The organism is Pseudomonas sp. NFX98 (genome assembly GCF_047784845.1).
Taxonomy (GTDB): Bacteria; Pseudomonadota; Gammaproteobacteria; order Pseudomonadales; family Pseudomonadaceae; genus Aquipseudomonas.
This window is the reverse complement of record NZ_JBLNNF010000008.1, coordinates 224,385-280,856: the sequence shown is the minus strand read 5'-3', so window position 1 is coordinate 280,856 and position 56,472 is coordinate 224,385. Positions and strand designations below refer to the sequence as shown.

General features: G+C 59.7%; 51 protein-coding genes (2 of these 51 running past the window's edge). 30 read left to right on the top strand and 21 right to left on the bottom strand.

From position 1 onward, the window contains the following. The 12 genes from ACM110_RS13405 to ACM110_RS13350 all read left to right on the top strand — a co-directional run. Positions 1 to 951, top strand: partial view of a CheR family methyltransferase gene (locus ACM110_RS13405; RefSeq protein WP_416128126.1) — the 3' portion only. It extends 321 nt beyond the left edge of the window; the window shows 951 of its 1,272 coding nt (coding positions 322-1,272); its start codon lies off the left edge, out of view; the stop codon is at positions 949 to 951. Beyond that, the gene (locus ACM110_RS13400; RefSeq protein ID WP_338584990.1) at positions 948 to 1,631 is read left to right on the top strand and encodes a chemotaxis protein CheW; all 684 of its coding nucleotides are present in this window, start codon (positions 948 to 950) and stop codon (positions 1,629 to 1,631) included. Before ACM110_RS13405 ends, ACM110_RS13400 begins: the two co-directional genes overlap by 4 nt. After that, positions 1,628 to 3,913, top strand: a complete 2,286-nt coding sequence (locus tag ACM110_RS13395; protein ID WP_416128125.1) for a hybrid sensor histidine kinase/response regulator — start codon at positions 1,628 to 1,630, stop codon at positions 3,911 to 3,913. Before ACM110_RS13400 ends, ACM110_RS13395 begins: the two co-directional genes overlap by 4 nt. After that, positions 3,910 to 4,920 (top strand): chemotaxis response regulator protein-glutamate methylesterase, encoded by a 1,011-nt coding sequence (locus ACM110_RS13390; protein ID WP_416128124.1) that lies wholly within the window; start codon positions 3,910 to 3,912, stop codon positions 4,918 to 4,920. The genes ACM110_RS13395 and ACM110_RS13390 overlap by 4 nt, the downstream gene beginning before the upstream one ends. A 48-nt stretch (positions 4,921 to 4,968) precedes the next feature. After that, positions 4,969 to 5,970: a diguanylate cyclase domain-containing protein gene (locus ACM110_RS13385; RefSeq protein ID WP_416128123.1), complete on the top strand. Its 1,002-nt coding sequence runs from the start codon at positions 4,969 to 4,971 to the stop codon at positions 5,968 to 5,970. A gap of 245 nt (positions 5,971 to 6,215) precedes the next feature. Beyond that, a protein-coding gene (gene prfB, locus ACM110_RS13380) for a peptide chain release factor 2 (RefSeq protein ID WP_338584994.1) occupies positions 6,216 to 7,311 on the top strand; the annotation gives its coding sequence in 2 pieces (ribosomal slippage) (positions 6,216 to 6,287 and positions 6,289 to 7,311; 1,095 coding nt in all). A gap of 114 nt (positions 7,312 to 7,425) precedes the next feature. Then, complete coding sequence (gene lysS / locus ACM110_RS13375; protein ID WP_416128122.1) at positions 7,426 to 8,928, top strand: lysine--tRNA ligase; 1,503 nt, start codon at positions 7,426 to 7,428, stop codon at positions 8,926 to 8,928. A gap of 110 nt (positions 8,929 to 9,038) precedes the next feature. After that, positions 9,039 to 9,743: a TetR/AcrR family transcriptional regulator gene (locus tag ACM110_RS13370; protein ID WP_416128143.1), complete on the top strand. Its 705-nt coding sequence runs from the start codon at positions 9,039 to 9,041 to the stop codon at positions 9,741 to 9,743. Positions 9,744 to 9,879: 136 nt separating this feature from the next. Beyond that, a complete protein-coding gene (locus ACM110_RS13365) occupies positions 9,880 to 10,434 on the top strand; it encodes a hypothetical protein (protein WP_416128121.1) in 555 nt (184 codons plus the stop codon). A 34-nt stretch (positions 10,435 to 10,468) separates the two neighbouring features. Further along, positions 10,469 to 11,746, top strand: coding sequence for a flavohemoglobin expression-modulating QEGLA motif protein (locus ACM110_RS13360; protein ID WP_338584997.1), 1,278 nt, complete (start codon positions 10,469 to 10,471; stop codon positions 11,744 to 11,746). A gap of 148 nt (positions 11,747 to 11,894) precedes the next feature. Continuing rightward, complete coding sequence (locus ACM110_RS13355) at positions 11,895 to 12,806, top strand: alpha/beta hydrolase (RefSeq protein ID WP_416128120.1); 912 nt, start codon at positions 11,895 to 11,897, stop codon at positions 12,804 to 12,806. Next, positions 12,803 to 13,132: a hypothetical protein gene (locus ACM110_RS13350; protein ID WP_338584999.1), complete on the top strand. Its 330-nt coding sequence runs from the start codon at positions 12,803 to 12,805 to the stop codon at positions 13,130 to 13,132. Before ACM110_RS13355 ends, ACM110_RS13350 begins: the two co-directional genes overlap by 4 nt. Positions 13,133 to 13,209: 77 nt before the next feature. Here the strand turns inward: ACM110_RS13350 and ACM110_RS13345 are convergent, their stop codons facing one another. The 3 genes from ACM110_RS13345 to ACM110_RS13335 all read right to left on the bottom strand — a co-directional run bounded on the left by ACM110_RS13345 (position 13,210) and on the right by ACM110_RS13335 (position 15,107). Then, positions 13,210 to 14,007: an OmpA family protein gene (locus ACM110_RS13345; protein ID WP_338585000.1), complete on the bottom strand. Its 798-nt coding sequence runs from the start codon at positions 14,005 to 14,007 to the stop codon at positions 13,210 to 13,212. A 46-nt stretch (positions 14,008 to 14,053) separates the two neighbouring features. Next, positions 14,054 to 14,467 (bottom strand): DUF4398 domain-containing protein, encoded by a 414-nt coding sequence (locus tag ACM110_RS13340; RefSeq protein WP_338585001.1) that lies wholly within the window; start codon positions 14,465 to 14,467, stop codon positions 14,054 to 14,056. 295 nt (positions 14,468 to 14,762) lie between these two features. Then, positions 14,763 to 15,107: a hypothetical protein gene (locus ACM110_RS13335; RefSeq protein ID WP_056856277.1), complete on the bottom strand. Its 345-nt coding sequence runs from the start codon at positions 15,105 to 15,107 to the stop codon at positions 14,763 to 14,765. A 202-nt stretch (positions 15,108 to 15,309) separates the two neighbouring features. On the opposite strand from ACM110_RS13335, the gene ppc reads away from it, so the two are divergent. From ppc to ACM110_RS13300, 7 genes are all read left to right on the top strand, one after another. Then, positions 15,310 to 17,940: a phosphoenolpyruvate carboxylase gene (gene ppc / locus ACM110_RS13330; RefSeq protein ID WP_416128119.1), complete on the top strand. Its 2,631-nt coding sequence runs from the start codon at positions 15,310 to 15,312 to the stop codon at positions 17,938 to 17,940. A 288-nt stretch (positions 17,941 to 18,228) separates the two neighbouring features. Then, positions 18,229 to 18,876, top strand: a complete 648-nt coding sequence (gene adk, locus ACM110_RS13325; RefSeq protein ID WP_338585003.1) for an adenylate kinase — start codon at positions 18,229 to 18,231, stop codon at positions 18,874 to 18,876. Positions 18,877 to 18,964: 88 nt separating this feature from the next. Next, positions 18,965 to 19,639 (top strand): tRNA (adenosine(37)-N6)-threonylcarbamoyltransferase complex dimerization subunit type 1 TsaB, encoded by a 675-nt coding sequence (tsaB, locus tag ACM110_RS13320; protein ID WP_416128118.1) that lies wholly within the window; start codon positions 18,965 to 18,967, stop codon positions 19,637 to 19,639. A gap of 217 nt (positions 19,640 to 19,856) precedes the next feature. Continuing rightward, the gene (locus tag ACM110_RS13315) at positions 19,857 to 20,162 is read left to right on the top strand and encodes a hypothetical protein (protein WP_416128117.1); all 306 of its coding nucleotides are present in this window, start codon (positions 19,857 to 19,859) and stop codon (positions 20,160 to 20,162) included. Continuing rightward, on the top strand, positions 20,162 to 21,022 hold the full coding sequence (locus ACM110_RS13310; RefSeq protein ID WP_416128116.1) for a DUF72 domain-containing protein: 861 nt from the start codon (positions 20,162 to 20,164) through the stop codon (positions 21,020 to 21,022). Before ACM110_RS13315 ends, ACM110_RS13310 begins: the two co-directional genes overlap by 1 nt. 34 nt (positions 21,023 to 21,056) lie before the next feature. Beyond that, positions 21,057 to 21,878, top strand: coding sequence for an isocitrate lyase/PEP mutase family protein (locus tag ACM110_RS13305; protein WP_416128115.1), 822 nt, complete (start codon positions 21,057 to 21,059; stop codon positions 21,876 to 21,878). Between the two features lie 2 nt (positions 21,879 to 21,880). After that, positions 21,881 to 22,576 carry an extensin family protein gene (locus tag ACM110_RS13300; RefSeq protein ID WP_416128114.1) on the top strand — a complete coding sequence of 232 codons (696 nt, stop codon included), beginning with the start codon at positions 21,881 to 21,883 and terminating at the stop codon, positions 22,574 to 22,576. Positions 22,577 to 22,591: 15 nt separating this feature from the next. On the opposite strand, the gene ACM110_RS13295 is transcribed toward ACM110_RS13300, so the two are convergent. Beyond that, on the bottom strand, positions 22,592 to 23,212 hold the full coding sequence (locus ACM110_RS13295; protein ID WP_416128113.1) for an energy transducer TonB: 621 nt from the start codon (positions 23,210 to 23,212) through the stop codon (positions 22,592 to 22,594). A 93-nt stretch (positions 23,213 to 23,305) separates the two neighbouring features. Between ACM110_RS13295 and ACM110_RS13290 the strand changes: the two genes are divergently transcribed. Beyond that, the gene (locus ACM110_RS13290) at positions 23,306 to 24,088 is read left to right on the top strand and encodes a class I SAM-dependent methyltransferase (protein ID WP_416128112.1); all 783 of its coding nucleotides are present in this window, start codon (positions 23,306 to 23,308) and stop codon (positions 24,086 to 24,088) included. Positions 24,089 to 24,227: 139 nt separating this feature from the next. Here the strand turns inward: ACM110_RS13290 and ACM110_RS13285 are convergent, their stop codons facing one another. Beyond that, entirely contained in the window at positions 24,228 to 24,863 is a 636-nt protein-coding gene (locus ACM110_RS13285; RefSeq protein WP_416128111.1) for a TetR/AcrR family transcriptional regulator, read from the bottom strand. 93 nt (positions 24,864 to 24,956) lie between these two features. Between ACM110_RS13285 and ACM110_RS13280 the strand changes: the two genes are divergently transcribed. The 4 genes from ACM110_RS13280 to ACM110_RS13265 all read left to right on the top strand — a co-directional run bounded on the left by ACM110_RS13280 (position 24,957) and on the right by ACM110_RS13265 (position 31,144). Then, positions 24,957 to 26,057, top strand: coding sequence for an efflux RND transporter periplasmic adaptor subunit (locus tag ACM110_RS13280; RefSeq protein ID WP_416128110.1), 1,101 nt, complete (start codon positions 24,957 to 24,959; stop codon positions 26,055 to 26,057). Between the two features lie 6 nt (positions 26,058 to 26,063). Beyond that, on the top strand, positions 26,064 to 29,129 hold the full coding sequence (locus tag ACM110_RS13275) for an efflux RND transporter permease subunit (protein ID WP_416128109.1): 3,066 nt from the start codon (positions 26,064 to 26,066) through the stop codon (positions 29,127 to 29,129). Positions 29,130 to 29,768: 639 nt separating this feature from the next. Beyond that, positions 29,769 to 30,050 (top strand): DUF6124 family protein, encoded by a 282-nt coding sequence (locus ACM110_RS13270; RefSeq protein ID WP_416128108.1) that lies wholly within the window; start codon positions 29,769 to 29,771, stop codon positions 30,048 to 30,050. Positions 30,051 to 30,193: 143 nt separating this feature from the next. After that, entirely contained in the window at positions 30,194 to 31,144 is a 951-nt protein-coding gene (locus tag ACM110_RS13265) for a Fic family protein (RefSeq protein ID WP_416128107.1), read from the top strand. 98 nt (positions 31,145 to 31,242) lie between these two features. Here ACM110_RS13265 and ACM110_RS13260 read toward each other — a convergent pair whose 3' ends face one another. The 4 genes from ACM110_RS13260 to plsB form a co-directional block, all read right to left on the bottom strand. Then, positions 31,243 to 31,932 carry a DUF4197 domain-containing protein gene (locus tag ACM110_RS13260; RefSeq protein WP_416128106.1) on the bottom strand — a complete coding sequence of 230 codons (690 nt, stop codon included), beginning with the start codon at positions 31,930 to 31,932 and terminating at the stop codon, positions 31,243 to 31,245. 27 nt (positions 31,933 to 31,959) lie between these two features. Next, positions 31,960 to 32,358 carry a YbaY family lipoprotein gene (locus tag ACM110_RS13255; RefSeq protein WP_416128105.1) on the bottom strand — a complete coding sequence of 133 codons (399 nt, stop codon included), beginning with the start codon at positions 32,356 to 32,358 and terminating at the stop codon, positions 31,960 to 31,962. 136 nt (positions 32,359 to 32,494) lie between these two features. Beyond that, positions 32,495 to 32,836, bottom strand: coding sequence for a YbaY family lipoprotein (locus ACM110_RS13250; protein ID WP_416128104.1), 342 nt, complete (start codon positions 32,834 to 32,836; stop codon positions 32,495 to 32,497). Between the two features lie 169 nt (positions 32,837 to 33,005). Continuing rightward, positions 33,006 to 35,498, bottom strand: coding sequence for a glycerol-3-phosphate 1-O-acyltransferase PlsB (gene plsB / locus ACM110_RS13245; RefSeq protein WP_416128103.1), 2,493 nt, complete (start codon positions 35,496 to 35,498; stop codon positions 33,006 to 33,008). Positions 35,499 to 35,733: 235 nt separating this feature from the next. Between plsB and ACM110_RS13240 the strand changes: the two genes are divergently transcribed. After that, on the top strand, positions 35,734 to 35,943 hold the full coding sequence (locus ACM110_RS13240; protein WP_007964248.1) for a cold-shock protein: 210 nt from the start codon (positions 35,734 to 35,736) through the stop codon (positions 35,941 to 35,943). Between the two features lie 92 nt (positions 35,944 to 36,035). Here ACM110_RS13240 and ACM110_RS13235 read toward each other — a convergent pair whose 3' ends face one another. The 4 genes from ACM110_RS13235 to ACM110_RS13220 form a co-directional block, all read right to left on the bottom strand. Then, positions 36,036 to 36,413, bottom strand: coding sequence for a hypothetical protein (locus tag ACM110_RS13235; RefSeq protein WP_046041100.1), 378 nt, complete (start codon positions 36,411 to 36,413; stop codon positions 36,036 to 36,038). A 76-nt stretch (positions 36,414 to 36,489) separates the two neighbouring features. After that, positions 36,490 to 37,299, bottom strand: coding sequence for a putative RNA methyltransferase (locus ACM110_RS13230; protein WP_416128102.1), 810 nt, complete (start codon positions 37,297 to 37,299; stop codon positions 36,490 to 36,492). Next, positions 37,299 to 38,450 (bottom strand): succinyl-diaminopimelate desuccinylase, encoded by a 1,152-nt coding sequence (gene dapE / locus ACM110_RS13225; RefSeq protein ID WP_416128101.1) that lies wholly within the window; start codon positions 38,448 to 38,450, stop codon positions 37,299 to 37,301. The genes ACM110_RS13230 and dapE overlap by 1 nt, the downstream gene beginning before the upstream one ends. Before the next feature lie 196 nt (positions 38,451 to 38,646). Next, a complete protein-coding gene (locus tag ACM110_RS13220; protein WP_416128100.1) occupies positions 38,647 to 41,238 on the bottom strand; it encodes a glycosyltransferase in 2,592 nt (863 codons plus the stop codon). Positions 41,239 to 41,502: 264 nt separating this feature from the next. Between ACM110_RS13220 and tcdA the strand changes: the two genes are divergently transcribed. Continuing rightward, positions 41,503 to 42,321, top strand: a complete 819-nt coding sequence (tcdA, locus tag ACM110_RS13215) for a tRNA cyclic N6-threonylcarbamoyladenosine(37) synthase TcdA (protein WP_416128099.1) — start codon at positions 41,503 to 41,505, stop codon at positions 42,319 to 42,321. Positions 42,322 to 42,418: 97 nt separating this feature from the next. Here the strand turns inward: tcdA and ACM110_RS13210 are convergent, their stop codons facing one another. The 4 genes from ACM110_RS13210 to ACM110_RS13195 all read right to left on the bottom strand — a co-directional run bounded on the left by ACM110_RS13210 (position 42,419) and on the right by ACM110_RS13195 (position 45,605). Beyond that, on the bottom strand, positions 42,419 to 42,826 hold the full coding sequence (locus ACM110_RS13210) for a SufE family protein (protein WP_416128098.1): 408 nt from the start codon (positions 42,824 to 42,826) through the stop codon (positions 42,419 to 42,421). Next, a complete protein-coding gene (locus ACM110_RS13205; protein ID WP_416128097.1) occupies positions 42,823 to 44,028 on the bottom strand; it encodes an aminotransferase class V-fold PLP-dependent enzyme in 1,206 nt (401 codons plus the stop codon). Before ACM110_RS13205 ends, ACM110_RS13210 begins: the two co-directional genes overlap by 4 nt. Positions 44,029 to 44,175: 147 nt before the next feature. Then, complete coding sequence (gene dapD, locus ACM110_RS13200) at positions 44,176 to 45,210, bottom strand: 2,3,4,5-tetrahydropyridine-2,6-dicarboxylate N-succinyltransferase (RefSeq protein ID WP_416128096.1); 1,035 nt, start codon at positions 45,208 to 45,210, stop codon at positions 44,176 to 44,178. A 32-nt stretch (positions 45,211 to 45,242) separates the two neighbouring features. Further along, positions 45,243 to 45,605 carry an ArsC family reductase gene (locus ACM110_RS13195; RefSeq protein ID WP_008057297.1) on the bottom strand — a complete coding sequence of 121 codons (363 nt, stop codon included), beginning with the start codon at positions 45,603 to 45,605 and terminating at the stop codon, positions 45,243 to 45,245. A gap of 277 nt (positions 45,606 to 45,882) precedes the next feature. On the opposite strand from ACM110_RS13195, the gene ACM110_RS13190 reads away from it, so the two are divergent. Further along, positions 45,883 to 47,514: a Na+/H+ antiporter gene (locus ACM110_RS13190; RefSeq protein WP_416128095.1), complete on the top strand. Its 1,632-nt coding sequence runs from the start codon at positions 45,883 to 45,885 to the stop codon at positions 47,512 to 47,514. A 173-nt stretch (positions 47,515 to 47,687) separates the two neighbouring features. Here the strand turns inward: ACM110_RS13190 and ACM110_RS13185 are convergent, their stop codons facing one another. From ACM110_RS13185 to map, 4 genes are all read right to left on the bottom strand, one after another. Then, on the bottom strand, positions 47,688 to 48,413 hold the full coding sequence (locus ACM110_RS13185; RefSeq protein ID WP_416128094.1) for a M12 family metallopeptidase: 726 nt from the start codon (positions 48,411 to 48,413) through the stop codon (positions 47,688 to 47,690). A gap of 156 nt (positions 48,414 to 48,569) precedes the next feature. After that, the gene (gene dapC / locus ACM110_RS13180) at positions 48,570 to 49,769 is read right to left on the bottom strand and encodes a succinyldiaminopimelate transaminase (RefSeq protein ID WP_416128093.1); all 1,200 of its coding nucleotides are present in this window, start codon (positions 49,767 to 49,769) and stop codon (positions 48,570 to 48,572) included. Between the two features lie 150 nt (positions 49,770 to 49,919). Next, positions 49,920 to 52,622, bottom strand: a complete 2,703-nt coding sequence (locus ACM110_RS13175) for a [protein-PII] uridylyltransferase (RefSeq protein ID WP_416128092.1) — start codon at positions 52,620 to 52,622, stop codon at positions 49,920 to 49,922. 44 nt (positions 52,623 to 52,666) lie between these two features. After that, entirely contained in the window at positions 52,667 to 53,449 is a 783-nt protein-coding gene (gene map, locus ACM110_RS13170; RefSeq protein ID WP_338585031.1) for a type I methionyl aminopeptidase, read from the bottom strand. 373 nt (positions 53,450 to 53,822) lie between these two features. Here map and rpsB point away from each other — a divergent pair, with 373 nt between their 5' ends. From rpsB to pyrH, 3 genes are all read left to right on the top strand, one after another. Further along, the gene (rpsB, locus tag ACM110_RS13165; RefSeq protein WP_150704235.1) at positions 53,823 to 54,560 is read left to right on the top strand and encodes a 30S ribosomal protein S2; all 738 of its coding nucleotides are present in this window, start codon (positions 53,823 to 53,825) and stop codon (positions 54,558 to 54,560) included. A gap of 205 nt (positions 54,561 to 54,765) precedes the next feature. Then, on the top strand, positions 54,766 to 55,629 hold the full coding sequence (gene tsf / locus ACM110_RS13160; RefSeq protein ID WP_338585032.1) for a translation elongation factor Ts: 864 nt from the start codon (positions 54,766 to 54,768) through the stop codon (positions 55,627 to 55,629). Positions 55,630 to 55,839: 210 nt separating this feature from the next. Beyond that, positions 55,840 to 56,472, top strand: the 5' portion of a protein-coding gene (gene pyrH / locus ACM110_RS13155) for a UMP kinase (RefSeq protein WP_003172271.1). The gene runs 111 nt beyond the window's last position; only the first 633 of its 744 coding nucleotides appear in the window; the start codon lies at positions 55,840 to 55,842; the stop codon falls past the right edge of the window.

Here is a 56,472-nt window from a genome sequence, read left to right as displayed (position 1 = left end):
GGCGAAGAGCCGTACTCGATCGCCATGGCGCTGCTCGATGCCGGGTTCAAACCGCATCAGTTCAAGGTCGAAGGCATGGACGTCAGCCCGTTGTCGGTGGACAAAGCCCGACGCGCGTTGTACGGCAAGAACTCTTTTCGCGGGCAGGACATCGCGTATCGCGACCGTTATTTCACGCCTGAGCATGATGGTTACCACCTCAGTGCACGGGTGCTGGATCAAGTGCGTCTGCAAGTCGGCAATCTGCTCGATCCGGCCTTGCTCGCCAACGAACCACCCTATGATTTCGTGTTCTGCCGCAATCTGTTGATCTACTTCGACCTGCCGACGCAAAAACAGGTGTTCGAAGTGCTCAAGCGCCTGACCCATGTCGATGGCGTGCTGTTTATCGGTCCGGCCGAGGGCAGCTTGCTGGGGCGATTGGGCATGCGCTCGATCGGCATCCCGCAGTCCTTTGCCTTCAGCCGCCAGAGCGCTGCGGAACCGGAGCCGTTGCCGATATTCGTTCCTGCACCCTTGCCGGTGCCGCAACCGGTGCGCAACGTCGCGCCGACGCCGGCCTTCAGGCGCCCGTTCGCCAGCGTTGCCCGGTCCCCGCAACCTGCGAAACCGGGCAACGCCGATGCCGCCACGCTGCTGGCGAACATCGCCGCGCTGGCCAATGAAGGCAAAAGTGCCGAGGCTCGCGCTGCGTGCGACAGTTACCTGCGCAGCCACGAACCGGTGGCCCAAGTGTTTTACTGGCTCGGGTTGCTCAGCGATGTCGCCGGCAGTGTGCTGGAGGCCCAAGGGTTTTACCGCAAGGCGTTGTACCTCGAACCGCAACATCCCGATGCGTTGATGCACCTGGCCGCCTTGCTGCAATCCCAGGGCGATACGGCGGGAGCCAGACGATTGCAGGACCGCGCCGCCCGCAGTGAGCGCGCCGCTGACAGTGAGCGTAAACGATGATCGCCTCCGACACCTTTAGCGTCACCCGTGAAGATGCCCAGGCCATCGACGATTGCTGGAACCGTATCGGTATCCATGGCGACAAGTCCTGCCCGCTGCTGATCGAACACATTCATTGCCGCAATTGCGCGGTGTATTCGGCTGCCGCGACGCGCCTGCTGGACCGTTATGCATTGCAAACGGAAGATCGCGAACAAGTCTCCGGCACGCTGCAAAGCGAAGTGAAAACCCGCTCGCTGCTGATGTTTCGCCTGGGCGAAGAATGGCTCGGCCTGGCCACCCGCAGTCTGGTGGAAGTGGCGCCGCTGCAAGCCATTCATTCGCTGCCGCACCAGCGTTCCCGTGCCTTGCTCGGCGTAGCGAATGTGCGCGGAGCTTTGGTGGCGTGTCTGTCGCTGGTGGAATTGCTCGGGCTTGATGCCGCTGGCAACGTGGTGTCGGGCGCGCGTGTCATGCCGCGCATGTTGATCATCGCCGCCCACGGTGGGCCGGTAGTGGTGCCGGTGGACGAAGTGGACGGCATCCATGCCATCGACGAACGCATCCTCGATGCCGCGTCGCAATCGGGCACTCAGGCCAGTGCCAAGTACACCCGTGGCGTGTTGCAATTCAAGGGTCGCAGCCTGCGTTGGCTGGATGAAGAACAGCTGTTGTCCGCCGTGACCCGGAGCCTCACATGACCCCCGAGCAAATGCGCGACGCCTCTTTGCTGGAACTGTTCAGCCTGGAAGCCGAAGCCCAGACCCAGGTGCTGAGCGCAGGTCTGCTGGCGCTGGAGCGCGACCCGACCCAGGCCGATCAACTCGAATCGTGCATGCGCGCGGCGCACTCGCTCAAGGGTGCGGCGCGGATAGTCGGTGTCGATGCCGGAGTCAGCGTTGCGCATGTCATGGAGGATTGCCTGGTCAGCGCTCAGGAAGGGCGGCTGTATCTGCGTGCCGAGCACATCGACGCGTTGCTGCAAGGCACCGATTTGCTGATGCGCATTGCGACTCCCGGCAACGCGCCGGGGTCTGCGGATATCGAAGCTTATGTCGGGTTGATGGGGCGTTTGCTCGACCCGGCGGCCGCTCCGATTCCCGTCATGGCTTCTGCCGCGCCCGTGATGGCCGAGCTGCAACTCGAAGCACCGGCGGCGAAGGTTGAAGCCCCCCAACTGATCATCGAAGCCGCGCCTGCCGCACCGCAAAAAACCAAGCGCACCACCGAAAACGGCGAGCGCGTGCTGCGAGTCACCGCCGAGCGCCTGAACAGCCTGCTCGACCTGTCGAGCAAATCCCTGGTGGAAACCCTGCGGCTCAAACCGCACCTGGCCACGATGCAGCGCCTCAAGCGCATGCAGAACAACGGGCTGCGGGCCCTGGAAAACCTCAACGTCCACCTCAAGGACCATGCCCTGAGCCTTGAAGCCCAGGAAGCCCTGGAAGATGCCCGTCGACTCCTGGCGGAATCCCAGCAGTTGCTGGTCGAAAAAAACGCTGAACTGGATGAGTTCGCCTGGCAGGCCAGCCAGCGTGCACAGGTGTTGTACGACACGGCACTGGCCTGTCGCATGCGCCCATTCGCCGATGTGTTGACCGGCCAGGTACGCATGGTTCGCGACTTGGGTCGAAGCCTCGGCAAGCAGGTGCGGCTCGAGATAGAAGGCGAGAAAACCCAGGTCGATCGCGATGTGCTGGAGAAGCTCGAAGCGCCCCTGACGCACCTGCTGCGCAATGCCGTGGATCACGGCATCGAAACCCCGGAGCAACGGTTGTTGGCCGGCAAACCGGAGGAAGGCCTGATCCGCCTGCGTGCCTCCCATCAGGCCGGGTTGCTGGTTCTGGAGCTCAGTGATGACGGCAATGGCGTGGATCTGGAGAAGGTCCGCCGCAGCATCATCGAACGCCAGTTATCCCCGCCCGAAACCGCCGCGCAGTTGAGTGAAGAAGAGCTGCTGACATTCCTGTTCCTGCCGGGTTTCAGCTTGCGCGACACTGTCACCGAAGTGTCCGGGCGCGGCGTCGGTCTGGATGCGGTGCAGCACATGGTCCGCCAGTTGCGCGGTGCGGTGGTGCTGGAGCAGACGGCGGGCGAGGGCAGCCGCTTCCATCTTGAAGTGCCGTTGACCCTGTCGGTGGTACGCAGTCTGGTGGTGGAAGTCGGCGAGGAAGCCTATGCCTTCCCGCTGGCGCACATCGAACGCATGTGCGATCTGGAACCGGCGGACATCGTGCAGGTCGAGGGCCGGCAGCATTTCTGGCATGAAGGCCGGCACGTTGGGCTGGTGGCCGCCAGCCAGTTGCTGCAGCGCCCGGCGAGCCAGGGCAGTCAGCAGACCCTGAAAGTCGTGGTGATTCGCGAGCGCGATACGATTTATGGCGTGGCGGTCGAGCGCTTCATCGGCGAGCGCACGCTGGTCGTGTTGCCGCTGGATGAGCGTCTGGGCAAGGTCCAGGACATTTCCGCCGGGGCCTTGCTCGACGACGGCTCGGTGGTGTTGATCGTCGACGTCGAAGACATGCTGCGCTCGGTGGACAAACTGCTCAACACCGGGCGTCTGGAACGTATCGCACGTCACAGCAACCAGGCGGTTGAAGCGGCCCGCAAGCGGATTCTGGTGGTCGACGATTCCCTGACCGTGCGCGAACTGCAACGCAAGCTGCTGCTCAATCGTGGCTATGACGTGGCCGTCGCGGTCGACGGCATGGACGGCTGGAACGCCCTGCGTTCGGAGGACTTCGATCTGCTGATTACCGACATTGATATGCCGCGTATGGACGGCATCGAGCTGGTGTCTTTGTTGCGCCGGGATAACCGTCTGCAATCGCTGCCGGTGATGGTGGTGTCTTACAAGGATCGTGAAGAGGACCGTCGTCGTGGACTGGACGCCGGAGCCGACTATTATCTAGCCAAAGCCAGTTTTCATGACGATGCCCTGCTCGATGCAGTGGTTGAGCTCATAGGAGGAGCGCGGGCATGAAAATCGCCATCGTCAACGACATGCCCATGGCCGTGGAAGCCTTGCGTCGGGCCTTGGCTTTCGAGCCGGCGCACCAGGTGATCTGGGTCGCGGGCAATGGCAAGGAAGCGGTGCAAAAGTGTGCCGAACAGACGCCCGACCTGATCCTCATGGACCTGATCATGCCGGTCATGGACGGTGTGGAAGCCACTCGACGGATCATGGCCGAAACGCCGTGCGCCATCGTCATCGTCACGGTCGATCGCCAGCAGAACGTGCACCGGGTGTTCGAAGCCATGGGCCACGGCGCGTTGGACGTGGTCGACACCCCGGCTCTCGGCGCCGGCAACGCTCAGGAAGCAGCGGCGCCGTTGTTGCGCAAAATCATGAATATCGGCTGGCTGATCGGCGACAAGGGCAACCGCGAGCGATTGGCTCCGAGTCCGGCACGCAGTTCCGGTTCACGCCAGAGCCTGATCGCCATTGGTTCGTCCGCAGGCGGGCCGGCGGCGCTGGAAGTCCTGCTCAAAGGGCTGCCTCGCAACTTTTCGCCGGCCATCGTGCTGGTCCAGCACGTTGACCAGGTGTTTGCCGCCGGCATGGCCGAATGGCTCGGCAGCGCCAGCGGGCTCAACGTACGCCTTGCGCAAGAAGGCGAGCCGCCGCAAAGCGGCACCGTCCTGCTGGCCGGCACCAATCACCATATTCGTTTGTTGAAAAACGGCACGCTGGCTTACACCGCCGAACCGGTCAACGAAATCTATCGGCCCTCGATCGATGTTTTTTTCGAAAGCGTGGCCAATTACTGGAATGGCGATGCGGTCGGTGTATTGCTCACCGGCATGGGGCGTGATGGTGCGCAGGGACTTAAACTCATGCGTCGGCAGGGCTACCTGACCATCGCACAAGACCAAAACAGCAGTGCGGTGTATGGCATGCCGAAGGCGGCCGCGGCCATCGATGCCGCCATGGAAATACGCCCGCTGGACAAGATAGCGCCACGATTGCTGGAGATTTTTCCAAAATGACTACTTTTAGCAGCAATCCTGGCCCAGGCAGTATTCAGGTGAAAGCACATGAATGAATTACAGCTCGACGACTTCAAGACTGACGAAAATGCCGCCATGGTGTTGTTGGTCGACGATCAGGCGATGATCGGCGAGGCGGTGCGGCGCGGGTTGTCGAACGAAGAAAACATCGACTTCCATTTCTGCGCCGACCCGCACCAGGCCATTGCCCATGCGGTGCGCATCAAGCCGACGGTGATCCTGCAGGATCTGGTCATGCCCGGCCTTGACGGCCTGAGTCTGGTGCGCGAATACCGCAATCATCCGGCGACCAAGGACATTCCGATCATCGTCCTGTCGACCAAGGAAGACCCGCTGATCAAGAGCGCAGCGTTCGCGGCCGGGGCCAACGATTATCTGGTCAAACTGCCGGACAACATCGAGCTGGTCGCGCGTATCCGCTATCACTCGCGCTCCTACATGACGTTGTTGCAGCGTGATGCGGCTTACCGCGCACTGCGTGTCAGCCAGCAACAGTTGCTCGACACCAACCTGGTGCTGCAACGGCTGATGAACTCCGACGGCCTGACCGGGCTGTCGAACCGTCGGCATTTCGACGAATACATGGAGCTGGAATGGCGCCGCGCACTGCGTGAACAGAGCCAATTGTCGTTGCTGATGATCGACGTGGACTACTTCAAGACCTACAACGACTCCTTCGGCCACCTCGAAGGCGACGAAGCCCTGCGCAAGGTCGCAGCGGCAATCCGTGACGCCAGTGCCCGGCCTTCCGACCTGCCGGCCCGTTACGGCGGCGAAGAATTCGCCCTGGTCCTGCCCAACACCTCCCAGGGCGGTGCGCGATTGATGGCGGAAAAACTGCGCATGACCGTGGAAGCCTTGAAGATCCCGCACATTTCCCCGGCCGAGGGCGCGAGCCTGACCATCAGCATCGGCCTGTCGACCATCACCCCGCAAACGGGCAGCAATTGCCGCGAACTGATCTCGGCGGCGGACAAGGGGCTGTATCTGGCGAAGAACAATGGGCGTAATCAAGTGGGGATTGGGTGATTTGCAATTTCTACCAGGCGACGCAGAACCTGTGGGAGCCGAGCTTGCTCGCGATGAGTGCCTGACAAGCGATACTTTCATCGACTGACACACCGTCATCGCGGGCAAGCCCGGCTCCCACAGGTTCTGCATCGTTGCAAAGATCGCCGGCAAACCCGCCTTTTCAGCCAAGCGGACTGCCGTTTCAAGCTGTTTGCCGTTATACTCGCCGGCTTTCAAAAGTTCGCCAACGAGTGCTGCCCGCCATGGAAATCAACCCGATCCTTAACACCATCAAGGACCTGTCCGAGCGCTCCGAAACTATTCGGGGGTATCTTTGACTACGATCAAAAGCATGAGCGTCTGACTGAAGTCAATCGCGAGCTTGAAGATCCGAGTGTCTGGAACAAACCTGAATACGCCCAGGAGCTGGGCCGCGAGCGCTCTGCGCTGGCGCAGATCGTCGATACCCTCGACGAGCTGAACACCGGTCTGGCCGATTGCCGCGACCTGCTGGACATGGCTGTTGAAGAGAACGACGAAGGCGCAGTGAGCGATGTCGTCGCTGAACTGGCCCGTCTCGAGGAAAATCTGGCCAAGCTGGAATTCCGTCGCATGTTCAGCCATGAAATGGACCCGAACAACGCGTACCTGGACATCCAGGCCGGTTCCGGCGGCACCGAAGCCCAGGACTGGGCCAACATCCTGTTGCGCATGTACCTGCGCTGGGCCGACAAACGCGGTTTCGACGCGACCATCATGGAACTGTCGGCCGGTGAAGTCGCCGGGATCAAGGGCGCCACAGTGCACATCAAGGGCGAATACGCCTTTGGCTGGCTGCGTACCGAGATCGGCGTGCACCGTCTGGTGCGCAAGAGCCCGTTCGACTCCGGCAACCGTCGCCACACCTCTTTCTCGGCGGTGTTCGTTTCCCCCGAGATCGATGACAAGGTAGAGATCGAGATCAACCCGGCAGACCTGCGGATCGACACCTATCGTTCCTCCGGTGCCGGTGGTCAGCACGTAAACACCACCGACTCGGCCGTACGTATCACCCACGTACCGACCAACACCGTGGTCAGCTGCCAGAACGAACGTTCCCAGCACGCCAACAAGGACACCGCCATGAAAATGCTGCGGGCCAAGTTGTACGAGCAGGAAATGCAGAAACGCAACGCCGCGTCCCAGGCGCTGGAAGACACCAAGTCCGATATCGGCTGGGGTCACCAGATCCGTTCCTACGTACTCGATGCCTCGCGCATCAAGGACCTGCGGACCAACATCGAACGCAGCGACTGCGACAAGGTACTCGACGGCGATATCGACGAGTACCTGGAAGCCAGCCTGAAGTCCGGGCTGTAAAAGACGCAATACAGGATCGGTTGATTCAACTCGATCCCTGTAGGAGCCAGCCATGCTGGCGATCCCCGGGCCGCAGGGCTCGGGGGCAACGAACCTGATGGAATATTTAAAGACATGAGCGACCTAGAACTCGACCCGCAAGCCCTGCAACAGGAAGAAAACTCCCTGATCGCCCTGCGCAAGGAAAAGCTTGCTGCCGAGCGCGCCAAGGGCAATGCCTTCCCGAACGACTTCCGCCGCGAAAACTACTGCGATGCGTTGCAGAAGCAGTACGCGGACAAGACCAAGGAAGAGCTGGCAGAGGCTGCGATCCCGGTCAAGGTTGCCGGTCGCATCATGCTCAACCGTGGCTCGTTCATGGTGATCCAGGACATGACCGGTCGCATCCAGGTCTACGTCAATCGCAAGACCCTGTCCGAAGAAACCCTGGCCGCGGTGAAAACCTGGGACATGGGCGACATCATTGCCGCCGAAGGCACCCTGGCCCGTTCCGGCAAGGGCGACCTGTACGTCGAAATGACCAACGTGCGCCTGCTGACCAAATCCCTGCGCCCGCTGCCGGACAAGCACCACGGCCTGACCGACACCGAACAGCGCTATCGCCAGCGTTACGTTGACCTGATCGTCAACGAAGACGTGCGCCAGACCTTCCGCGTCCGTTCGCAAGTCATCGCCCACATCCGCAGCTTCCTGATGCAGCGTGACTTCCTGGAAGTGGAAACGCCGATGCTGCAAACCATCCCGGGCGGCGCGGCAGCCAAGCCGTTCGAAACCCACCACAACGCGTTGGACTTGGGCATGTTCCTGCGTATCGCGCCGGAGCTGTACCTCAAGCGCCTTGTTGTTGGCGGGTTTGAAAAAGTATTCGAGATCAACCGCAACTTCCGTAACGAAGGCGTTTCGACTCGTCACAACCCTGAATTCACCATGTTGGAGTTCTACCAGGCTTACGCCGACTACGAAGACAACATGGACCTGACCGAAGAACTGTTCCGCGAACTGGCTCAGCTGGTTCTGGGCAGCACCGACGTGCCGTACGGCGACAAGGTGTTCCACTTCGGCGAGCCGTTCGTGCGTCTGTCGGTGTTCGACTCGATCCTCAAGTACAACCCTGAGTTGACCGCTGACGACCTGAACGATATCGACAAGGCTCGCGCCATCGCCAAGAAGGCCGGTGCCAAAGTGCTGGGCTTCGAAGGCCTGGGCAAGCTGCAAGTGATGATTTTCGAAGAGCTGGTCGAGCACAAGCTTGAGCAGCCGCACTTCATCACCCAGTACCCGTTCGAAGTGTCGCCGCTGGCCCGTCGCAACGACGACAACCCGAACGTCACCGACCGCTTCGAGCTGTTCATCGGTGGTCGTGAAATCGCCAACGCCTACTCCGAGTTGAACGACGCGGAAGACCAGGCCGAGCGTTTCATGGCGCAGGTGGCCGACAAGGACGCCGGCGACGACGAAGCCATGCACTACGACGCCGATTTCGTTCGCGCGCTGGAGTACGGCATGCCGCCAACGGCGGGTGAAGGCATCGGCATCGACCGTCTGGTGATGTTGCTGACCAACTCACCGTCGATCCGCGACGTGATCCTGTTCCCGCACATGCGGCCGCAAGCGTAAGTGTTTTTATTAAAAAGCCGCCTTTTCAGGCGGCTTTTTATTGCCTGTCTGGTACAAACGTATCAAATAGTTACTTTTGAAGTGAGAGGATTCCTGTCGTGAAGGGTGCAATGGCGCAAGAAGGTGCAGCGGGTATCGCCACTGCGGTCGCTGAAAGTGTTCAGTACCAGGGCCGCAAGGCCAGCCGACAGGGCAGCGAGCAGCGCCGACAGGACATTCTCGATGCCGCCATGCGCATTGTCGTGCGTGATGGCGTGCGGGCCGTCAGGCACCGCGCGGTGGCTGCCGAGGCGCAAGTGCCGTTGTCGGCGACCACTTACTATTTCAAGGATATCGATGACCTGCTCACCGATACCTTCGCCCAATACGTCGAACGCAGCGCGGCCTACATGGCCAAGTTGTGGGTGAACAATGAAGGTTTGCTGCGCGACATGATCGCCAGTGGCGACGGCAGTCCGCAGGCGCGTTCGAAACTGGCGGACGACATTGCGCGGCTGATGACGGACTATGTTCACCGGCAGCTGATCACCCGCCGTGAGCATTTGATGGCCGAACAGGCGTTCCGTCAGGAAGCGCTGCTCAACCCGCGTCTGGCCGGGTTGGTGCGCTCGCATCAGCAAATTCTGTTGCAGGGCTCCTGCCAGCTTTTCCAGGTATTGGGTTCCCGCGAGCCGCAACAGGATGCCAAAGTGTTGACGGCTATAATCGGACGGATGGAATATCAGGGCCTGCTCAACGACGCCGAGCCGGTCGCCGAAGAGGAAATGCTCGGCATACTTACGCGTTATATGCATTTGGTGCTGGCGTCGGTATAACGCGATCCCTGTAGGCGCTGCCGAAGGCTGCGATCTTTTGATCTTGATCTTCTTGATACCGCTGCAATGCAAGATCAAAAGATCGCAGCCTGCGGCAGCTCCTACAAAAGCCGTGTGTGTTCAAAGGGAGTATTGAATGAAAGCCTGGCGTGTCGTCGTGATCGCCTTGTCGTTCCTGCTGCTCAGTGGCTGCCTGGTGACCTTCAAGGAGCCGCTGCCCACGAGCGAGCCCGCGCCTAAAGGGTTGATCGGCAAATGGACCAGTACCAACGCCTGGGGTGAGCCGGTCAACCTGGAACTGACCCGCGTCGGCGACAATCGCTATCAGGCAGTCAGCTACTTCCGCGCCAAACCCAAGGAGCGTGAAGCCTATCCTTTTACCGTGGCGCGTCATGGCAGTCGCTGGTATTTCTCGGCGAAGGTGCCGGCGCAGTTCGGTGGAAACTTCACCATCGGCGGGTTTGAACTCACCGACAAGCATGAGCTGGTGGTGTACAACCTCGACCTTGAACAAATCAAACAGGCGCTGGGACAAAAAATCCTCGGCGGCCAAAACTTTCAAACCGACGACGGCGATGGCGTGTTGATCGAGAGCAGCATGGACCAGGTGTCCGCGTACCTCGACGACCCGGCCAATTCCGACGTGTTCGTCGAAGTGGTGCGTTACCAGCGCCAGGCCAAAGCCAAATAAATCCAGCGCATAACGGTTTCTACAGGAGTTTCGGGTGGACGATTACCAGCAGTCGATACGCATTTTGTCCGATCGCATTGTGCTGGCGCAGACGCCGATCCGCGTGCTCGATGCGGTCAAGTGGGACGACAACATTCGCAAGGGTTTCCTCAAGGCCAAAGGCAAGGAAATGCCGGCGGTGGACCGCGACTATTACCTCAATCGGCCACTGGCCTTCGACTCCAGCAAGGTGAAGCTGGAGTTCCAGAACATCGAGCGCGACATCACCCGCCAGCTCGGCCAGTTCAACCCGGTTGGCCAGATCATGCGCCGCATGTGCAAGGAGTACCGCATGGTGGTGCGCATGCTCGAAGCGCGCGGCACCGAAGATTTCGGCCTGATTTCCCAGGAGTTGTATGGCGCTGCGTCCGATGCGTTCCACGCCGGTGACCCGACCTTGTCCGACCTGGGCTTGATGCTCTCCGACTACCTGAACAACATCGACGGCCGTGGCGATCTCAAGGACGAACCGAAAACCCTGACCGCCAAGGACGCGGTCCACTTGCTGCAAACCCGTTTGAACAAGGTGTTCGGCGAAGCCGAGGAAACCATTCGGGTGTTCGAGTCCGACGGAATTGTGGCCGACGCGGCGGCGGGTGCTGACTACATCAAGATCCGCGCCGACGCGATGTTCAACGACCGTGATGTGCGGGCCCTGGAAGTTCATGAGGGATTGGTGCATGTCGGCACCACGCTCAATGGTTTGAACCAGCCGATCTGCACCTTCCTCGCCAAAGGTCCGCCCTCGTCGACAGTGACCCAGGAAGGCCTGGCGATCCTGATGGAAATCATCACCTTCGCCTCCTACCCGAGTCGCCTGCGCAAACTGACCAACCGAACCCGTGCCATTCACATGGTGGAGGAGGGCGCCGATTTCCTGCAGGTGTTCGAGTTCTTCCGCGAGCAAGGCTTCGAGATGCCCGAGAGCTACAGCAACACCAGTCGCGTTTTCCGCGGCTCGGTGCCGACAGGTCTGCCATTTACCAAAGACTTGTCCTACCTCAAGGGCTTCATCATGATTTACAACTACATTCAACTGGCCGTGCGCAAAGGCAAGCTGGAGCAGATCCCGCTACTGTTCTGCGGCAAGACCACGCTGGAAGACATGCGCACGTTGCGTCAGTTGGTGGATGAAGGCTTGGTGGTGCCGCCCAAGTACCTGCCGGAACAGTTCCGCGACTTGAACGCGCTGTCGGCGTGGATGTGCTTCTCGAACTTCCTCAACCATTTGAGCCTGGACCGGATTGAGGCGGATTATTCCAACATTTTGTAAGACCAGTGATGTCCCCTGTGGGAGCGAGCTTGCTCGCGATGGCGTCATGACATTCAACATGGATGTTGGCTGAACCACCGCTATCGCGAGCAAGCTCGCTCCCACAGGGTTATGTGTTCACCCCTCATTTCTTGCGAGGTTTCACCGGATGAGAATCCTCGGCACCCTCTGCCTTTTGCTGGCCCTGAGCGGTTGCAGCTCACTGCTGTTCTACCCCGAACCCGGCCAGTTGTTCACCCCGGAAAAAGCCAAGCTCGAATACCGCGACGTGACCCTGACCACGGCCGATGGTGTCCGGCTGCACGGCTGGTGGCTGCCGGCGAAGAAAGGCGTCGAGGTCAAAGGCACGGTGCTGCACCTGCACGGCAACGGCGGCAATTTGCCGATGCATCTGGGCGGAAGTTGGTGGTTGCCGAAAGAAGGTTATCAAGTGTTGCTGGTGGACTATCGCGGCTACGGTTTGTCCGAAGGCGAACCGAGTTTGCCGGCGATTTACCAGGACATCGACGCTGCATTCAAATGGCTCGACCAGGCGCCCGAGGTCAAGGGCGAGCCGCTGATCCTGCTCGGGCAGAGCCTTGGCGGATCGATGGCGGTTCACTACCTCGTGCAACATCCCGAGCGACAAAAGCAGCTCAAGGCATTTGTCATGGATGGCGTGCCCGCCAGCTACCGCAGCGTCGGTCAGTATGCGTTGAGTAATTCATGGGTGTTCTGGACGTTCCAGGTGCCGTTGTCCTGGCTGGTGCCGGACGGCGACAGCGCCATCAACTCCATGGCGCAGCTCAACGGCGTGCCGAAACTGATCTACCACAGTATCGACGATCCGATCGTGCCTCTTTCCAACGGCATCCGTCTGTATCAAGCTGCGCCGCCGCCGCGAGTCCTGCAACTGACCCGGGGCGGGCATGTGCAGACATTCGCCGACCCGGTCTGGCGCAAAGTCATGCTGCGCTATCTCGAAGACCCGCAGCATTTCGATGGTCTGCGCCGCCTGGGCGAAATTCCAAATTACCCGGCACCCCAGAATTCAGAAAATGAACCAGAGAGTCCGCAATGAGTGAAGAACGTAACGCCATCCCGCTGATCATCACCGGTATCTGCAGCATCCTCGGCACGGTCGCTGCCCTGTGGTGGTACGGCTACCTGCACTTCGCCAAGCCTGAGGATGCGTTGCGGCTCAACGAGTTCACCATGCTCAAGACCGTGCCGGGCGAAGACTACAAAGTCTCCCTGGAACCGGCCGCGCAAGTGGCGCAGTGCATCGATGGCGTGCTGGTGTTGTTCGACACCGAACAGAAAGGCCTGACCGGCGTGTTGATCAACGACCGGAAAAAAGCCGTGCGTTGCATGGGCCAGGAAACGCCGCAGAAGCTGGAGCAATAAACCCATTTTCACAGGCAACACAAAACCAATGTGGGAGCCAGCAGGCTGGCTCCCACAGGTTTTTGTGTTGTAGCTGATTACTGGGTGTAAGAACTCACCGCCGAACGCGGAATCACTGGCTGGTTGTCATTGGAAATCGTCACTTCAACCCGACGATTCTGTGCCCGGCCCGACGTGCTGGTGTTATCCGCCACCGGGTATTCCTTGCCGTAACCCTGAGCGACGATGCGGGTCGGATCGACGCCCATCTTCACCAGCGCCATGCGCACGGAGCTGGCGCGGCGTTCCGACAACGACTGATTGTGCGACGCTGTACCGGTGCTGTCGGTGTAGCCTTCGACGATTACTTTGCGATCAGGGTTCTCCTGAAGGTACTGCGCCAGTTTGTTGATGTTCATCAGACCGTTGGATTTCAGCTCGGCCTTGTCGGTGGCAAACAACACGTCACCGAACGTCACCAGCGTACCGCGATCGGTCTGCTTGGCGTTGAGGCTGTCCTGCAATTGTTTGATCTGCTGGTCGCGAGCATCAAGACGCGCCTGGGCTCGTTGCGCGGAAGCGTTTTTCAGATTGGCTTCGGCAGTGCGCAGCGCGATGGTTTGCTTCGCCACTTCAACACGCTGGTTGGTCAGATAGGCCAATTGATCCACTTTGGCCTGATCCTCCTTGTCCAGATAAGCCTTGTCGGCCTTGTCCAGATAATCACTGGCTTCCTTGGTTTCCAGCGCCGCGACTTTGCTCGCCTGCGGGTTGGCTTGCAGGCCGGAATAGTTGGTGCGGGCCTGTTCAAGGTTGGCATTGGGTGGTGTCGAGCACGCCGCCAGGGCAACGCTTGCGGCCAGCAGGGCAGGGATCATCAATTGTTTGGAATTCATGGTTTCGTCCTTTTAGTCGATTAAGAAAAACGTCAGGCCGCGCCCGTTACTGAACGGTGCGCTGGCTTTCCTGACGCAGTTCCTGAACGCCTTTCTGAGAGTCCTTCACAGACTGTTCTGCCTTCATTGCCTGGGCCTTGCGCTCTGCCACGCGAGCGTCCCACTCGGCCTGTTCGGCGAGCATGCGGGCCTGGTCGTATTTTTTGTCGTGCATGGCGATTTCGGCTTGTTTGAGCTTGTCCTGCGCCGCCTTCATTTCCACAGCGGAGAACTCGGTGCCGCCAGCGCTGACGGCGTCGTTGACCGCAGACTCGGTGACGGCGAATTGTTCGGTTGGCGGGTTGCCGGCGCAACCGGCCAGCACGAGGCTGCCACCAATGGCCAGGGCCGCCATTTTCAGGCCATGCAGCGGGGTGAACGAGGATTTGCCAGTTCGGGTTTTCATGGTCTTCAACTCCATTGGACTAACTCCTGAACAACGTGAACATCCATCCTGGGCAAGGAGCCGCAACCGTCATTTTCGGGTCGTTTTGAAACGGCCGTCCCAGGCGTGGTTACTTGGGTTGACCCGAGGCGTTTTTTGAAAGTTCAGAGAAATTAGCCGGCTATCGAAAAAACCGTGATCGAATCGACAGGGCTCTAAAAGCGAAATTGTGGGAGCGAGCTTGCTCGCGATAGCGGTGTATCAGTCGACATAAATGTTGAATGTCAGACAGCTATCGCGAGCAAGCTCGCTCCCACAGGGGGGAATGAAATCAGTGTTTCTGCTTGTCGTTGCCCGCGGACAAATCGTGCAGATGACGCCGCGACAATGCGAGAAAACGCGGGGTCGGGCCGATGTCTTCGTACAGCGGATCGCCTTCTTCGTCGGTGGCGACCACCGTCGAGCCTTTCACATACGGGAAGCTCTTTTCGAGTTCTTCCAGGGCGGCGCCGATCAGCTCGCCGAGCAGCTCTTCGGGATGCCGTTTGGGGTACATCTCGGTAATCGCCGCCAAACGTGCGGCGGCTTCGACGTCCAGGTGAATCGTGTAGCCAGTCTTGGTCAGGCGACCCTTGGCGTTTTCTTCCCAATGTTGGGCAAGTTCACGGATTTTCATAATGACCTCATGACGCGCCTGCTCGTGGCAGGTCGGGAGAGTGTCCGGCGTTGGCCGGCGACAGCCGTGGTACGGCTTACTCTTCAGACTAGCTTCAACGCACAAGGTTTACAGGCACTTCGTCGACTGGCTTGTAAGTAGCCGTCTGGAGCGGCACTCTTGAGGTTCTAGGCCGCCCGGATTCTTTGCTGGAGAACTGCTGATGACCGATATTGATGCACGCTTGCGCGAAGACGTTCACCTGTTGGGTGAACTGCTGGGCAACACCATTCGTGAACAGTACGGGGACGACTTCCTCGACAAGATCGAGCAGATCCGCAAGGGTGCGAAGGCAGACCGTCGCGGTTCCATGGATGCCGAGCTGAGCGCCAGCCTCAACCAGTTGACCGAAGACGAATTGCTGCCGGTGGCGCGGGCGTTCAACCAGTTTCTCAACCTGGCCAACATCGCCGAGCAATACCAGCTGATTCATCGTCGCGAAGAGTCCCAACAGGCACCGTTCGAGTCTCGGGTGCTGCCGGAACTGCTCGCGCGCCTGCGCGCCGAAGGACATGGCGCCGAAGCCCTGGCCCGGCAACTCGGGCGACTGGAAATCGAACTGGTGCTGACCGCGCACCCGACCGAAGTCGCGCGTCGCACGCTGATCCAGAAATACGACGCCATCGCCGCACAACTGGCGGCCCAGGATCACCGCGACCTGACCAGCGCCGAGCGCGAAAAGATCAAATCAACGTTGCAGCGCCTGATCGCCGAAGCCTGGCACACCGAAGAAATCCGCCGCACGCGTCCGACCCCGGTCGATGAAGCCAAATGGGGTTTCGCAGTGATCGAGCATTCGTTGTGGCAGGCGATTCCCAATTATCTGCGCAAGGCTGATCAGGCCCTGCACGCCGCCACCGGCCTGCGTTTGCCGCTGGAGGCCGCACCGATTCGCTTTGCTTCGTGGATGGGCGGCGACCGCGATGGCAATCCCAACGTGACGGCATCTGTAACCCGTGAAGTGCTGCTGTTGGCGCGCTGGATGGCCGCCGATTTGTACCTGCGCGATGTCGATCACCTCGCCGCCGAACTGTCGATGCAGCAGGCCAGCGACGAACTGAAAGCCAAGGCCGGCGACAGCGCCGAACCCTATCGGGCCGTGCTCAAACAACTGCGTGAACGTCTGCGTGCCACGCGCAACTGGGCGCACGCCGCGCTGTCGGCGCCGACGCCTGCATCTTCCGACGTACTGCAAAACAACCGCGAGCTGCTTGATCCGCTGGAACTGTGCTACCACTCGCTGCATGAGTGCGGCATGGGCGTGATCGCCGATGGCCCACTGCTCGACTGCCTGCGCCGGGCGGTCACTTTTGGCCTGTTCCTGGTGCGACTCGATGTGCGTCAGGACTCGTCGCGACACAGCGCGGCCATGACTGAAATCACCGATTATCTCGGCTTGGGCCGTTACGAGGATTGGAGCGAAGAAGAACGCATCACTTTCCTGACGCGCGAACTGAATAACCGTCGGCCATTGCTGCCGGCCCATTACAAACCGTCCGCCGACACCGCTGAAGTGCTGGCAACTTGCCGGGAAGTCGCCGCTGCGCCGGGGGCATCCCTCGGTTCGTACGTGATCTCCATGGCCGGTGCCGCTTCCGATGTGCTGGCGGTGCAACTGTTGCTCAAGGAATCCGGCGTGTTGCGGCCGATGCGCGTGGTCCCGCTGTTCGAAACCCTGGCCGACCTCGACAACGCCGGCCCGGTGATCGAAAAACTGTTGTTGCTGCCGGGCTATCGCTCGCGCCTGCAAGGGCCGCAGGAAGTGATGATCGGTTATTCCGACTCGGCCAAGGACGCCGGCACCACCGCAGCGGCGTGGGCGCAGTACCGGGCGCAGGAGCGTCTTGTGGACATTTGCCGTGAGCAACAAGTTGAACTGCTGTTGTTCCACGGTCGCGGCGGCACCGTGGGCCGTGGCGGCGGTCCGGCGCATGCGGCGATTCTGTCGCAGCCACCGGGTTCGGTGGCGGGGCGTTTCCGCACCACCGAGCAGGGGGAAATGATTCGTTTCAAATTCGGCCTGCCGGACATCGCCGAGCAAAACCTCAATCTGTACTTGGCCGCTGTACTCGAAGCGACCTTGTTGCCACCACCACCGCCGACACCTGAATGGCGCCACTTGATGGACGAATTGGCCGCCGACGGTGTCAGCGCCTACCGCGCCGTGGTGCGGGAGAATCCGCAGTTCGTCGAGTACTTCCGCCAGTCGACCCCGGAACAGGAGTTGGGCCGCTTGCCATTGGGCAGTCGTCCGGCCAAACGCCGCGCCGGCGGAATCGAGAGCCTGCGGGCGATCCCGTGGATCTTCGGTTGGACCCAGACGCGCCTGATGCTGCCGGCCTGGCTGGGCTGGGAAGCGGCGCTGAGCAAGGCGCTGGAACGCGGCGAGGGCGAGTTGTTGGGGCAGATGCGCGAGCAGTGGCCGTTCTTCCGCACCCGCATCGATATGCTGGAAATGGTCCTGGCCAAGGCTGACGCGGACATCGCGCGATCCTACGATGAGCGTCTGGTCGAGCCGGATCTGTTGCCATTGGGCGCGCACTTACGCGACCTATTGTCGCAGGCGTGCTCCATCGTCCTGGGGATGACCGGTCAGTCGCAGCTACTGGCACATAGCCCAGCGACCCTGGAATTCATCCGTTTGCGCAACACCTACCTTGACCCGCTTCATCTATTGCAGGCCGAGTTGCTGGCGCGTTCGCGGCAGCAGGAAGTGGCGCAGGGCAGCCCGGTGGAACAGGCGTTGCTGGTGTCTGTGGCGGGGATTGCCGCCGGTTTGCGGAATACCGGCTAAGGTTTTTGCCGTGGGGTCAGGCATCCGGCGCAGGCGTCGGATGCCGTTAGGCGGCGAGTGCAAAAGTGCTGCCAGGCGACAGTTAATGATGGGGTTGCGACTTGGGTCACTCCGTCGCGGGGTCACGTGAGGCGCAGGTTTCTCCGACTTTTGGCGGCTTGTGTGGTCCGGGCCCGCTGTGTATCTTGATCAGCCTTTGGCCGTTTGGGCGGCCACGACCCTATTTTTGAGATTGGCCCCACGAGGCGAATCTGACGTTATCTATATAAAAAATTGAGGAGCACATCGATGCGCGTCATTCTGCTGGGAGCTCCCGGGGCCGGTAAAGGTACTCAGGCTAAGTTCATCACCGAGAAATTCGGCATTCCGCAAATCTCCACCGGCGACATGCTGCGTGCCGCGGTCAAGGCCGGCACCGAGCTGGGCATCAAGGCCAAGGGCATCATGGATGCCGGCGGTCTGGTCTCCGACGACCTGATCATTGCACTGGTCAAGGACCGTATCGCTCAGGCCGACTGCGCCAACGGTTTCCTGTTCGACGGTTTCCCGCGCACCATTCCTCAGGCTGAAGCCCTGGTGACTGCCGGCGTCGAGCTGGACCACGTGGTCGAAATCGCCGTCGATGACGAAGAAATCGTTCAGCGTATCGCCGGTCGCCGTGTTCACGAGGCCAGCGGCCGCGTGTACCACACCGTCTATAATCCGCCGAAAATCGCCGGTAAAGACGACATCACCGGCGAAGAGCTGGTACAGCGCAAGGACGACACTGAAGAAACCGTGCGTCATCGCCTGTCCGTCTACCATTCGCAGACCAAGCCGCTGGTGGATTTCTACCAGAAGCTGTCCGCTGCCCAGGGCAAGCCGAAGTACAGCCACATTGCTGGCGTCGGCTCCGTTGAAGCGATCACTGGCAAGGTGCTTGAAGCGCTGAGCTGAAAACCGCTTCATCTTCTACGGCCCGCTTGCGGGCCGTAGTTGTTTATACTGACGCACTTTTTTCTGACCTCTTGTTACGGAAACATCGATGAGCACCTTGCTGGCCCTGGACACCGCGACCGAAGCTTGCTCCGTTGCCTTGCTGCATGACGGCAAAGTCACGAGCCATTACGAGGTGATCCCGCGCCTGCATGCGCAGAAGCTGCTGCCGATGATCCAGCAATTGCTCGCCGATGCCGGAACGACGCTGCAAGCGGTCGACGCCATCGCGTTCGGTCGCGGGCCAGGCGCGTTCACTGGTGTGCGGATTGCCATCGGCGTCGTTCAGGGCTTGGCGTTCGCCTTGGATCGCCCGGTGTTGCCGGTGTCGAACCTGGCCGTATTGGCCCAGCGCGCGTACCGCGAACATGGCGCGAGCCAGGTCGCAGCGGCCATCGATGCACGCATGGACGAGGTGTATTGGGGCTGCTACCGCGAGACGGCGGGGGAGATGCGACTGGTCGGCGCTGAAGCAGTGTTGCCGCCCGAGTCGGCCGCATTGCCGGCTGATGCCAGTGGCGAATGGTTCGGTGCCGGCACCGGTTGGGGTTATGCCGAGCGCATCGCCGTTAGCCTGAGCGGTCAGGATGCGGGCATGTTGCCGCATGCTGAAGACTTGCTGACTCTGGCGCGGTTTGCCTGGGCGCGTGGCGAGGCGATCGTGGCGGATGAAGCGCAGCCGGTTTATCTGCGGGATAAAGTGGCGACGCCTAAAGCGCGTTAAACCTTGAAAGATCGCAGCCTTCGGCAGCTCCTACAGAGATCGCATTCCTTTGTAGGAGCTGCCGAAGGCTGCGATCTTTTACACGCACCACCAATCGTCGATTTCTAACCCCAGCTTTTAAACCTTTTGTCTTTTATGTGTTCTAGTTATCACTCGGCGGTTTGCGAAGTGGGTTATGCGCCACTAAACTGCCATCACTGATACCGAGCATGCACTTATGCGTATAGACGGCATTTCCTCTCAGTCCTACCCCATCAAGCGCAAGCCTCGTAAAGGCCATGTGGTGGAAGACGAGTCCGTCGATATTGACGGCGAGGCGGAATTTCCGTCCGAAGAGCAACTGGCCGCCCGAGCCGCCAAAGCTGCCGCGCAAAAAATCAGCAATCTTCCTGCCCGTCAGCAAGACATGCTCTACCACCGCGCAATGAGCAAAAGCGTGGCGATGGCCCTGGCCAGCTACCTCAGCACCGCCGGTTTCGTCGATTGGGATGCGGAAGTGCTGGGTCTCGACCTGTACATCTGATGCTGCTGCCTTACTACCTCGGCTGCCCGTCCTGGAGTGAAAACGCCTGGCGCGACTATCTGTATCCGCCGGACGCCAAACCCGCTGATTTTCTCAATCTCTATTCCCAAGTATTCAACGCCGTGGAAGGCAACACGACCTTCTACGCGAGCCCGGCTGCCAGCACCGTGCAGCGCTGGGCAGAAACCATGCCCGAGCACTTTCGCTTCACCGCCAAATTCCCTGGCGACATCAGCCACGGCGGTGACCTGCGCGACCAACTGACGGTCGCCGAAACCTTCACCCGTTTGCTCAGCCCTCTGGGTGAGCGGGTATCGCCGCTGTGGTTGCAGCTGTCGAAAAGCTTCACGCCACAACGCTTGCCCGAACTGGCCGCGTTCATCGATGCACTGGAGCGGCCGTTGGCGGTGGAAGTGCGGCATGACGATTTCTTCGCCAAGGGTGATAGCGAGCGAATGCTCAATCGCCTGTTGCTGGATCGTGGCGTCGAGCGCATTTGTCTCGACCCGCGCGCGCTGTTCAGCTGCACCTCGACCGATCCCTCGGTACTCCACGCCCAATCGAAAAAACCCCGAGTTCCGCCGCGTCCGGCCGCATTCACCCAATTCCCGCAGGTGCGTTTCATCGGCCATCCACAACTTGAGGCCAATGACCCGTTTCTGCTGCCATGGGTGGAGAAAATCGCGGTCTGGATTGAAGAGGGCCGCACGCCGTATATCTTCCTGCACACCGCCGATAACCTGTTGGCGGCGAAACTGGCGCAACGTTTTCACAGTCGATTGATGCTGCGTTTGCCTGGCTTGCCGGCGCTGCCTGAGCTATACAGAGAACCCGCCGTCGAGCAACTTGGCCTGCTCTGAAGGCGGATTCGTTCGCCTTTTCAGGAGCCTGCCAATGGATGCGCAAACCCTTCGAGCCCAAGCCTTTAAAGCCCTGCACGAACGTAGCGGGGCTTTTATGATTCCCAATCCGTGGGACGCCGGCTCGGCAAAAATGCTCGCCAGCCTGGGCTTTGAGGCGCTGGCAACCACGAGTGCCGGATATGCCTTTTCCCAGGCGCGTCCCGATGGCGGGCTGACCTTGGACGACACGCTGGCAAACGTCCGGGCGATTGTCGCCGCGACAGATCTGCCGGTGGCGGTGGATCTGGAAAACGGTTTTGCCGACAACCCTGCCGATTGCGCGAAAAGTATTTTGCGCGCAGCAGAGGCGGGCGCCGTCGGTGGTTCCATCGAAGACGCGACGGGTCGTGAGGGCGCTCCGATCTATTGTTTCGAACACGCCGTGGCACGCATCGAAGCTGCCGTCGCTGCCGCTCGCAGCTTGCCGTTCCCTTTCACGCTGACGGCGCGGGCCGAGAATTTCCTGCATGGCAATCCGGATCTCGACGATACGATTCGCCGCTTGCAGGCCTTCGCCGAAGCCGGGGCCGACGTGTTGTATGCGCCAGGCTTGCGCAGCGCTGAAGACGTATTGGCGGTGGTCCGCGCCGTGGCGCCGAAGCCGGTCAACGTGTTGATGTCCGGTGGCTTGAAGTTGACCGTGCAGGAGTTGAGCGAAATGGGCGTCAAGCGTATCAGCGTCGGCTCGGCGCTGGCCTTGGCGGCGTTGGGCGAGTTCTACCGCGCCGCCGAAGAGATCAAGACGTCCGGTACATTCGGGTTCACGTCGCGCTCCATGCCGTACGCCCAGGCCAATCAATTGTTCAAAGGCTGACGATGCGGTTCCGCTGGTGGTTGTTGCTGGTGCTGCTGATCATCGCTGCGACGGGTGTGAGCGCCTGGCGCGGTTGGCTGCAAGTGCCGCCGCAGTGGAACCCTTGGGCCCCGCTGGACGTGAAGGCCACGCCGAACCTGCTGACCCGCTACAAACTGATGCGCCTGCGCGATGATCCACAACTGTGTGAGCAGGCGTTGGGCAGCTCCGGTTTGCGCGTGACCCGTCAAGCCGACAGCCCCGACGCCAAATGCCCGCTGACCGATGCCCTGCGTGTGCAGGGCGGGGAAGTGGCGTTGAGCGGCAGCTTTCTCGCCAGTTGCCGTCTGGCCGTATCGTTTGCGCTGTTCGAGCATCATGCCCTGCAACCTGCGGCGCAGTTGGTTTACGGGCAAGCGGTGGCGCGCGTCGACCACCTCGGCAGCTTTGCCTGCCGCAATGTCTACGGCCGCGAGAATGGCCGACTCAGTCAGCACGCGTCAGCCAATGCGCTGGATATCGCCGGTTTTCGCCTGGCTGACGGTCGAAGCATCAGCGTGCTCAAGGATTGGCCCAAGGGTAATCGGGACGCGCAGTTTCTGAGGCTGGTTCGCGATGGCGCTTGCGGCTTGTTCAGTGTGGTGTTGAGCCCGGATTACAACGCCGCCCATCGCAATCACTTTCATCTGGATGTCGGGCCGTGGTGGGTTTGTCGCTGAGGAGGTCGTCGAAACTTATGCGGCGAGGCGCAGGTTCTGCAGAATGATCGGGCGTGCCCAGCCGTTATCGAAATCGAGTTGTTTCTGTTGCGCCACCAATTCTTCAGGCGAGAACGGCGGGAACGGCTTGTCCAGCAGATCGAGTTCGAACTCGGCGATCGGCAGGTGCAGCGGACGCGGTTGCGGTGCAGGGCCGGCTTCCGGCAGAGGCTGGCCAGCGGTCAACACGATCGGGCGCACCCAGCCGCTTTCGAAGTTCTGCTGTTGCTGTTGAGCAACGATTTCTTCCGCCGGGAACGGTGGGAAAGGCTTGTCGGCCAGGTCCATTTCGAATTCGGCAATCGGCAGGAACAGCGGCTCGGGCGGGCGGATCTCGTTGTCCTTCACGTCGCATTCGCGCTGGGAAACGATGTGCGCCAGCAGGTCGCTGCCGACGGTGGGCTCAACCTCGCTTTCGAGATCGACCGGTGGAAAGTTCAGCGATTCAGGCAGCACTTCACCCGACTGTTCGGCCAGCGCTCGGGCAAAGAAATCCTGCCAGATGTGGCTGACGCCGCTCAGTGCCTGGGTGTTTCGCAGGTTGTAGTCGCCGTAGGGCGAGATAAAACCTGTGAATGTGGGTTGAATGTCTGACATTTCTCTCGGTCGACGCTCAGCTCTGGCAAAATGCTCGATAGTTTTGTTATCGGCAGTTTTTGCCGATCATTAATTTTTTGAGCGTGTTTTCTGATGATTGATCAACCCGCGGCCTGCCGCATCCATGTCGAGGCCCTGAGCACGAACTTTCAGCCGCAGGCCGAGCAATGGGCCGAGCGCCTGGGCCTGCCGCTGCATGTGGCTGACGGCGAGTTTGCGTTGCAGGTGGGTGACCAGGGTTTGCAGCTGCAACAGCTGGGGCCGGACGCACCGGGGCCGGTGCGGGTGGACTTCGTCGAAGGTGGCGCGGCCCATCGACGGTTGTACGGCGGTGGCAGCGGGCAGATGATCGCCAAGGCCGTTGGCGTCGCGCAGGGCGTGCGACCGCGTGTGCTGGATGCTACGGCGGGGCTGGGCAAGGATGCGTTCGTCCTGGCGAGCCTGGGTTGCGAAATGAGCCTGATCGAGCGTCAACCGCTGATTGGCGCTTTGCTGGAGGACGGCCTGGCCCGTGGCGCGGAAGATTTCGACGTGGCGCCAATCGTGGCGCGCATGCGCTTGCTCAAGGGCAATTCGATCGAGGTGATGCGCAACTGGGAAGGCGAACCGCCGCAGGTGATCTACCTCGACCCGATGTTCCCGCATCGTGAGAAAACTGCGCTGGTGAAGAAGGAAATGCGTCTGTTCCGGCCGTTGGTGGGGGATGATCCGGATGCGCCGGCGCTGCTTGAAGCCGCATTGGCGCTGGCCAGTCACCGGGTGGTGGTCAAGCGCCCGCGCAAGGCGCCGTGTATTGAAGGGCCGAAGCCGAGCCATGCGCTGGATGGTAAATCCAGTCGGTATGACATCTACCCGAAGAAAGCGCTGAAGCCCTGAGACCGAGTTGCCCCCATCGCGGGCAAGCTTTGCTCCTACAGTTTGATGTCGTTTACATATCTTGTGATCGCCTTAAATCTGTAGGAGCAAGGCTTGCCCGCGATGGCGTCGGCACCGGCGCTGAAAATCCAAAGGTCGGCTAAGGCCGATACGCCCGCATAAACAACTCCACCACTTCCAGCACATGGCTCTCGGCGGCCTCGTCATCCAAAGGCTCCCCACAGCCAAATAGCAACCGGAAATTCGCCGCGCCCTTGAGCAGGCAGAAGAAGTGTTCCGCTGCATTGCGCGGTTTATCGATGCTCAGCACGCCGCTTTCGTTGACCTTGTTCAGCAAGCGTTCCATACCGTCCAACATGCGCTGAGGCCCTGCCTCGAAGAAGATCAGCGACAACTTCGGATCCTGACTACCCAAGGCCATGATCAGGCGGTGCAGGTTCAGCGACTCGTCACTGTTGATCAGATGATGAAAACCGCGCGCGATATTCAGCAGTACGGTTTCCACCGCGACACCTTCCGGCAGTTCGAAAAACAACGGCGGCAGTTGCTCTTCGCACTTCGCCACCACGGCAGCGGAGAACAGCGTCTCCTTGTCGTTGAAATGGCTGTAGACCGTCAGCTTTGACACACCGGCCTCGGCTGCGACGGCATCCATGCTGGTATTGGCATAACCCTTACTCAGAAACAGCGTTTTCGCCGCGTCGAGAATGGCCTGGCGCTTGACCAAATCCTTGGGTCTGCCTGGGCCATTGGGTGCTGAAAGATTGTTCGGCATATTCGCTTTTATTACTGGACTGGTGAGTTTGCTATTAATAACATACTCGTCAGTATAATTATTCCAAGCACCATTAGCGAAAGGTCCTTCACCATGTTCCGCTATGCCTTGCCCCTCGCATTGCCAGTCAGCCTGGCGTTTTTATTGACTGCGTGTGGTCACGAAGAGGCGCCGCAAGTCAGCGTTCGCCCGGCCATGGTGGTTCAGCCAGAGCCTTCGGCGCAGGCGACCGAAAGTTATCCCGGTGAAGTCCGTGCCCGTTTTGAACCGGATCTGGCGTTCCGCATCGGCGGTAAAGTCAGCCGACGACTGGTCGACGAAGGGCAGCGGGTCAAGGCCGACCAACCGCTGGCTGAGCTCGATCCCCAGGACGTGCGCCTGCAACTGGAAGCCACCCGCGCTCAGGTCGCCGCCGCCGAAGCCAATCTGGACATGGTGCGCTCCGAACGTGATCGCTACAAAACGCTGATGGAGCGTCAACTGGTCAGCCGCTCGCAGTACGACAATCACGAAAACCTTTACCGTTCCGGTGAAGCGCGCCTTAAACAAATCAAAGCCGAATTCAACGTCTCGACCAATCAGGCCAGTTACGCAGTGCTGCGTGCGCCGCAGGACGGCGTGGTGGCCAAGCGTGCGGTGGAAGTCGGGCAAGTGGTGGCCGCGGGGCAAACCGTGTTCACGATCGCCACTGATGGCGAGCGCGAAGTGTTGATCAGCCTGCCCGAGCAAAGCTTCGGTCGCTTCAAGGTTGGCCAACCGGTTTCGGTGGAACTCTGGACGCAACCGGATCAGCGCTTCGCCGGGCACATCCGCGAACTGTCGCCAGCCGCGGATCCGAAGTCCCGTACTTTTGCCGCGCGCATCGCTTTCAATGCCGGCAAAGTCCCGGCCGAACTGGGGCAGAGCGCCCGGGTGTTTGTGCAGACTGCCGAGGTCATCCCGTTATCGGTTCCGCTTTCCGCACTGACCGCAGAGGGCGGCGTGACCTACGTCTGGGTGGTCAGCGCCAACAACACCTTGAAGAAGACCCCGGTGCGGGTCGGTGCCTTCGGCGAGAAAACCGTCCCGGTGCTCGAAGGCCTCAACGCCAGCGACTGGGTGGTGGCCGCCGGCGTCCATGTGCTGCTCGACGGGCAACAAGTGCGCCCGGTGGATCGCTCCAACCGCGTGGTCAATCTGGCGGACAAGGAGTAATCCCCGATGGGTTTCAATCTTTCCGCCTGGGCGCTGCGCAATCGCCAGATCGTACTGTTCCTGATGCTCTTGCTGGCCATCGTTGGTGCACTTTCCTACACCAAACTCGGCCAGAGCGAAGACCCGCCGTTCACCTTCAAAGCCATGGTGATCCGTACCAATTGGCCGGGTGCCACGGCGCAGGAAGTCTCGCGCCAGGTCACCGAGCGTATTGAAAAGAAATTGATGGAAACCGGCGAGTACGAGCGCATCGTCTCGTTCTCCCGCCCGGGCGAGTCCCAGGTGACGTTCATTGCCCGCGATTCCATGCACTCGGTGGACATTCCGGAGCTCTGGTATCAGGTGCGCAAGAAGGTCAGCGACATCCGCCATACCTTGCCGCCGGGGATTCAGGGGCCGTTCTTCAACGATGAATTCGGCACCACCTTCGGCAACATCTACGCATTGACTGGCGACGGCTTCGACTACGCCGTGCTCAAGGATTACGCCGACCGCATCCAGATCCAGCTGCAACGGGTCAAGGACGTGGGCAAGGTCGATCTGCTCGGCTTGCAGGACGAAAAGATCTGGATCGAACTCTCCAACGTCAAACTCGCCACCCTGGGCTTGCCGTTGGCGGCGGTGCAACAGGCGCTTGAAGAACAGAATGCGGTCTCTACCGCCGGCTTCTTCGAAACCACCAGCGAGCGATTGCAGCTACGGGTCTCGGGGAATTTTCAGACAGTCGATGAGATCAAGAACTTCCCGATTCGCGTCGGCGATCGCACGTTCCGCATTTCCGATGTAGCCAACGTACGACGTGGCTTCAATGATCCACCGGCGCCGCGTATGCGCTTTATGGCGGAGGATGCGATCGGTCTGGCCGTGGCCATGAAAGACGGTGGCGACATCCTGGTGCTGGGCAAAGCGCTGGAAGTCGAATTCGCCCGCATCCAGAAAAACCTCCCGGCCGGGATGCAACTGCGCAAGGTCTCCGATCAACCGGCAGCGGTGAAGACCGGTGTCGGCGAGTTCGTCCAGGTGCTGGTGGAAGCATTGGCGATTGTGTTGCTGGTGAGCTTCTTCTCCCTCGGCGTGCGCACCGGCATGGTGGTCGCCCTGGCGATTCCGTTGGTGTTGGCGATGACGTTCGCCTGCATGTATTACCTCGGCATCGGCCTGCACAAGATTTCCCTTGGCGCATTGGTGTTGGCGCTGGGTTTGCTGGTGGACGACGCGATCATCGCCGTGGAAATGATGGCGATCAAAATGGAGCAGGGCTTCGACCGGATCAAAGCCGCGAGCTATGCCTGGACCAGCACTGCGTTCCCGATGCTCACCGGCACGCTGATCACCGCTGCCGGGTTCCTGCCGATCGCCACGGCGCAATCCGGTACTGGCGAATACACCCGCTCAATTTTTGAGGTGGTCACCATTGCGCTGTTGGCGTCGTGGGTGGTGGCCGTGGTTTTTGTACCGTTCCTCGGTGAAAAACTCCTGCCGGACCTGGCGAAAATTCATGCGGCCAAACATGGCACGGGCCAACCTGATCCTTACGGCACACCGTTCTATCAGCGCGTCAGACGACTGGTGGAGTGGTGCGTGCATTGGCGCAAAACCGTGATCCTGGCGACCGTGGTGTTGTTCATTGCCTCCATCGTGCTGTTCCGCTTCGTGCCACAGCAATTTTTCCCGGCATCGGGCCGACTGGAGTTGATGGTCGACCTGAAACTGGCCGAAGGCGCGTCCCTGAGCAACACCGCCGATGAGGTCAAACGCCTCGAAGCGCTGCTCAAGGACAAGGCGGGAATCGACAACTACGTGGCCTACGTCGGCACGGGTTCGCCACGTTTTTACCTGCCGCTGGATCAGCAGTTGCCTGCGGCGAGCTTCGCCCAGTTTGTCGTCCTGGCGAAAACCATCGAAGAGCGTGAAAGCCTGCGCACCTGGTTGATCGCGACTCTCAACGAACAATTCCCGGCCCTGCGCTCGCGGGTCACTCGTCTGGAAAACGGCCCGCCGGTTGGCTATCCAGTGCAGTTCCGCGTCACCGGTGAGCACATCGAGGAAGTCCGCGCACTGGCCCGCAAGGTCGCGGCCAAGGTTCGCGAAAACCCGCATGTGGCCAACGTTCACCTGGACTGGGAAGAGCCGAGCAAAGTCGTGTACCTGAACATCGATCAGGACCGTGCCCGGGCACTTGGCGTGAGCACGGCGAACCTGTCGAAGTTCTTGCAGAGCTCGCTGACCGGTTCCAGTGTCAGCCAGTATCGTGAAGACAACGAGTTGATCGAGATTCTGCTGCGCGGCACCGCACATGAGCGTACCGAGCTGTCGTTGTTGCCAAGCCTGGCGGTGCCGACCGACAACGGTCGCAGCGTGGCCCTGTCGCAGATCGCGACCCTCGAGTATGGCTTCGAAGAAGGCGTGATCTGGCACCGCAATCGCCTGCCCAACGTGACTGTTCGTGCGGACATTTATGGCAAGGAGCAACCGGCGACGCTGGTGAAGCAGATCATGCCGACCCTCGATCCGATTCGTGCTGAATTGCCGGACGGGTATTTGCTGGATGTTGGTGGCACGGTGGAAGATTCGGAGCGTGGGCAGAAGTCGGTCAACGCCGGTGTGCCGATGTTCATCGTCGTGGTGCTGACGTTGCTGATGCTGCAACTGCGCAGTTTCTCACGCACGGCGATGGTGTTTCTGACGGCGCCGTTGGGATTGATCGGGGTGACGCTGTTTCTGATGGTGTTCCGTCAGCCGTTTGGTTTTGTCGCCATGCTCGGGACCATCGCCTTGTCGGGGATGATCATGCGTAACTCGGTGATTCTGGTGGATCAGATCGAGCAGGATATCAAGGCAGGGTTGAAGCCTTGGCAGGCGATTATCGAGGCGACGGTGCGGCGGTTCCGGCCGATTGTGTTGACGGCGCTTGCTGCGGTGTTGGCGATGATTCCGTTGTCGCGCAGTGTGTTTTTCGGGCCGATGGCGGTGGCGATCATGGGGGGGTTGATTGTGGCTACGGCGTTGACGCTTTTGTTTTTGCCTGCCCTTTATGCTGCGTGGTTTCGGGTTCGGAAGGAGACTGTTTGATCGGGTACATATCCGTTTCTTCGGTAACGGCGGCTTATGGTTTCGCCCTTACGGCGACTCACTTTTTTGACAAACGCCTCAAAAAAGTAAGCAAAAAAACGCTCGCCCCGAACGTACCGCCCCTCGCTGGGGCTCGGGGTTCCTTCGCTACGGTATCCATCCGGGGACACTGCCCTCCGGTCTGCTACGCGACGACCTACATGCAGCGTGTTCGACTGCGTCGAACGGCGCTGCGCGCCACTCCCCGGATGAACACCTCCACTCAGCGTCCCGAGGGGGCGGGTGAATCAAGATCAAAAGCGGCAGGCGAGCTAACGCTCGGCCTGTGGAGTGGTGAAGAGCTGAGGAGTACGCCGATTTGCTCTTCTGTGGGAGCCAGCCTGCTGGCGATGGCGGCCAGACAGACGACCAGTCTCTGCCAGATATATCCCGTCCCCTGTGGGAGCTGGCTTGCCAGCGATGGCGGCCTGACAGCCAACACTATTTATCACTCAATCAAACATTCAGACCTTTCCCACAAGATTTTCAGGTTGCCCGTCGGAACCCCGATCTCTAGCCTTTGACCGTCGCTGCCAATTCAGCGACCGGGACTGCAAGCCCGCCAATAGTTTGTTAGGTGCCTACTATGGGAGCTTCGCAATGATCAAAGACACTCCAAATTCTTCCGCCACGGAATCGGAAAAACCAACGAGAATTTCCCACCGCCCCTGCCCAATCTTCACCATCCACCCAGGCATCAACCCCGAAACCCTACTCGTCCACGCCTACGAAACCCTCGCCTCGGCCAATGTGATGGCCACAGAGTTGTCATCCACCCTGACCGGTCCAACCTGCAATCTGCTGTTGGGTATTCAGCAGATGATTGTCCTGGCGCAATTATCGGTGAACGGCGTGCTGGACCAACTCGACCCACAGCACTAGTACAACAAAAAGCCCGCTTAGTCCGTAGAGGTCGGCGGGCAAACATCGTTCCTACACAGATCTCAGACTCGTCTGATATTGAGACTCAAAGATCCAGGTGTTGTACTCGAGTGTCCGGTTTACGAGCGTTTGAGTCATCACCCATGAGAAATCCACCCAGGTTGAGGGGAAGGTCTGATCCGGTGTTCGATCGGCTTGGTCAATCACCGCACAAGGAGCGCCTTTGCGACTACCTCGCGTTGCTCAAGCCTCTGGATGATCGAGGGCGTTACCTGTCATACGACGCATTGCGCTATCGCTGGGCGCCGGGGCTGGATTCGAATCTGTGCTGGGCGTTGGTGAAGAAAGCCCGGGCTGCACAATATTCGCGTCTTATGTCCTTGGGTGAACCTTCCCGGTGGTTGCAATTCGTGATGAAGATAAGTGAAATGCGCACGCTCGCCGATCTGGCCGGTCATGTACTCCAACACCGCGGTTGTCGTTTGCCGGTCCACCGCAGAAATGGCTTTTTGCGCCAACGGCGCCTTCAAGCGAATTACCTTCATCCGTTGATCAAAGGCATCGCGCTGCATTTTGCACTCGGTTACGAGCATCCCTTTCGCGACGGCAACGGTCGGGTCGCAAGGGCGCTGTTCTACTGGTTCATGTTCAAGAATGACTATTCGGCGTTCCGCTACATCGCGATCAGTGTTTTGTTGCGCAATGCGCCGGTGAAGTACGGGCGCTCGTATCTGGATACCGAGGCGGACGACCTGGATCTGACGTATTTCATCGATTTCCAGTGTTCAGTGGTGTTGCGAGCTGTAGGCAGTTTTACCGAAGCATATCGGAAAAGTCTGATCGATGCGCAGCAGTTCGATTGCTGGCTGCAGGAGAGCGGTTTTCTCGAGCAACTCACCGAGAAACAGCGGGCATTGTACCAAGTGGCCAAGAGCGGAATGGCCAAGGAGTTTACGGCGGGCAATGTGAAGGAGAATCTGGGTTGCTCTTACAACACGGCATCGGCCACGTTGAATGGGCTGGTCGAGTTGAAGTTGTTTGAGAAACGCAGGATGGGGCGGGAGTGTGTGTACTTTTTGCGTGAACCATTGTGAGAGCCAGCCTGCTGGCGATGAGGCCATGTCAGTCGACTTGAACGTTGACTGACACACCGCATTCGCGAGCAAGCCCGCACAGGGTCTTGCAGTAAGCCTCAAAGGGTACCAAACACCTTCTTCGCCAAACTGGTCGCCGCAGCCGCCGGGTTCTGGCGGATGGTTTCTTCCTGTTTGCCAATCATTTCGAACAAGCCGTTCAGCGCCTGTTCGGTGACGTAGCTTTCGATGTTGGCATTCTTGGTGTCGATCACGCCCATGGTCGCGGCTTGACCGGCGAATGAGTTGTATTGCTGGGCCAGGCCAACCTTGTCGGTGGCTTGCTTGACGATCGGCAGGAACTTGGCGCGAATTTGTTCGCGGCTGGTTTTGTTCAGGTACTGGGTAGCCGAGTCGTTGCCGCCGCTGAGGATGCCCTTGGCGTCTTCCACGGACATTTTCTTCACCGCATCCACCAGGATTGGCTGGGCTTGGGTCACGGCGGTTTCAGCGGCTTTGTTCATGCTGGTTTCCAGCTGATCGACCTGATCACCCATGCCGAACTGTTTCATTTTGCTGGCTACTTTGCCCAGTTTGCCCGGCAGTTCGATTTTCACGTCCGGGTTGTTGCTGAAGCCGCCGGGGGTGCCGAGCTGTTTCACGGCCAGTTGCGCGCCTTGGGTCAAGGCATCCTTGAGTCCGCCGGTGGCGTCTTTCTGCGACAGGTCGCTGAGGGACAGCGCCATCGCGCTGGCACTGATCATCAAACCTGCGCACAGGCCGGCGAAGCGAAGGGTAGGGCGGAACATGGTGGCTTCCTTGTACAAAAAAGAGAGTTAGCGGACGGCGTCGACGCGTATTTTCAGCGGTTGCGGGTCATTGCCATCGAGCTGCACGGCATGGTTTTCAGTGGTGATGAACATCAGCTTACCGTCGACTTCGATGCGCGCGCTGACCGAGTAGCGATGCCCAGGTTTAACCTGCGCCGGATCGTAACTCAGATGAAACGGCAGCGGCACCTGTCCTTTGACCTGACCTTTCTGTTCGTCGAGCACCACTGCCGGGGCGTCGGCCAGGGAAATGTCCTGCAGGCTGACGCTCAAGACCGCGCTCGGTGGCAAGGCACTGCGTTGCAGATAGAAGACTTCGCCATCGAGGCTGGCTTTCGGAGCAGGTTGCATGGATTGGCACGCGCCGAGCAAAACGGTAAGTCCAAGCAGAGAGATTTTTTTCATGATGAGAGTCCTTGTCATTGGCGCCCGAAGAACCTCGGAGCGCCAACGATAATTTAGCGAATTATGCGGGCAATATCCTCGACCACCTGTTGCAACATGGGGCTGGGGGTAGTGCCGGTAGTGCGTGGGGTCGTTATCAGACGAGGCTGACGAGCACGTTTTGCCCCTTCAAATGATCGACGCCCAAAACCACCGGATGATGTTGATTGCTGGAAAAGATCAGATCGTCACCATGGGTGATACTCGCCCTGATGGCATAGGTATGCCCGTTCAGGACATCTGCAAGCCTGTACGCCAAGTTGAAATCCAGCCCGGCTTTTTCTGCATTTGGGATGATCTGCACGGCCAGTTCTTGGGCCGGGGCGTCTGCCAGGCTGACATCCAGCAGGCGGACATTGAGTGTCGAGTTCGGCAGCAGCGCAATCCTTTCGAAATAATGCACTTTGCCGCTGATGGTCTTCACGGGGTCGTTGCTCATATTGATTTCCTTATCAATGAATCGCCGGAATTGGCGAGCGCCCAGCATAGGGTCGATACCACGATTTCTATGTAGGGAAAATCCTGCGATTCGGGACGAAGGGGGAGTGGTATGAGTCAGAAGCATCCTTGCTTCAGCCATAAAACGACGTGCAGTGATCCGAATGAAATCAGATCGGCATTACCAATTCCGCCGCATCTTCACTGCGATGCACCGCCACCTGACGGATCGACAGACGAATATCCGCCGGCAACACCCGTTTGGCCGCGCCTTCGGCCAGTTCGCCGAGCAGTTCGTGGTAGCTCAACTTGCCCGCTTCATCTCGCTTGAGCACGTCGAGGTCGAGCAGGGTCTGGATGAAGTGGCGGAACAGGCTCTTGTCGAAGAATTCCGGGGCGTTGAGGCCATGCAGGATCGATAGGCGCTGGGCCATCACCGTGCACAGATCTTCCAGTTCTTCGGCGCTGATGCTGTTCTGGCCGCTATTGAGCAGCAAGGAAACCGTCATGTAGAAGCGCTGCAGAGTCTGGGCGATACTTTTCGACAGCAGTGTCAGCAGCACGAAATGCCGCGAGCTTGGTGCCGGACGCAGGTATACGTCGTTCTCGAACCGCAGCAGGCCTTGTTCGACGAAGGCTTCCAGCCATTGATCGATCACCGCGTCCAACTCATCCAGCGACCAGCGAATGAACAGCTCGGCTTGCAGGTACGGGTACAGCGCGCGGGTGTAGCGCAGGATCTGTTCGCGGCTCATGCGCGAGGCGCTCTGGAAGAAGCTCGCCAGCAATGCCGGCAGGGCGAAGATGTGCAAAACGTTGTTGCGGTAGTAGGTCATCAGGACGGCGTTCTGTTCGTCCAGATACAAGATCTTGCCCAGGGCATCGCTCTGTTCGGACAGCAGATCCATGTCCTTCACATGTTCGATCAACGCGCGGCCGTCACCTTCCGGCAATGTGGTGTGCGGGGAATACGGGACTTTGCGCAGCAGCGCCAGATACAGGTCGAGCACCCGCGCCATGGCGCGATCATCCAGGGCCAGACGGCTGGTGGACAGCAGCGCCAGCGCAACGAGGTTGACCGGGTTGATCGCCGCCGCCTCATTCAGGTGTTGCGCGACTTTCTCGCCGAGGCGATTGGTGGTTTCGTTGAGCCAGGCCGGTTTGAACTGCGGGCCGAGTTCCTGTTGGCGCCAGTCCGGTTGTTCGCTGTCGAGGAATTCCGCCAGTTTGATCGGCTCGCCGAAGTTCACCGCCACCTGACCGAAGCGCTGTTTGAGCGCGCCGATGACTTTGAAAATGTCGAAGATCGACTCTTTCTTCTTGGCCGCACCGCGCAACTCGCCAAGATAGGTTCGCCCTTCCAGTACGCGTTCGTAGCCGATGTACACCGGCACGAACACGATGGGCATGCGCGACGAACGCAGGAAGCTGCGCAGGGTGATCGCCAGCATCCCGGTTTTCGGTTGCAGCATGCGCCCGGTGCGCGAACGGCCGCCTTCGACGAAGTATTCGACAGGGAAACCTTTGGTGAACAGGGTGTGCAGGTATTCGTTGAACACCGAGGTGTACAGCGGATTGCCCTTGAACGTGCGGCGCATGAAGAACGCGCCGCCACGACGCAGCAGGCTACCGATCACCGGCATGTTCAGGTTGATGCCGGCGGCGATGTGCGGCGGGGTCAGGCCGTTGCGGAACAGCAGATAGGAGAGCAGCAGGTAGTCGATGTGGCTGCGGTGGCACGGCACGTAGATCACTTCGTGACCCTGGGCGACCTTCTGCACGCCTTCGATGTGGTTGACCTTGATGCCGTCGTAGATCTTGTTCCAGAACCAGCTCAGCACCACTTCCATAAAACGGATCGCCGTGTAGGTGTAGTCCGAGGCGATTTCGTTGCCATAGCGCAGGGCCTGGGCCTTGGCTTTTTCCGGGGAGATGTTCTCGCGCTCGGCTTCGTCGAGGATCGCTTGCTTGACCATCGGCTGGTTGAGCAGACCTTTGACCAGATTGCGCCGGTGGGAAATGTCCGGACCGATGACTGCAGCCTTCAGATTGCGGAAGTGCACCCGCAGGATGCGTTGGGCCATGCGCACAGTGCGCTCGTGGCCCTTGTTGTGCTCGATCAGCTCGCGCAGGTGGATCGGCGCGGAGAACTGCACGCGGGTCTTGCGCCCCAGCACGATGATGCGGAGCAAGCGACGCAGGCGCCCGGTGACGGCCCAACTGTCGGCGAACAGAAGTTTCCACGGGCTGTTTTCGCTGTCCGGCGACTGGCCCCAGAACACGCTGACCGGAATGATCTGCGCATCTTCGGCGGCGTTCTGGCTCAGGGCGCTGACCAGGCGGGTCAGGGTCGGCGGCGCGCCGCGCTTGTCCTGGCGACCGAGCCAGTCCGGGTCTGGGGTCAGATAGAAGAACGCGGCCGGTTCCAGCAGGTTACCCACCGAGACCGGCAGCACCGGACGCGGCAGTCCAGCCTTGCTGCATTCGGTGTCAACCACGGCAAGGTCGGTCAGCGAAGGGTTTTGCAGGACGTAGAACACCGGACGACTGCGGTCGAGGTTGAGGGTGAACGACGACTGGTTGATTGTCTCGGAGCGAACCCAGAGGTACAACAGTCGGCGCAGGGTGCCAAACACAAGACGGCGGAACGGGGAACGGGTCATACGGCTTCTGCGTGAGTGAATAAAACCGAGCGTTTGCTCGGGCGGTCGATAGTGTGCCGGATTCATCGAAAATCGGCAAAAAAGCCCGTAAGTAAACTCTATTGAGAGTTTTAACGACTGTCATATACTCGGCGGTCTGTCGCCGCTGCCTTCATTGGGCCAGCATGTGCAGGCTGACGTTCCCGAGGCTTTCCTGCGAAGAGCCCGATCAATAATAAAAAAGGGGTATGAACAAATGGCAACACGTGAAACCGGCAACGTGAAGTGGTTCAACGACGCCAAGGGCTACGGCTTCATTCAGCGCGAAGACGGGGTGGACGTGTTCGTGCACTACCGCGCGATTCGCGGTGAAGGCCACCGTTCACTGACCGAAGGCCAGCAGGTTGAATATGCTGTGGTGACCGGAGAGAAAGGCTTGCAGGCTGAGGATGTGGTGGGGCTGTAATTCTCAAGATCAAAAGATCGCAGCCTGCGGCAGCTCCTACAGGTGTACACATAACCTTGTAGGAGCTGCCGCAGGCTGCGATCTTTTTGCTTTTATGCGGTTTTCCAGGTGATCTCTTCTTCACCATCGGCGCTGATGCGAATCCAGCGATCCGCCGTCTCTTCGCCTTCTTCCTCGACCCACGTTCCTGGTGCGCAACGCACTTCAACGTTCAGCGCGGCAAATGCGGCGCGGGCGCAGGCGATGTCGTCGTCCCACGGGGTCTGGTCGCTTTCCAGGTACAGGCTGTTCCACTTTCCTACGGCTTTCGGTAACCAGGTCACCGGGACGTTGCCAGCCTTGCACTTGTAGGTCTGGCCTTTCTGGACCCAGTCGGTGCACGGACCCAATGCCGCACCGAGCCAGGCGGAAATGGCTTTGTGGTCGACGTCGGCGTCTTTCAGGTAAATCTCGATATCGGGTTGGCGCATGGATGTCCTCACTGCGTGTCTGAAAAATCCATTCGCGGATTTAGCCGGCCTCGGGCACTCGCCCGGAACCAAAAGGTTATTGAAGAACGAAATAATCGTAGCGCATTGACACCGTGGTCTCGAACGGCTCGGCCTGATCGATGACTGCCGCACGACGCTCGGCACTCGCGCGCCAGCCGTGAGGCGTCATCGCCAGCAGGTTGGCGCGGTCTTGCGGCTTGTCCAGCGTCAGCTTGAACGTGAGGGTTTCGCTGTGCGCCAGCGCCATGCCTTCCGGCACCAGGTCCAGATGCTTGTCGTCAATGTACTCGCGAACTTCGTCGTATAGCCGCTCGCGCAATTCCATCAGGTGGCCGCTGGTCGGCCCGACTTTCATCAGACCGCCGCCGACGCTGAGCAGGCGTTTGGCTTCATCCCAATCCAGCGGGCTGAAGACACTGGCCAGAAACTGGCAACTGCCGGAAGCCAGCGGCACACGGGCCATGCTGGCGATCAACCAGGTCAATTTCGGATTGCGTTTGCAGGCGCGTTTGACCGCTTCCCGGGAAATGTCCAGGGCGTAGCCGTCAGCGTGCGGCAAGGCATCGGCGATTTGCGCGGTGTAGTAACCCTCGCCACAACCGATGTCGAGCCAGCGCTGCGGTGCATAACTCGCGGCCAACTCCGCCAGACGCTTGGCCACCGGCGCGTAATGCCCGGCGTTCAAGAAGTCGCGGCGGGCTTCGACCATCGCCTGGTTATCCCCTGGGTCGCGGCTGTTCTTGTGCTGCACCGGCAACAGGTTCAGGTAACCCTGGCGCGCGCGGTCGAAACGATGCCCGGCGGGGCACGCCACGCCGTTGTCCACCGCGCTCAGCGGTTCGCTACAGATCGGACACGCAAGCATCAGGCGAGCAACTTGATCATGGTCTGGTAGTAGATTTCGGTCAGCACGTCGAGATCGGCGGCCAGCACGCGTTCGTTGACCTGGTGGATGGTCGCGTTGACCGGCCCCAGCTCAACCACTTGCGTGCCCATGGTCGCGATGAAGCGGCCGTCGGAGGTGCCACCGCTGGTGGACGCCTTGGTTTCGCGGCCGGTGATGTCCTTGATGCTCGACGATACGGCGTCAAGCAGCGCGCCCGGCTCGGTGAGGAACGGCAGGCCGGACAGCGCCCAGTCGATGTGCCAGTCCAGGCCATGCTTGTCGAGGATGTCGGCAACGCGCTTCTGCAGGCCTTCAACGGTCGACTCGGTGGAGAAACGGAAATTGAACACCGCCACCAGGTCACCCGGGATGACGTTGGTCGCACCGGTGCCGGAGTTGACGTTGGAAATCTGGAAACTGGTCGGCGGGAAGAAATCGTTGCCGTGGTCCCAATGCTCGGCGGCCAGTTCTGCCAGGGCCGGGGCGGCGAGGTGGATCGGGTTCTTCGCCAGGTGCGGGTAAGCCACGTGGCCCTGGATGCCGCGTACGGTCAGCTTGGCGCCGAGGGAGCCGCGACGGCCGTTCTTGACCACGTCACCGACCAGGGTGGTGCTCGACGGTTCGCCGACGATGCACCAGTCCAGACGCTCTTTGCGTGCGGCCAGACGTTCAACCACCGCCTTGGTGCCGTGGTGCGCCGGGCCTTCTTCGTCGCTGGTGATCAGGAACGCGACTTTCCCTTTGTGATCCGGGTAGTCGGCGACGAAACGCTCGGCCGCCACAGTCATCGACGCCAGGCTGCCTTTCATGTCCGCCGCGCCACGGCCGCAGAGCATGCCGTGTTCGTCGATCAGCGCGTTGAACGGGTCGATCTGCCAGGCGGTCACCGGGCCGGTCGGCACCACGTCGGTGTGGCCGGCGAAGCACAGCACCGGACCGTCGTGTTTACCGTGGGTGGCCCAGAAGTTATCCACATCTTCGATGCGCATCGGCTCCAGCACAAAACCGGCATCGCCCAGGCGCTGCATCATCTGCTTCTGGCAATCGGCGTCGACCGGCGTGACGGACGGACGACGGATCAGGTCGATGGCGAGTTGAAGGGTCGGCGAAAGGTCGGCTTGGGCCGTCATGGAAAACTCCGGAAGCATATTGTGTTGGAGCAAAGCTTGCTCGCGATGAACGATGATGAGGACTTTCTGTTACATCGAGTCGCGCCAATCGCGAGCAAGCTTTGCTCCTACATGAATGGGGCAAGGCGCGCAAAATGGCGGTTATCTTAAAGCAAAACGGCGACCATTGGCCGCCGTTTAGTGCATCCGCAGAGATTTAGACGGCAGGTGCCGTCTGCGCCTCCGGTGCCGGTTTTGGCAGCGACGACAGGAAGGCCATGATCAACGCCGCCAGGTACGGCAGCGATTGCACCAGCAACATGGTCACCCAGAAGCGCATGTCGTTGCTCGGCATGCCGTTGACCAGGAAGATCCCCAAGGCCGCGCCCCACAACAGCAGCATGATGAACACTTCTTCCTGGGCTTCCGAAATGGCCACCCAGAAGCCGTGGTTATCGGCATTCTTTGGCGTGCGGAAGAACGGAATGCTGCTGGTGAAGAAGCCGTACAACACCGCTTTGGCGATGGTGTGCGACAACGCCAGCCCGGCCAGAGCCGCGCAGAACGCATCTTTCAGGTTCACGCCTACCGCACGACGGTAGAGGAAGATGATCTTGCCGACCTTGAACACGAACAGCGCCAACGGCGGGATCGCGAAAATCAGCAACGGCGGATCGACCCGCTGCGGAACGATGATCATCGCCGCCGACCACAACAGTGCGCCGACGGTGAAGAAGATGTTCATGCCGTCCGCCACCCACGGTAACCAGCCCGCGAGGAAGTGGTAGCGTTGGCCGCGAGTCAGTTCGGTATCTTTGCCGCGCAGCAGGCTGGCGGTGTGACGCTTGATGATCTGAATCGCGCCGTAGGCCCAGCGGAACCGTTGTTTCTTGAAGTCGATGAAGGTGTCGGGCATCAGGCCTTTGCCGTAGCTGTCGTGGTAATACGCAGCCGACAAACCTTTCTCGAACACGCGCAGACCGAGTTCGGCGTCTTCACAGATGCACCAGTCGGCCCAGCCCAGTTCTTCAAGCACCGAGCGCCGGGTCATGGTCATGGTGCCGTGCTGGATGATCGCGTCACGGTCGTTGCGGGTGACCATGCCGATGTGGAAGAAGCCTTTGTATTCCGCGTAGCAGAGTTTCTTGAAGGTGCTTTCGTTCTGGTCGCGGTAGTCCTGTGGCGACTGCACCACGGCGATTTTCGGATCGGCGAAGTGCGGCACCATGTGCTTGAGCCAGTTCGGGTGCACGCAGTAATCGGAGTCGATCACCGCGATCACTTCGGCGTCCTTGGCGGTGTGCGGAATCAGGTAGTTCAGCGCGCCGCCCTTGAAACCGGCCAATGGCGCAACGTGGAAGAACTTGAAGCGCGGGCCGAGGGTTTCGCAGTAGTCGCGCACCGGCTCCCAGACCGCCGGGTCCTTGGTGTTGTTGTCGATGATCAGGACTTCGAAGTCCGGATAGTCGAGGTTGGCCAGGGCATTGAGGGTCTGTTTGACCATCTCCGGCGGCTCGTTGTAGCAGGGCACGTGGATCGAGACTTTTGGTCGATAGCTGGAATCACCGACCACCGGCAGAAATTCGCGGCGCCGCTTGTGAATCCACACTGCCTCGGCCAGTTCATGGGCCTCGGTCAGCAACACGATAAACACCCCGAGCGCGCCGAGGGCCAGCAAGAAACCGACCGTCAGGCTGAACCAGGTGCTGTATTGCTGGCTGTAGTCGTAACCGATCCACACCAGCACCGAACCGCAAAGGAACGCGATAAAGGTCAGGAAGGTACGGCCACGTTGGCGCAGGGCCGAGCCGTCGATCATCAGCAAGGTCAGCGACAGCAAGGCCAGGACGACCGAGCCGATGGCCAGGACGCGCCACTGAGGAATCGCCACCACCGGGCCTTCGAAGTTGAATTTCTGCTGGCGCGCGGCGTTGAACACGCCCCAATAGGCGCCCACCGAACCTTCGTCGCTGGCCTTCCACGGCTGGTCAAACGCTTCGATCACGAAGTAGTTGAAGCCCTGACGGTTGAGTTTGTTGACCAGCGTGCGCAGGTAAATCGCCTGATCTGCCGGCGATGCATCGGCGCCACCGCGCATGCGGCCGTTGCTCGGCCAGCCCACTTCGGACAGCAGCAACGGTTTTTTCGGGAACATCTTTTTCAGGTCGCGGGCGCGGTCGAGGACGAACTGCCCGGCCTTGTCCATCGGGATGAATTCCCAGTAAGGCAGGACGTGCGCGGCGATCAGGTCGACGTGCTTGGCCAGCTCCGGATGTTCTTCCCAGACGTGCCATTGCTCGGACGTGGTCACCGGCACCTTCACGGCGGCGCGAACGCGGTCCAGCAGGACGCTGAGTTCCTGGGCAGTGATTTCCTTGCGGAAGATCGCCTCGTTACCGACCACCACGCGAACCACGCTGCGCGAGGAATTGGCGATTTCGATGGCGCGGGTGATTTCCCGCTCGTTGCGTTCCTGGTCAGGGCTGATCCAGATCCCTAGAGTTACCCGCAGGCCGAACTCTTCCGCCAGTTTCGGGATGTTCTCCAGCGTGCCGTCGACCGAGTAAGTACGGATGTTATCCGTCAACTTGCTCATGATCTCCAGATCGCGACGCATTTGATCGTCGGTCGGATACTGCTCTTTCTGTGGGAATTGACCTTGCTGGAACGGCGAATACGAGAAGCCGGAGATCTGTTCAGGCCAGTTGGGGGCGGTGACCGGGCGGTTGATCAGCGCCCAGAAGCCGGTAAACAAGGCAGCGATGGCAAGCACCACCACCAGGTTGAGTCCAAATTTACGCGATGACATAGCTATTTCGGGTTCCAAAGGCTGTGGAACAGGAAGAACATTGGCGGTCGCCAAGGGGCGCGCATCCTACACTGGCACTTCTCTGGACGTACAGCGGACAGGGAAATGCCGGACGTTGGGCAATCCAAGTCGACTTAAGTTCTTTCGTTAGAGCGTGTAGGGCAAATCTTCGTTCGATGCAGTTTGAATGGAAGATGCCCGTTCATAGCTCGATGATGCTCTTGGCCGCCGACGGCCCTATAATGCGCGCCGGTTTTTGAGGTGATGGTCATGAGTACAGAAGATCCGCGGTTTGCAGGCATCGCCCGTTTGTATGGCGTCGAAGGGCTTGAACGCCTGCGTGCGGCCCATGTGGCGATCGTCGGCGTCGGTGGCGTCGGCTCCTGGGCGGCGGAAGCCATGGCCCGTTGTGGCGTGGGCGAGATTTCGCTGTTCGACCTCGACGACGTCTGCGTCAGCAACGCCAATCGTCAGTTGCACGCGCTGGACAGCACCGTCGGCAAACCCAAGGTCGAAGTGATGGCCGAGCGCTTGCGCGGGATCAACCCGGACTGCACGGTGCATGCAGTGCCGGACTTCGTCACCCGCGACACCATGGCCGAGTACATCACGCCGAACATCGACTGTGTGATCGACTGCATCGACAGCGTTAACGCCAAAGCGGCGCTGATCGCCTGGTGCAAGCGCCGCAAGATCCAGATCATCACCACGGGCGGTGCGGGTGGGCAGATCGACCCGACGCTGATTCAGGTCTGCGACCTCAACCGTACCTTCAATGACCCGTTGGCCTCAAAAGTGCGCTCGACCTTGCGACGCGACTACGGCTTCTCTCGCACCGTGACCCGCCATTACAGCGTGCCGTGCGTGTTTTCCACCGAGCAACTGCGCTATCCGAAACCGGACGGCAGCATTTGTTTGCAGAAGAGTTTTGTCGGCGATGGCGTGAAGCTCGACTGCGCTGGTGGCTTTGGCGCGGTGATGATGGTGACGGCGACGTTCGGCATGGTCGCGGCGACCAAGGCTGTGGATAAAATTGTGGCGGGTGTAAGGCGACCGGCGGATCGGGTCAAGCCTCAGGTTTAAAGGCCGACGAAGATTCCTGTAGGAGCTGCCGAAGGCTGCGATCTTTTGATTTTGCTATTTAAAAACAAGATCAAAAGATCGCAGCCTTCGGCAGCTCCTACACGTCGCTTAGGCTCCGCATCCGCTGAAGCACCGCATTCAACCCGTTACTGCGCGACTGCGACAACTGCCGCCCCAATCCCAATTGATTGAACCAGTCGTGTAAATCCACCTGCTGCAACTCAGCAGCCGACAATCCGTTAACCCGCGCCAGCAACAACGCCACCAATCCACGAATCAGCCGGGCATCGCTGTTGGCGCGGAACTGCCAATGGCCATCGCGCAACTCGCCCACCAGCCATACCTGACTTTCGCAGCCATGCACCCGGTTGGCCTCGCACATCTGTTCGTCGCTCAATGCAGGCAAGCGCTCGCCCCACTGCATCAGCAATCGCGCGCGTTGTTCCCAGCCAGCGGCCGCCTCAAAGGTTTCGAGCGCCGTGACGGCATCGGTAGGCAAGTTCATCGCAACAACTCCAGCGCCTGATCCAGCGCCTCGAAAAACCGTTCAAGATCCTCGGAATCGTTATACAACGCCAACGACACCCGAATCGCCCCGGCCAGTTGGAAGCTTTTGAGCAACGGCATGGCGCAGTGATGGCCGGCGCGTACCGCGATGCCTTGCTCGGTCAGCAGATGTGCCAGATCCGAGTTATGCACACCCTCGACGATAAAACTGGCCAATGCCAGTTGCGGCTTGCCCAGCAAGCGAATGCCGTTGCGTGCCGCCAGACCTTTGAGCAGATAGTCATGCAGTGCGGCTTCGTGATCGTTCACGGCGTCCTGATCGAGACCGGCGAGATAGTCCAGCGTCGCTCCAAGACCAATCACACTGGCGATTGGCGGTGTTCCCGCCTCGAAGCCCAGCGGCGCGGGGCGAAAGCGTGCGTCGTGGTAATTGGCGTCCAGCACCATCTCGCCGCCGAACTGCCACGGCCGCAGCTGCTGTAGCGCTTCGTTGCGCCCGAACAATACGCCCAGCCCATCGGGGCCGTAGAGCTTGTGGCTGGAAAATACATAGAAGTCGCAACCCAGCGCCTGCACGTCATGACGGCCATGGACCACGCCTTGCGCGCCGTCAATGACGGTCAAAGCGTTGTGCGACTTGGCCATCGTCAGCAGCGCGGGCAACGGCTGCCAGGCGCCGATCACGTTGGACAACTGGCTGACGGCCAACAGGCGCGTGCGCGGTCCGATCAAACTGGCAGCAACTTCAAGGTCGATCACACCATCGGCATCCAGTGGCAGGATCACCAGTTTGAGGTCGCGACGGTGCGCCAGTTGCTGCCACGGCAGCAGGTTGGCGTGATGCTCCAGGGCGCTGATGACAATCTCATCGCCCGGGTGGAATAGGTGTTCCAGGCCATAGGCCAGGAGGTTCAGCGCAGATGTTGCGCCGTGGGTAAAGATGATCTGCCCGCTGTCACCGGCATTGAGCCAGTGCGCGACTTTGCGGCGGCTGTCCTCGAACGCCTGGGTGGCGTGGGCGCCGGGCAGGTGTTGCGCCCGATGCACGTTGGCCGCGCCATTGGCGTAGTAATGCGCCAAAGCGTCGAGCAGGGCTTGAGGTTTTTGCGTGGTGGCGGCGTTGTCCAGATAGGTCTGGTCTTGCCGTTGCAGAGCGGCGATGGCCGGAAAATCGGCGCGCCAGGGAGAGGGAATCATCATGCTATTGGCCCTGCCGGGTGTACCTCTGACCCTGTAGGAGCGAGCATGCTCGCGAAAAACGCTCAGACGACGCGGGCTGTCTGGTGCCCCGCTTTATCGTTGACGTCCATCGCGAGCATGCTCGCTCCTACAGGAATCGGGTGACGCTTAGTTGTGAGCGTGCAGCGCTTCGTTCAGTTCGATCGCCGATTTGTGGGTTTTACATTCCACGGCACCGGTTTCCGAATTGCGACGGAACAGCAGGTCGGTCTGGCCGGCCAGTTCACGGGCCTTCACCACTTTGACCAGCTTGTTGTTCTCGTCCAGCAGCGCCACTTTGGTACCAGCGGTCACGTACAGGCCCGACTCAACGGTGTTGCGGTCGCCCAACGGGATACCGATACCGGCGTTGGCGCCGATCAGGCAGCCTTCGCCGACCTTGATCACGATGTTGCCGCCGCCCGACAGGGTGCCCATGGTCGAGCAACCGCCGCCCAGGTCCGAACCCTTGCCGACGAATACGCCAGCGGAAACGCGGCCTTCGATCATGCCCGGGCCTTCGGTGCCGGCGTTGAAGTTGATGAAACCTTCGTGCATCACGGTGGTGCCTTCGCCCACGTAGGCACCCAGGCGCAGACGCGCGGCGTCAGCGATACGCACGCCGGCCGGAACCACGTAGTCGGTCATTTTCGGGAACTTGTCCACCGAGAACACTTCCAGCAGCTCGCCACGCAGACGCGCTTCCAGTTGCATTTCCGCCAATTCGCTCAGGTCAACAGCACCTTGGCTGGTCCACGCCACGTTTGGTAGAAGCGGGAAGATGCCGGCCAGGCTCACGCCGTGCGGCTTGACCAGACGGTGGGACAACAGGTGCAGCTTGAGGTACGCCTCAGGGGTGGACGACAGTTGAGCGTCTTCGGCCAACAGGGTCGCGACCAGCGGCTTGTGGCTTTCGGCCAGGCGGGTCAGCAGCTTGCCTTGCACGGCGTCGATGCCTTTCACGGCTTCGGCCAGTTGCGCAGCCTGGGCGGTGGTGAAAGTGATGGCCTGGTTGCCTTCGTTGTAACCGAGGATCGGTGCAACGGCTGCGACCAGTTCGGCCGATGGATTGAGCAATGGCTGCGCGTAAAACACTTCCAGCCATGCGCCTTGACGGTTTTGAGTGCCGACACCAAAGGCCAGGCTGAACAGGGTAGTGGACATGTTGATACCTCTAACAAATTGATACGGGCTGCTTACTTGAGTGCGGCCGCGTAGATATCTGGCTTGAAGCCAATCAGGGTTCGGTCACCGAGATCGAGCACCGGGCGCTTGATCATCGAAGGTTGTGCGAGCATCAGTTCGATGGCTTTCGACTGGTCGAGATCGGCTTTGCGTTCGTCGTCGAGCTTGCGAAAGGTCGTGCCTGCACGGTTCAACACCACTTCCCAGCCGTGCTCGTTGCACCACTGGGTCAGGTGTTCACGGTCGATACCGACCGCTTTGTAATCATGAAAGTCATAGCTGACAGCGTGTTCATCGAGCCAGGTGCGCGCCTTTTTCATGGTGTCGCAGGCTTTGATGCCGAAAAGGTGCAACGTTTTGCTTGAAACGGTCAAGGAATTGCCCCCTTTACAGGTGCTGGAGAAAAAAGGTGTCGGATTATGCCATGACCGGACGGTTTCGCGGCGGCTATGGCGTAAAACCTGTAGGAGCGGAGCTTGCTCGCGATGGCGGTGGATCAGTCTACGGTGATGTTGGCTGTTATGCCGCCATCGCGAGCAAGCTCCTACAGGGGGTGGTGTTGCCGGGTGCGACATAGGTGCAAGGGCCAGCTGAAGTCTAAGCGGCTAATATGGCACTTCAATGCTGTCGATTGTCCGGGAACCACGCTTTATGCAAACCGCCTACACCGTCCTGATCCTGTTGATGCTGGTCGGCGTTTCTCGCCTGATCGGACGGGTCGTTCCGCTGCCGTTGCCGCTGGTGCAGATTGCCGCCGGGGCCTTGCTCGCCTGGCCGACGCTTGGATTGCATGTTGCCCTCGATCCCGAACTGTTCCTGTTTCTGTTCCTGCCACCGCTGTTGTTCTCCGACGGCTGGCGCATGCCCAAGCGCGAGTTCTGGCATCTGCGCGGGCCGATCCTGACGTTGGCGGTAGGGTTGGTGTTGTTCACTGTGGTCGGCGCCGGCTATTTCATTCACTGGTTGTTGCCCGGTGTGCCGTTGCCGGTGGCGTTTGCCCTGGCTGCCGTGCTGTCGCCGACGGATGCGGTGGCGGTCTCGGCGATTGCCCGTAATCGCCTGCCGACTCCGTTGATGCACATTTTGCAGGGCGAGGCGTTGATGAATGATGCCTCGGGCCTGGTGACATTCAAATTTGCCTTGGTCGCGGCGGTGACGGGAGTGTTCTCGCTGGCCAATGCCAGTCTGACGTTCGTACTGGTCGCTGTGGGCGGATTGGCTGTTGGCGTTGCGCTGAGCTGGCTGGTCGGGCGCCTGCGGGCCTGGATGATCGCTCGCGGCTGGGATGATCCGGCCACTCACGTCGTGTTCATGTTGTTGCTTCCGTTTGCCGCTTACGTACTGGCCGAACGGGTCGGCGTGTCGGGCATTCTCTCGGCGGTGGCGGCGGGGATGATGCAGAGCTGGCTCGATCTGCTGCCGCGCCAGACCAATACGCGGTTGCTCAATCGCAGTGTCTGGTCGCTGCTGGAGTTCGCTTTTAACGGCTTGATTTTTCTACTGCTCGGTTTGCAGCTGCCGGACATCGTCAAAGCGGTGGCCAGCCACGAAACTTCATTGTGGCCGACATTGCTCTACCGCGGCCTCGATGTCGTGGCCATTTTCCTGGTGCTGCTGGTGTTGCGGTTCGTCTGGGTGCAGAGCATTTGGCGACTGTCCATTCTGATAAGGCGCTGGCGCGGAAAGGATGAGATCACTCAAGTGCCGAGTGCACGCTCCTGCGGGTTGCTGACCTTCGGCGGCGTGCGCGGCGCGGTGACGCTGGCGGGTGTGATGTCGGTGCCGATGCTGATGGGCGGGGAAGTGTTCCCCGAACGTGATCTGCTGATTTTCATCGCCGCCGGGGTGATCCTGTTGTCGCTGATCGCTGCCTGCATCGCGTTACCGATGCTGCTGCGGGGCATCGAGACCAGCCCGGACGACAAACGACGCAACGAGGTGCGCGAGGCGTGGCGCAAGACCGCGGAAGCGGCCATTCATGCGCTCGAAACAGAAGAGGTCAACCCGCAGGACGCCGCCCAGTCCGCACTCGCCGCCGAGCTCAAGGCGCGGATCATGTCCGAATATCGCCATCAGTTGGAGGTGTTCAATGATTCGGCGGAAGCCCAGGCGCTGGCCTTTCAGATGGACTTGCTGGAACGGCGTTTACGTTTGAAGGCGCTGCGGGCGCAACGCCTGGAGTTGTACAGCCTCAGTCGTCATCACCAGATTGGTGATGACGTTTTGCGTGAGGTGTTGGGAGAGCTGGATTTGAGTGAAGCCAAGTTGGGGGTGGTGAAGTAACGAGTTGCTGTAGTCGCCCTTGGTTTTTTGGATAGGCTTCACGCATCATGGCAATATCGCCGTCACTGATTGCGTGCGTCTCTGACTGACTCCACTCCCGAAAGTCCATTCGAGTAAAGCTGCGTAATGCATTACAGAATTCCCGTCGTAAGGTCTGAAGGTGTATTGAGGTTTTACTTTGGGTATATCTTGCGCATCAGTCGTCGATCATTTTGACTCACTGAAGTATTTTTTTGTATCGACCAGTCACCGATTGTCAGTTCATTTGGGACCGGGTAGTGCATGATAGAAGTCGGGTCATAAGGGGTGGTTCGAACGGTTGAGGTTTCCAATAATCGGAACAGGTTGTGATCAACCTCTTCTTTACTCCATTGAAAGGCAGTCCAGTAGTGGGCATATACCGCAGGTTTGTTCCACGGTATGTTGGCTTTTGGATGTTGATGCTCATGCTCCATGCCGAGTGCATGACCGAATTCGTGAAGTACGGCAGCTTCAAACCAGGGATGATCAGGGCTGGTGCCGATATTCATGGTGTTTTCGCCAGGGGCGCGCAGCGTGGCATCGGTGCCGATGGCAGAGTAATTCAGTGGTGCCTCCATCGTTATCCGAATGTCACCCTCTGAGCCGCTGACAAACTCCAGTTTTAAGTTAATGGACGGTTGCCATAATTTGATTGCTTTTATGGCGGTCTCACGATGAGTGTCGGACGGTGGGTTGAGAAATGCTACTTTCAGCGTTCTGTTGCTGGCCCAGAATTTGGAGTGAGTTGAAACACCTCTCTTTTGCCGACCGCCAACGCTCAGGGTGTTGCCGTTGTCGGGGTTTTCATTGATGGCGGCTTCATAGGAGTTTTTTATGTCCGACGGTTCCATGATTTTACAGGGGTGTGGATGAAGCATTGACTATCTCCTTGTCATGTTTTTGTAGTTTGATTGTTTCGAATCGACTTGGAGATTAGTTGTGGTTTTATGTTGGGTAAAGTTGCTGTCTATTAGAGTTTGTTGCGATAACCAAACAATGCCTGCACTGCGTTGCACAGTGCAGGCATGGAAAACTTAGTGGTTCTTTGTAATGAACGCACGAATCCGTTGAGCCGCCTCAACACATTCTGCCAACGGCGCAACCAACGCCATGCGCACACGCCCGGCGCCGGGATTGACGCCATCGACATCCCGCGACAAGTAAGAGCCCGGCACGACGGTCACGTGTTCCTGTTCGAACAGATCGCGACAGAAGGCGGCATCATCTCCCGCCACACTCGGCCACAGATAAAAACCACCATCCGGACGTTGCACATCCATCACCGGACCGAGAATTTCAAGCACCGCGTCATACTTCTCGCGATACAGCGCGCGGTTGGCGCGCACGTGCGCTTCGTCGTTCCAGGCAGCAACGCTGGCCAGTTGAGTCTGAACCGGCATCGCGCAGCCGTGGTAGGTGCGATAGAGCAGGAAGCCTTTGAGAATATCGGCATCGCCGGCCACGAATCCTGAACGCAAACCCGGCAGGTTGGAGCGCTTGGACAAGCTGTGGAACACCACGCAGCGCTTGAAATCCTTGCGACCCAGTTCCACGCATGCACTGAGCAGGCCCGGTGGCGGGGTTTGTTCGTCGAAGTACAGTTCGCTGTAGCACTCGTCCGCGGCAATCACGAAATCGTATTCGTCGGCCAGGGCGATCAGTTTTTTCAGGGTGTCGACCGGAATCAATGCGCCGGTCGGGTTGCCCGGCGAGCACAGGAACAGGATCTGGCAGCGTTTCCAGATGTCCGGCGAAACAGCATCGAAATCCGGATTGAAGCCGTTTTCATCCAGGCATGGCAGGTAATGCGGCTTGGCGCCGGCGAGGAACGCCGCGCCTTCGTAGATCTGGTAGAACGGGTTCGGGCTGACAACCAGGGCATCGTCGCCACGGTTGACCACAGTCTGGGTAAAGGCGAACAGCGCTTCGCGGGTGCCGTTAACCGGCAATACATTGCGCGCCGGGTCGATCCAGCCGTTCGGCACGCCGAAACGACGCTCGCACCAGGCGGCAATGGCTTCACGCAGCTCCGGGATGCCGAGAGTGGTCGGGTACACGGCCATCTTTTCCAGATTGCTGGCCAGGGCCTCGGCGACAAAACTTGGCGAACGGTGTTTCGGCTCGCCGATGGACAGGGCGATAGGACGCTTGTCCGGGTTGGGCGTGACGCTGCCGAGCAGGGCGCGAAGTTTCTCGAACGGGTAGGGCTGGAGCTGGGACAGAGCGTTGTTCATCGGTCAATCTCGTTCGGTGTTGGAACTCTTTGTATGAGCGAGCTTGCTCGCGAAGGTCGTCAACGGTAACGCGTGCTTGTCTGGGAAACGCGTTGTATTGGAGTCCATCGCGAGCAAGCTCGCTCCTACAAGGGGCGGGCCATAGTTAATTCAGATACTGATGCGCGACAGTTTGATATCGGGTTCCTGATTGACGCTCAACTGCTCGACGATTGCGTCTTGTAACCGGCTGCACAGCAGCGGGTCGGAGAGCGGCTGATTGTTCGCGTCGGTGATGAAGAACACGTCTTCCACGCGCTCGCCCAGGGTGGCGATCTTGGCGTTCTGCAGCGACAGGTCGAACTCCAGGAAGATCGTGCCGATGCGGGCCAGCAGGCCGGGGCGGTCGGGTGCGGTCAGTTCCAGTACGGTCACCGGACGCTGGGCATCGTTGTGGATCGTCACCTGCGGTGCAAAGGCAAAATGTTTGAGCTGGCGCGGTACCCGGCGCTGGATGATCGTCGGGTAGTCGTCCGGGTTGCGCAGGGCTTCGGTCAGGCCGTCGCGGATCTGTTTGACCCGCGCAGGGTTGTCGCCGATCGAGTCGCCATCGGTGTCGAGCACGATATAGGTGTCGAGGGTGAACTGGCTGCTGGACGTGATGACCCGGGCGTCATGGATGTTCAGGTTGAGCTGGTCCATCGCGGCCACGGTCACGGCGAAGAAATCGTGCTGGTCCGGTGCGTAGATGAAGATCTGCGTGCCGCCCTCGAATTCCCGTTGCGTGGTTTCCTTGATCAGCACCAGCGGCCCGCCGTCGGACGGTTGCTGGAGAATCGCGTCAGTGTGCCAGGCAACGTCGCCGGCGGTGTGACGCAGGAAATAGTCATCGCCCAATTGCGCCCACAACTGCTCGACATCGTCCGGATCGTTGCCGCCGCGCACCAGGATGTCCAGGGCTGCACTTTGGGTCTGGCGGATTTGCTCTTCGCGGTCCACCGGGTTTTCCAGGCCGCGACGCAGTGCGCGTTTGGTCTCGGTGTAGAGCTGACGCAGCAGGCTGGCGCGCCAGGAATTCCACAGTGTCGGGTTGGTGGCGTTAATGTCGGCGACGGTCAGCACATACAGGTAATCGAGGTGGGTTTCGTCACCGACGATCTGCGCGAAATCATGGATCACCTGCGGGTCGGACAAGTCTTTGCGCTGGGCGGTGGTCGACATCACCAGATGGTTCTGCACCAGCCAGACGATCAGGCGGCTGTCCCACACAGGGAGCTGGTGGCGCTGGCAAAACGCCTCGGCGTCCACTGCACCAATTTCCGAGTGATCGCCATGCCGGCCCTTGCCGATGTCGTGGTACAGGCCAGCCAGGTAGATCAGCTCAGGTTTGGGCAACTTGCCCATGAGCTTGCTGGCCAACGGGAATTTTTCCGACACCTGGGTGTACTGCAACTTACGCAGGTGTTTGATCAGGTTCAGCGTATGGGCGTCGACCGTGTAAATGTGGAACAGGTCATGCTGCATCTGTCCGACGATAAAGCCGAACTCCGGCAGATAACGCCCGAGAATACCGTAGCGGTTCATCCGGCGCAGGTTGCGGTGGATGCCGATCTTGCACTTGAACAGCTCGATGAACAGGCTGGTGTTGCGGATGTCGTTGCGGAAATCGTCGTCGATCAGGTGGCGATTTTCGCGCAGCAGGCGAATGGTGTCGGCACGCACGCCTTTGATTTCCGGCTGCTGGGCCATCAGCACGAAGATTTCCAGCATGGCGAACGGGGTACGGCGGAACACATTGTCGTTACGCGCCTCGATATAGCCGTCGTGCAGTTGGAATCGCGAGTTGATCGGCTGCGGCGGCGCCTCGTCTTCCGGCGCGAGGATGACTTCCTCGAAGTGCTGGATGATCAAATCGCTGAGCTGGGCAATGCTCATCACCACCCGGTAATACTGCTGCATGAAGTTTTCGACAGCCTGCTTGGCGTCGTCGCCTTCGAACCCCAGCAGTTTGGCAATGGCGCGCTGGTGGTCGAACAACAGGCGGTCCTCGGAGCGACCGGCGAGCATGTGCAAGGCGTAGCGCACTTTCCACAGGAACTCCTGCGAAGACGCCAGCAGGGCGTTTTCGCTCTCGACCAGGAAGCCTTCGCCCGCCAGTGCCCGCAGGTTCAGGGTGCCGTACTCGCGACGGGCCACCCAGAGAATCGTCTGGATATCCCGCAGACCGCCAGGCGAGCCTTTGACGTTGGGTTCCAGGTTGTATTCGGTGTCGTTGTATTTGTGGTGACGGGCTTTTTGCTCGGCCCGTTTGGCCAGGAAGAAGTCCTTGCTCGGCCACATGTGCGCGGTGCTGGTGACATCCAGCATGCGCTGGCGCAGATGCTCGGGGCCGGTGATGGTCCGGCTTTCCATCAGGTTGGTTACTACCGTCAGGTCGGCGCGGGCTTCTACGGCGCATTCGTCGACGGAGCGAACGCTCTGACCGACTTCGAGGCCGATGTCCCACAGCAGCGTCAGAAAACGCTCGATGGAATCGCGGAAAACTTCATGATCGGCGCTGTCCAGCAGGATCAGCAGATCAATGTCGGAGTAAGGGTGCAGCTCGCCGCGACCATAGCCGCCGACCGCGACCAGCGCGATGTCGGCGTCTTCACTCCAGTTGAACTGCTCCCAGGCCTTTTGCAGGATGTTATCGACGAACCAGGCGCGATCCTCGATCAGCCGACGAATGTCCCGGCCGCTGCGAAAGCGTGCATCGAGCACCTCGCGGGCCTGGCGGATCGCCTTCTTGAAGGCCGCGATAGGGCTTGCCTTCAGAGCCAGTTCAGCCTGGAACTGGCCGCGGTCGAAGAGTTCGGGATCCACCTGCGGCATCGATTGGCTTTCCTATCTATAAGGCTGGGAACGAGCGGGTCGGATCAGGCCGAAACGCGTGCAATGGTGTCATCGCTACGCAGGGTGAAGATCTCGTAGCCGGTATCGGTCACCAGCAGGGTGTGTTCCCACTGTGCCGACAGCTTGCGGTCCTTGGTGATCGCGGTCCAGCCGTCGCCCAGTACCTTGGTGTCGGCGCGGCCCTGATTGATCATTGGCTCGATGGTGAAGGTCATGCCGGCCTTCAGTTCCATTCCGGTGCCGGCGCGGCCGTAGTGCAGGATCTGCGGTTCTTCGTGGAAGACTTTACCGATACCGTGGCCGCAGAACTCGCGAACCACCGAGAAACCGTTCTTCTCGGCGTGTTTCTGGATCACTTCGCCGATGTCGCCCAGGCGGCAGCCGGGTTTGACCAGTTCGATGGCCTTGTACATGCATTCCTGGGTCACTTGCGACAGGCGCTCGGCCCAGACCGGCACGCTGCCGACGTGGAACATGCGGCTGGTGTCGCCGTGGTAACCGTCCTTGATGACGGTGACGTCGATGTTCAGGGTGTCGCCATCCTTCAGCGCTTTCTCGTTCGGGATCCCGTGGCAGACCACGTGATTGATCGAGGTGCAGATGGACTTCGGGAAGCCCTTGTAGTTGAGCGGGGCAGGGATGGCCTTCTGCTCATTGACGATGTAGTCGTGGCAGATGCGGTCCAGTTCTTCGGTGGTAATGCCCGGTTTGACATGTTCGGCAATCATTTCCAGCACATCGGCGGCCAGTTTGCCGGCGATGCGCATTTTTGCGATGTCCTCGGGGGTTTTGAGGGTGACGGTCATACAGGCTCTCTCTGCGCTCAACGGCGCTTCACAAACGGAATGGGCAATGCGCGATCGAAGTTCGCAGCCCTGAAAAACGCGATTCTACCAGACGATCAGCGCAAATCCGCGCCTCTGTACATCGCTTCTCTCTATAGAATGGTGCATTCTGGGCGGATTCCAAGGGAGGGAGTACGCTGGTCGCCAGGATTTCAGAATCCGGGTTCCGTTTTTCCCTTCCCTGTGGTATAAAATGCGCCGCTTTCCGGGGATGCCCCGAAAAGCCTAAATCCACACACGTGTCGACACGATGACCTGGGTGCCGCAAGCGTAATTGCTGGTGGTTGGTCATTGGGATACGTGGAGGCCAAACCCGACTTATTAAGGAACTATCATGTCCCAAGTCAACATGCGCGATATGCTGAAGGCCGGTGTGCACTTCGGTCACCAGACCCGTTACTGGAACCCGAAAATGGGTAAATACATTTTCGGCGCGCGTAACAAGATCCACATCATCAACCTTGAAAAAACCCTGCCAATGTTCAACGAAGCTCTGACTTTCGTAGAGCGTCTGGCCCAGGGCAAAAACAAGATTCTGTTCGTCGGCACCAAGCGTTCCGCTGGCAAGATCGTTGCTGAAGAAGCAGCACGTTGCGGTTCGCCGTACGTCGATCACCGCTGGTTGGGCGGCATGCTGACCAACTTCAAAACCATCCGTGCTTCCATCAAGCGTCTGCGTGACCTTGAAGTGCAAGCCGAAGACGGTACTTTCGCCAAGCTGACCAAGAAAGAAGCGCTGATGCGCTCCCGTGACCTGGAAAAGCTGGATCGTTCCCTGGGTGGTATCAAGGACATGGGCGGTCTGCCAGACGCTCTGTTCGTTATCGACGTTGATCACGAGCGCATCGCGATCACCGAAGCCAACAAGCTGGGCATCCCGGTTATCGGCGTAGTCGATACCAACAGCAGCCCGGAAGGCGTTGACTACATCATCCCAGGCAACGATGACGCAATCCGCGCTATCCAGCTGTACATGGGTTCGATGGCTGACGCTGTTATCCGTGGTCGCAACAACACTGCTGGCGGCACCGAAGTTTTCGTTGAAGAAGCTCCGGCAGCTGCAGCTGAGTAATTGACGCCCTGGCGTTGACTCAGTAAGCAAAAAGGGGGCTTGGCCCCCTTTTTGCCACCTCGAAAACCAATTGTTGGCGCCCACTTGTGGCGGCGCACCCTGTGCATCTGTAACGTGCAGCAGTTAACAAGGGTGGTTCGGGAAGAATTGAACGCCCGTTCGATCGGGTGGAATGGTTGATAACCTATCCAAGAGGAATTTTGAAATGGCAGAGATTACTGCAGCGTTGGTCAAAGAACTGCGCGAGCGTACTGGCGAAGGAATGATGGACTGCAAAAAGGCCTTGACCAAGGCTGGCGGCGACATCGAAAAAGCCATTGATGACATGCGTGCTTCGGGCGCCATCAAGGCTGCCAAGAAAGCTGGCAACGTTGCCGCTGAAGGCGCTATCGCCATCAAGGCCGACGACAAGGCAGCCGTGCTGCTGGAAGTCAACTCGCAGACCGACTTCCTGGCCCTGCAAGACGACTTCAAAAACTTCGTTGCTGCCAGCGTAGAAAAAGCCTTCGCTGAAAAACTGACCGACGCAGCTCCGCTGATCGCCGCTCAGGAATCGGCTCGTGAAGCCCTGGTGGCCAAAGTTGGCGAAAACGTCAATATCCGTCGCCTGGTTCGCGTTGAAGGTGACGTGGTCGGTACTTACCTGCACGGTAACAAGATCGGTGTTGCTGTTGTTCTCAAGGGCGGCGATGTTCAGCTGGCCAAAGAGATCGCCATGCACGTGGCGGCAAGCAACCCTGAGTTCCTGCTGCCATCGCAGGTTTCGCCAGAAGCCATCGAGCGTGAGAAAGCCGTATTCCTGTCTCTGAACGAAGACAAGATGAAAGGCAAGCCAGCTGAAATCGTCGAGAAGATGATCGCTGGCCGTATCACCAAGTTCCTGGCTGAAGCCAGCCTGGTTGAGCAAGCTTTCGTCATGAACCCGGAAGTCACCGTTGGTGCTCTGGCCAAGAAAGCCGGCGCTGAAATCGTTTCCTTCACCTACTTCAAAGTAGGCGAAGGCATCGAGAAGCCAGTTGACAACTTCGCTGAAGAAGTTGCCGCACAGCTGGCTGCCGCCAAGCAATAAGACGGTTTTTTAACTGTCGCCCTGAAGAGGCTGCCCGCTCACGCGCGCAGCCTCTTTTCAGATGGGTTACCAATTTTTAATTGGTTTCCATTTGGAACTGGCTTACAAAGCCATGTTCCGATGGCGCTGAAGCAGCGCCAAGCTAGAGTGAACGCCAGCTGAAAACAGCTCGCAAAGAATTTTTAAAATACGCCGCAGGAGAGATTCGCAATGGCTCAGCAGGGCAGTGGTTATCAGGCTCGCTATAAACGCATTCTACTCAAACTTAGCGGCGAGGCCCTGATGGGCTCGGAAGAGTTCGGGATCGATCCGAAGGTTCTGGATCGCATGGCACTGGAAGTCGGCCAGCTGGTTGGCATCGGTGTTCAGGTCGGTCTGGTGATCGGCGGTGGTAACCTGTTCCGCGGTGCAGCGCTGAGCGCGGCCGGTATGGATCGGGTAACGGGTGACCACATGGGCATGCTGGCCACTGTGATGAACGCCCTGGCCATGCGCGATGCGCTCGAACGTGCCAATATCTCCGCCATCGTGATGTCGGCCATTTCCATGGTGGGTGTGACCGATCATTACGATCGCCGCAAAGCCATGCGCCACCTGAACGCCAAGGAAGTCGTGATTTTCGCGGCCGGTACTGGTAACCCGTTCTTCACTACGGACTCGGCTGCCTGCCTGCGTGCGATCGAAATCGATGCCGATGTCGTGCTCAAGGCAACCAAGGTCGATGGCGTTTACACCGCTGACCCATTCAAAGACCCGCATGCCGAGAAGTTCGATCATCTGACCTACGATGAAGTGCTGGATCGCAAGCTGGGTGTTATGGATCTGACGGCCATTTGCCTGTGC

What these genes read in the sequence shown, in the direction of transcription:
- ACM110_RS13400 (WP_338584990.1), top strand. Translation starts at nt 948, where the DNA reads ATGATCGCCTCCGACACCTTTAGCGTCACCCGTGAAGATGCCCAGGCC.
- ACM110_RS13395 (WP_416128125.1), top strand. Translation starts at nt 1,628, where the DNA reads ATGACCCCCGAGCAAATGCGCGACGCCTCTTTGCTGGAACTGTTCAGC.
- ACM110_RS13390 (WP_416128124.1), top strand. Translation starts at nt 3,910, where the DNA reads ATGAAAATCGCCATCGTCAACGACATGCCCATGGCCGTGGAAGCCTTG.
- ACM110_RS13385 (WP_416128123.1), top strand. Translation starts at nt 4,969, where the DNA reads ATGAATGAATTACAGCTCGACGACTTCAAGACTGACGAAAATGCCGCC.
- lysS (WP_416128122.1), top strand. Translation starts at nt 7,426, where the DNA reads ATGAGCGACCTAGAACTCGACCCGCAAGCCCTGCAACAGGAAGAAAAC.
- ACM110_RS13370 (WP_416128143.1), top strand. Translation starts at nt 9,039, where the DNA reads ATGGCGCAAGAAGGTGCAGCGGGTATCGCCACTGCGGTCGCTGAAAGT.
- ACM110_RS13365 (WP_416128121.1), top strand. Translation starts at nt 9,880, where the DNA reads ATGAAAGCCTGGCGTGTCGTCGTGATCGCCTTGTCGTTCCTGCTGCTC.
- ACM110_RS13355 (WP_416128120.1), top strand. Translation starts at nt 11,895, where the DNA reads ATGAGAATCCTCGGCACCCTCTGCCTTTTGCTGGCCCTGAGCGGTTGC.
- ACM110_RS13350 (WP_338584999.1), top strand. Translation starts at nt 12,803, where the DNA reads ATGAGTGAAGAACGTAACGCCATCCCGCTGATCATCACCGGTATCTGC.
- ACM110_RS13345 (WP_338585000.1), bottom strand. Translation starts at nt 14,007, where the DNA reads ATGAATTCCAAACAATTGATGATCCCTGCCCTGCTGGCCGCAAGCGTT.
- ACM110_RS13340 (WP_338585001.1), bottom strand. Translation starts at nt 14,467, where the DNA reads ATGGAGTTGAAGACCATGAAAACCCGAACTGGCAAATCCTCGTTCACC.
- ACM110_RS13335 (WP_056856277.1), bottom strand. Translation starts at nt 15,107, where the DNA reads ATGAAAATCCGTGAACTTGCCCAACATTGGGAAGAAAACGCCAAGGGT.
- ppc (WP_416128119.1), top strand. Translation starts at nt 15,310, where the DNA reads ATGACCGATATTGATGCACGCTTGCGCGAAGACGTTCACCTGTTGGGT.
- adk (WP_338585003.1), top strand. Translation starts at nt 18,229, where the DNA reads ATGCGCGTCATTCTGCTGGGAGCTCCCGGGGCCGGTAAAGGTACTCAG.
- tsaB (WP_416128118.1), top strand. Translation starts at nt 18,965, where the DNA reads ATGAGCACCTTGCTGGCCCTGGACACCGCGACCGAAGCTTGCTCCGTT.
- ACM110_RS13315 (WP_416128117.1), top strand. Translation starts at nt 19,857, where the DNA reads ATGCGTATAGACGGCATTTCCTCTCAGTCCTACCCCATCAAGCGCAAG.
- ACM110_RS13310 (WP_416128116.1), top strand. Translation starts at nt 20,162, where the DNA reads ATGCTGCTGCCTTACTACCTCGGCTGCCCGTCCTGGAGTGAAAACGCC.
- ACM110_RS13305 (WP_416128115.1), top strand. Translation starts at nt 21,057, where the DNA reads ATGGATGCGCAAACCCTTCGAGCCCAAGCCTTTAAAGCCCTGCACGAA.
- ACM110_RS13300 (WP_416128114.1), top strand. Translation starts at nt 21,881, where the DNA reads ATGCGGTTCCGCTGGTGGTTGTTGCTGGTGCTGCTGATCATCGCTGCG.
- ACM110_RS13295 (WP_416128113.1), bottom strand. Translation starts at nt 23,212, where the DNA reads ATGTCAGACATTCAACCCACATTCACAGGTTTTATCTCGCCCTACGGC.
- ACM110_RS13290 (WP_416128112.1), top strand. Translation starts at nt 23,306, where the DNA reads ATGATTGATCAACCCGCGGCCTGCCGCATCCATGTCGAGGCCCTGAGC.
- ACM110_RS13285 (WP_416128111.1), bottom strand. Translation starts at nt 24,863, where the DNA reads ATGCCGAACAATCTTTCAGCACCCAATGGCCCAGGCAGACCCAAGGAT.
- ACM110_RS13280 (WP_416128110.1), top strand. Translation starts at nt 24,957, where the DNA reads ATGTTCCGCTATGCCTTGCCCCTCGCATTGCCAGTCAGCCTGGCGTTT.
- ACM110_RS13275 (WP_416128109.1), top strand. Translation starts at nt 26,064, where the DNA reads ATGGGTTTCAATCTTTCCGCCTGGGCGCTGCGCAATCGCCAGATCGTA.
- ACM110_RS13270 (WP_416128108.1), top strand. Translation starts at nt 29,769, where the DNA reads ATGATCAAAGACACTCCAAATTCTTCCGCCACGGAATCGGAAAAACCA.
- ACM110_RS13265 (WP_416128107.1), top strand. Translation starts at nt 30,194, where the DNA reads ATGAGAAATCCACCCAGGTTGAGGGGAAGGTCTGATCCGGTGTTCGAT.
- ACM110_RS13260 (WP_416128106.1), bottom strand. Translation starts at nt 31,932, where the DNA reads ATGTTCCGCCCTACCCTTCGCTTCGCCGGCCTGTGCGCAGGTTTGATG.
- ACM110_RS13255 (WP_416128105.1), bottom strand. Translation starts at nt 32,358, where the DNA reads ATGAAAAAAATCTCTCTGCTTGGACTTACCGTTTTGCTCGGCGCGTGC.
- ACM110_RS13250 (WP_416128104.1), bottom strand. Translation starts at nt 32,836, where the DNA reads ATGAGCAACGACCCCGTGAAGACCATCAGCGGCAAAGTGCATTATTTC.
- plsB (WP_416128103.1), bottom strand. Translation starts at nt 35,498, where the DNA reads ATGACCCGTTCCCCGTTCCGCCGTCTTGTGTTTGGCACCCTGCGCCGA.
- ACM110_RS13240 (WP_007964248.1), top strand. Translation starts at nt 35,734, where the DNA reads ATGGCAACACGTGAAACCGGCAACGTGAAGTGGTTCAACGACGCCAAG.
- ACM110_RS13235 (WP_046041100.1), bottom strand. Translation starts at nt 36,413, where the DNA reads ATGCGCCAACCCGATATCGAGATTTACCTGAAAGACGCCGACGTCGAC.
- ACM110_RS13230 (WP_416128102.1), bottom strand. Translation starts at nt 37,299, where the DNA reads ATGCTTGCGTGTCCGATCTGTAGCGAACCGCTGAGCGCGGTGGACAAC.
- dapE (WP_416128101.1), bottom strand. Translation starts at nt 38,450, where the DNA reads ATGACGGCCCAAGCCGACCTTTCGCCGACCCTTCAACTCGCCATCGAC.
- ACM110_RS13220 (WP_416128100.1), bottom strand. Translation starts at nt 41,238, where the DNA reads ATGTCATCGCGTAAATTTGGACTCAACCTGGTGGTGGTGCTTGCCATC.
- tcdA (WP_416128099.1), top strand. Translation starts at nt 41,503, where the DNA reads ATGGTCATGAGTACAGAAGATCCGCGGTTTGCAGGCATCGCCCGTTTG.
- ACM110_RS13210 (WP_416128098.1), bottom strand. Translation starts at nt 42,826, where the DNA reads ATGAACTTGCCTACCGATGCCGTCACGGCGCTCGAAACCTTTGAGGCG.
- ACM110_RS13205 (WP_416128097.1), bottom strand. Translation starts at nt 44,028, where the DNA reads ATGATGATTCCCTCTCCCTGGCGCGCCGATTTTCCGGCCATCGCCGCT.
- dapD (WP_416128096.1), bottom strand. Translation starts at nt 45,210, where the DNA reads ATGTCCACTACCCTGTTCAGCCTGGCCTTTGGTGTCGGCACTCAAAAC.
- ACM110_RS13190 (WP_416128095.1), top strand. Translation starts at nt 45,883, where the DNA reads ATGCAAACCGCCTACACCGTCCTGATCCTGTTGATGCTGGTCGGCGTT.
- ACM110_RS13185 (WP_416128094.1), bottom strand. Translation starts at nt 48,413, where the DNA reads ATGCTTCATCCACACCCCTGTAAAATCATGGAACCGTCGGACATAAAA.
- dapC (WP_416128093.1), bottom strand. Translation starts at nt 49,769, where the DNA reads ATGAACAACGCTCTGTCCCAGCTCCAGCCCTACCCGTTCGAGAAACTT.
- ACM110_RS13175 (WP_416128092.1), bottom strand. Translation starts at nt 52,622, where the DNA reads ATGCCGCAGGTGGATCCCGAACTCTTCGACCGCGGCCAGTTCCAGGCT.
- map (WP_338585031.1), bottom strand. Translation starts at nt 53,449, where the DNA reads ATGACCGTCACCCTCAAAACCCCCGAGGACATCGCAAAAATGCGCATC.
- rpsB (WP_150704235.1), top strand. Translation starts at nt 53,823, where the DNA reads ATGTCCCAAGTCAACATGCGCGATATGCTGAAGGCCGGTGTGCACTTC.
- tsf (WP_338585032.1), top strand. Translation starts at nt 54,766, where the DNA reads ATGGCAGAGATTACTGCAGCGTTGGTCAAAGAACTGCGCGAGCGTACT.